Annotated in this window: 53 protein-coding genes, 1 tRNA gene, 3 rRNA genes and 2 pseudogenes (2 of these 59 running past the window's edge); 23 read left to right on the top strand and 36 right to left on the bottom strand. The window is 63.5% G+C overall.

Annotated features, from left to right (window positions below; all coding sequences use genetic code 11):
• Positions 1–114 carry the start of a DHH family phosphoesterase gene (locus J1N60_RS15545; protein WP_312908792.1) on the bottom strand. The gene continues 903 nt to the left of window position 1, outside the view, so the window shows 114 of its 1017 coding nt (coding positions 1–114); its start codon is at positions 112–114; its stop codon lies beyond the left edge, outside the window.
• A gap of 229 nt (positions 115–343) precedes the next feature.
• On the opposite strand from J1N60_RS15545, the gene J1N60_RS15540 reads away from it, so the two are divergent.
• Genes J1N60_RS15540 through J1N60_RS15530 form a run of 3 tightly spaced genes read left to right on the top strand, consistent with a single transcriptional unit; the run spans position 344 to position 2388 of the window.
• Positions 344–619: a hypothetical protein gene (locus J1N60_RS15540; RefSeq protein ID WP_312908791.1), complete on the top strand. Its 276-nt coding sequence runs from the start codon at positions 344–346 to the stop codon at positions 617–619.
• A gap of 50 nt (positions 620–669) precedes the next feature.
• Positions 670–1965: a histidinol dehydrogenase gene (hisD, locus tag J1N60_RS15535; protein WP_312908789.1), complete on the top strand. Its 1296-nt coding sequence runs from the start codon at positions 670–672 to the stop codon at positions 1963–1965.
• Positions 1966–2019: 54 nt separating this feature from the next.
• The gene (locus J1N60_RS15530; protein WP_312908788.1) at positions 2020–2388 is read left to right on the top strand and encodes a HesB/IscA family protein; all 369 of its coding nucleotides are present in this window, start codon (positions 2020–2022) and stop codon (positions 2386–2388) included.
• A 5-nt stretch (positions 2389–2393) separates the two neighbouring features.
• Here the strand turns inward: J1N60_RS15530 and J1N60_RS15525 are convergent, their stop codons facing one another.
• From J1N60_RS15525 to J1N60_RS15510, 4 genes are all read right to left on the bottom strand, one after another.
• Positions 2394–2594 carry a dodecin gene (locus J1N60_RS15525; protein WP_254157105.1) on the bottom strand — a complete coding sequence of 67 codons (201 nt, stop codon included), beginning with the start codon at positions 2592–2594 and terminating at the stop codon, positions 2394–2396.
• Between the two features lie 256 nt (positions 2595–2850).
• Positions 2851–2972: ribosomal RNA gene (rrf, locus tag J1N60_RS15520) — 5S ribosomal RNA — on the bottom strand.
• A gap of 69 nt (positions 2973–3041) precedes the next feature.
• Positions 3042–3163 (bottom strand): 5S ribosomal RNA (gene rrf / locus J1N60_RS15515).
• 137 nt (positions 3164–3300) lie between these two features.
• A 23S ribosomal RNA gene (locus tag J1N60_RS15510) occupies positions 3301–6219 on the bottom strand.
• 350 nt (positions 6220–6569) lie between these two features.
• On the opposite strand from J1N60_RS15510, the gene J1N60_RS15505 reads away from it, so the two are divergent.
• The gene (locus tag J1N60_RS15505; protein WP_312908786.1) at positions 6570–7772 is read left to right on the top strand and encodes a pyridoxal-phosphate-dependent aminotransferase family protein; all 1203 of its coding nucleotides are present in this window, start codon (positions 6570–6572) and stop codon (positions 7770–7772) included.
• 19 nt (positions 7773–7791) lie between these two features.
• Here J1N60_RS15505 and J1N60_RS15500 read toward each other — a convergent pair whose 3' ends face one another.
• From J1N60_RS15500 to J1N60_RS15490, 3 genes are all read right to left on the bottom strand, one after another.
• Positions 7792–8097, bottom strand: a complete 306-nt coding sequence (locus J1N60_RS15500; RefSeq protein ID WP_312912605.1) for a DUF7116 family protein — start codon at positions 8095–8097, stop codon at positions 7792–7794.
• Between the two features lie 112 nt (positions 8098–8209).
• Entirely contained in the window at positions 8210–8449 is a 240-nt protein-coding gene (locus tag J1N60_RS15495; protein ID WP_312908784.1) for a DUF5816 domain-containing protein, read from the bottom strand.
• A gap of 46 nt (positions 8450–8495) precedes the next feature.
• Positions 8496–8885, bottom strand: coding sequence for a ribbon-helix-helix domain-containing protein (locus J1N60_RS15490; RefSeq protein WP_312908783.1), 390 nt, complete (start codon positions 8883–8885; stop codon positions 8496–8498).
• Positions 8886–9077: 192 nt separating this feature from the next.
• Between J1N60_RS15490 and J1N60_RS15485 the strand changes: the two genes are divergently transcribed.
• The gene (locus J1N60_RS15485; RefSeq protein WP_312908782.1) at positions 9078–9695 is read left to right on the top strand and encodes a hypothetical protein; all 618 of its coding nucleotides are present in this window, start codon (positions 9078–9080) and stop codon (positions 9693–9695) included.
• Positions 9696–9861: 166 nt separating this feature from the next.
• Here J1N60_RS15485 and J1N60_RS15480 read toward each other — a convergent pair whose 3' ends face one another.
• Together J1N60_RS15480 and trmB are read right to left on the bottom strand one after the other, a co-directional pair.
• Positions 9862–10953, bottom strand: a complete 1092-nt coding sequence (locus J1N60_RS15480; protein WP_312908780.1) for an aminopeptidase — start codon at positions 10951–10953, stop codon at positions 9862–9864.
• Between the two features lie 211 nt (positions 10954–11164).
• The gene (gene trmB, locus J1N60_RS15475) at positions 11165–12223 is read right to left on the bottom strand and encodes an HTH-type sugar sensing transcriptional regulator TrmB (RefSeq protein WP_312908779.1); all 1059 of its coding nucleotides are present in this window, start codon (positions 12221–12223) and stop codon (positions 11165–11167) included.
• 126 nt (positions 12224–12349) lie between these two features.
• Here trmB and J1N60_RS15470 point away from each other — a divergent pair, with 126 nt between their 5' ends.
• Entirely contained in the window at positions 12350–13351 is a 1002-nt protein-coding gene (locus J1N60_RS15470) for a mechanosensitive ion channel family protein (RefSeq protein ID WP_312908777.1), read from the top strand.
• Between the two features lie 140 nt (positions 13352–13491).
• On the opposite strand, the gene J1N60_RS15465 is transcribed toward J1N60_RS15470, so the two are convergent.
• The 10 genes and pseudogenes from J1N60_RS15465 to J1N60_RS15405 all read right to left on the bottom strand — a co-directional run.
• Positions 13492–13902 carry a universal stress protein gene (locus J1N60_RS15465; protein WP_312908776.1) on the bottom strand — a complete coding sequence of 137 codons (411 nt, stop codon included), beginning with the start codon at positions 13900–13902 and terminating at the stop codon, positions 13492–13494.
• 35 nt (positions 13903–13937) lie between these two features.
• On the bottom strand, positions 13938–15332 hold the full coding sequence (locus J1N60_RS15460) for a bifunctional metallophosphatase/5'-nucleotidase (protein ID WP_312908775.1): 1395 nt from the start codon (positions 15330–15332) through the stop codon (positions 13938–13940).
• Between the two features lie 51 nt (positions 15333–15383).
• Positions 15384–16815, bottom strand: a pseudogene (locus tag J1N60_RS20690) (hypothetical protein).
• A gap of 102 nt (positions 16816–16917) precedes the next feature.
• Positions 16918–17682, bottom strand: a complete 765-nt coding sequence (locus tag J1N60_RS15435; RefSeq protein ID WP_312908768.1) for an ABC transporter ATP-binding protein — start codon at positions 17680–17682, stop codon at positions 16918–16920.
• A 105-nt stretch (positions 17683–17787) separates the two neighbouring features.
• Entirely contained in the window at positions 17788–18564 is a 777-nt protein-coding gene (locus J1N60_RS15430; protein WP_312908766.1) for a cob(I)yrinic acid a,c-diamide adenosyltransferase, read from the bottom strand.
• A 67-nt stretch (positions 18565–18631) separates the two neighbouring features.
• Complete coding sequence (locus tag J1N60_RS15425; RefSeq protein ID WP_312908764.1) at positions 18632–19384, bottom strand: helix-turn-helix transcriptional regulator; 753 nt, start codon at positions 19382–19384, stop codon at positions 18632–18634.
• 84 nt (positions 19385–19468) lie between these two features.
• On the bottom strand, positions 19469–20008 hold the full coding sequence (gene msrA, locus J1N60_RS15420; RefSeq protein ID WP_312908762.1) for a peptide-methionine (S)-S-oxide reductase MsrA: 540 nt from the start codon (positions 20006–20008) through the stop codon (positions 19469–19471).
• A 70-nt stretch (positions 20009–20078) separates the two neighbouring features.
• On the bottom strand, positions 20079–20474 hold the full coding sequence (locus J1N60_RS15415; RefSeq protein ID WP_312908760.1) for a hypothetical protein: 396 nt from the start codon (positions 20472–20474) through the stop codon (positions 20079–20081).
• Positions 20475–20582: 108 nt separating this feature from the next.
• On the bottom strand, positions 20583–21275 hold the full coding sequence (locus J1N60_RS15410) for a cyclase family protein (protein ID WP_312908758.1): 693 nt from the start codon (positions 21273–21275) through the stop codon (positions 20583–20585).
• 118 nt (positions 21276–21393) lie between these two features.
• A pseudogene (locus J1N60_RS15405) lies at positions 21394–22032 on the bottom strand (HD domain-containing protein); the annotation flags it as partial.
• 194 nt (positions 22033–22226) lie between these two features.
• On the opposite strand from J1N60_RS15405, the gene J1N60_RS15400 reads away from it, so the two are divergent.
• Entirely contained in the window at positions 22227–22520 is a 294-nt protein-coding gene (locus J1N60_RS15400) for a PRC-barrel domain-containing protein (protein ID WP_254157076.1), read from the top strand.
• A 75-nt stretch (positions 22521–22595) separates the two neighbouring features.
• On the opposite strand, the gene J1N60_RS15395 is transcribed toward J1N60_RS15400, so the two are convergent.
• Positions 22596–24038 carry a DHH family phosphoesterase gene (locus J1N60_RS15395; protein ID WP_312908756.1) on the bottom strand — a complete coding sequence of 481 codons (1443 nt, stop codon included), beginning with the start codon at positions 24036–24038 and terminating at the stop codon, positions 22596–22598.
• 148 nt (positions 24039–24186) lie between these two features.
• Between J1N60_RS15395 and J1N60_RS15390 the strand changes: the two genes are divergently transcribed.
• From J1N60_RS15390 to J1N60_RS15380, 3 genes are all read left to right on the top strand, one after another.
• Positions 24187–24260 (top strand) — tRNA-Lys (locus J1N60_RS15390).
• A 459-nt stretch (positions 24261–24719) separates the two neighbouring features.
• Positions 24720–25469: a peptidoglycan DD-metalloendopeptidase family protein gene (locus J1N60_RS15385; RefSeq protein WP_312908754.1), complete on the top strand. Its 750-nt coding sequence runs from the start codon at positions 24720–24722 to the stop codon at positions 25467–25469.
• 144 nt (positions 25470–25613) lie between these two features.
• Positions 25614–26042 carry a YccF domain-containing protein gene (locus J1N60_RS15380; RefSeq protein WP_312908752.1) on the top strand — a complete coding sequence of 143 codons (429 nt, stop codon included), beginning with the start codon at positions 25614–25616 and terminating at the stop codon, positions 26040–26042.
• A 293-nt stretch (positions 26043–26335) separates the two neighbouring features.
• On the opposite strand, the gene J1N60_RS15375 is transcribed toward J1N60_RS15380, so the two are convergent.
• A complete protein-coding gene (locus J1N60_RS15375) occupies positions 26336–28528 on the bottom strand; it encodes a right-handed parallel beta-helix repeat-containing protein (RefSeq protein ID WP_312908750.1) in 2193 nt (730 codons plus the stop codon).
• A gap of 458 nt (positions 28529–28986) precedes the next feature.
• Between J1N60_RS15375 and dnaK the strand changes: the two genes are divergently transcribed.
• The 3 genes from dnaK (at position 28987) to J1N60_RS15360 (ending at position 33298) form a co-directional block, all read left to right on the top strand.
• On the top strand, positions 28987–30927 hold the full coding sequence (gene dnaK / locus J1N60_RS15370) for a molecular chaperone DnaK (RefSeq protein ID WP_312908748.1): 1941 nt from the start codon (positions 28987–28989) through the stop codon (positions 30925–30927).
• Positions 30928–31259: 332 nt separating this feature from the next.
• The gene (dnaJ, locus tag J1N60_RS15365; RefSeq protein ID WP_312908746.1) at positions 31260–32420 is read left to right on the top strand and encodes a molecular chaperone DnaJ; all 1161 of its coding nucleotides are present in this window, start codon (positions 31260–31262) and stop codon (positions 32418–32420) included.
• A 92-nt stretch (positions 32421–32512) separates the two neighbouring features.
• Positions 32513–33298, top strand: coding sequence for a hypothetical protein (locus tag J1N60_RS15360; protein ID WP_312908744.1), 786 nt, complete (start codon positions 32513–32515; stop codon positions 33296–33298).
• A gap of 46 nt (positions 33299–33344) precedes the next feature.
• On the opposite strand, the gene J1N60_RS15355 is transcribed toward J1N60_RS15360, so the two are convergent.
• On the bottom strand, positions 33345–33746 hold the full coding sequence (locus J1N60_RS15355) for a hypothetical protein (protein WP_312908742.1): 402 nt from the start codon (positions 33744–33746) through the stop codon (positions 33345–33347).
• A gap of 319 nt (positions 33747–34065) precedes the next feature.
• Between J1N60_RS15355 and J1N60_RS15350 the strand changes: the two genes are divergently transcribed.
• Positions 34066–35595, top strand: coding sequence for a DUF7289 family protein (locus J1N60_RS15350; RefSeq protein WP_312908740.1), 1530 nt, complete (start codon positions 34066–34068; stop codon positions 35593–35595).
• Between the two features lie 43 nt (positions 35596–35638).
• Here the strand turns inward: J1N60_RS15350 and J1N60_RS15345 are convergent, their stop codons facing one another.
• The 3 genes from J1N60_RS15345 to J1N60_RS15335 all read right to left on the bottom strand — a co-directional run bounded on the left by J1N60_RS15345 (position 35639) and on the right by J1N60_RS15335 (position 37680).
• Complete coding sequence (locus J1N60_RS15345) at positions 35639–36643, bottom strand: ornithine cyclodeaminase family protein (RefSeq protein ID WP_312908738.1); 1005 nt, start codon at positions 36641–36643, stop codon at positions 35639–35641.
• 44 nt (positions 36644–36687) lie between these two features.
• Positions 36688–36903 carry a DUF8015 family protein gene (locus J1N60_RS15340; RefSeq protein WP_254157053.1) on the bottom strand — a complete coding sequence of 72 codons (216 nt, stop codon included), beginning with the start codon at positions 36901–36903 and terminating at the stop codon, positions 36688–36690.
• 339 nt (positions 36904–37242) lie between these two features.
• On the bottom strand, positions 37243–37680 hold the full coding sequence (locus J1N60_RS15335; RefSeq protein ID WP_312908737.1) for a DUF3054 domain-containing protein: 438 nt from the start codon (positions 37678–37680) through the stop codon (positions 37243–37245).
• Positions 37681–37839: 159 nt separating this feature from the next.
• Between J1N60_RS15335 and J1N60_RS15330 the strand changes: the two genes are divergently transcribed.
• The gene (locus J1N60_RS15330) at positions 37840–38529 is read left to right on the top strand and encodes a J domain-containing protein (RefSeq protein WP_312908735.1); all 690 of its coding nucleotides are present in this window, start codon (positions 37840–37842) and stop codon (positions 38527–38529) included.
• Positions 38530–38532: 3 nt separating this feature from the next.
• On the opposite strand, the gene J1N60_RS15325 is transcribed toward J1N60_RS15330, so the two are convergent.
• The 6 genes from J1N60_RS15325 to J1N60_RS15300 all read right to left on the bottom strand — a co-directional run bounded on the left by J1N60_RS15325 (position 38533) and on the right by J1N60_RS15300 (position 44001).
• A complete protein-coding gene (locus J1N60_RS15325) occupies positions 38533–39153 on the bottom strand; it encodes a toll/interleukin-1 receptor domain-containing protein (protein ID WP_312908733.1) in 621 nt (206 codons plus the stop codon).
• Between the two features lie 45 nt (positions 39154–39198).
• Complete coding sequence (locus J1N60_RS15320) at positions 39199–39597, bottom strand: DUF8159 domain-containing protein (RefSeq protein WP_312908732.1); 399 nt, start codon at positions 39595–39597, stop codon at positions 39199–39201.
• 108 nt (positions 39598–39705) lie between these two features.
• The gene (gene tpiA / locus J1N60_RS15315) at positions 39706–40350 is read right to left on the bottom strand and encodes a triose-phosphate isomerase (protein WP_312908730.1); all 645 of its coding nucleotides are present in this window, start codon (positions 40348–40350) and stop codon (positions 39706–39708) included.
• Positions 40351–40381: 31 nt separating this feature from the next.
• Complete coding sequence (locus J1N60_RS15310; protein ID WP_312908729.1) at positions 40382–41722, bottom strand: ABC transporter ATP-binding protein; 1341 nt, start codon at positions 41720–41722, stop codon at positions 40382–40384.
• Positions 41715–42770 (bottom strand): ABC transporter ATP-binding protein, encoded by a 1056-nt coding sequence (locus J1N60_RS15305; protein WP_312908728.1) that lies wholly within the window; start codon positions 42768–42770, stop codon positions 41715–41717. The genes J1N60_RS15310 and J1N60_RS15305 overlap by 8 nt, the downstream gene beginning before the upstream one ends.
• Positions 42763–44001: an ABC transporter permease gene (locus J1N60_RS15300; protein WP_312908727.1), complete on the bottom strand. Its 1239-nt coding sequence runs from the start codon at positions 43999–44001 to the stop codon at positions 42763–42765. Before J1N60_RS15300 ends, J1N60_RS15305 begins: the two co-directional genes overlap by 8 nt.
• 159 nt (positions 44002–44160) lie before the next feature.
• Here J1N60_RS15300 and J1N60_RS15295 point away from each other — a divergent pair, with 159 nt between their 5' ends.
• Entirely contained in the window at positions 44161–45135 is a 975-nt protein-coding gene (locus J1N60_RS15295; RefSeq protein WP_312908725.1) for an ABC transporter permease, read from the top strand.
• A gap of 42 nt (positions 45136–45177) precedes the next feature.
• On the opposite strand, the gene J1N60_RS15290 is transcribed toward J1N60_RS15295, so the two are convergent.
• From J1N60_RS15290 to hisC, 4 genes are all read right to left on the bottom strand, one after another.
• On the bottom strand, positions 45178–45717 hold the full coding sequence (locus J1N60_RS15290; protein WP_425499305.1) for a multiprotein bridging factor aMBF1: 540 nt from the start codon (positions 45715–45717) through the stop codon (positions 45178–45180).
• A 108-nt stretch (positions 45718–45825) separates the two neighbouring features.
• The gene (locus J1N60_RS15285; protein WP_312908724.1) at positions 45826–46440 is read right to left on the bottom strand and encodes a CDP-alcohol phosphatidyltransferase family protein; all 615 of its coding nucleotides are present in this window, start codon (positions 46438–46440) and stop codon (positions 45826–45828) included.
• The gene (locus tag J1N60_RS15280) at positions 46437–47015 is read right to left on the bottom strand and encodes an adenylate kinase family protein (RefSeq protein ID WP_312908723.1); all 579 of its coding nucleotides are present in this window, start codon (positions 47013–47015) and stop codon (positions 46437–46439) included. The genes J1N60_RS15285 and J1N60_RS15280 overlap by 4 nt, the downstream gene beginning before the upstream one ends.
• Complete coding sequence (gene hisC, locus J1N60_RS15275) at positions 47012–48163, bottom strand: histidinol-phosphate transaminase (RefSeq protein WP_312908721.1); 1152 nt, start codon at positions 48161–48163, stop codon at positions 47012–47014. The genes J1N60_RS15280 and hisC overlap by 4 nt, the downstream gene beginning before the upstream one ends.
• 367 nt (positions 48164–48530) lie before the next feature.
• Here hisC and J1N60_RS15270 point away from each other — a divergent pair, with 367 nt between their 5' ends.
• The 7 genes from J1N60_RS15270 to J1N60_RS15240 all read left to right on the top strand — a co-directional run.
• Positions 48531–50378 carry an ABC transporter substrate-binding protein gene (locus tag J1N60_RS15270; RefSeq protein WP_312908719.1) on the top strand — a complete coding sequence of 616 codons (1848 nt, stop codon included), beginning with the start codon at positions 48531–48533 and terminating at the stop codon, positions 50376–50378.
• A 156-nt stretch (positions 50379–50534) separates the two neighbouring features.
• Positions 50535–51590, top strand: coding sequence for an ABC transporter permease (locus J1N60_RS15265; RefSeq protein ID WP_312908717.1), 1056 nt, complete (start codon positions 50535–50537; stop codon positions 51588–51590).
• Complete coding sequence (locus tag J1N60_RS15260; protein WP_312908716.1) at positions 51587–53317, top strand: ABC transporter permease; 1731 nt, start codon at positions 51587–51589, stop codon at positions 53315–53317. The genes J1N60_RS15265 and J1N60_RS15260 overlap by 4 nt, the downstream gene beginning before the upstream one ends.
• A 5-nt stretch (positions 53318–53322) precedes the next feature.
• The gene (locus J1N60_RS15255; protein WP_312912603.1) at positions 53323–54699 is read left to right on the top strand and encodes an ABC transporter ATP-binding protein; all 1377 of its coding nucleotides are present in this window, start codon (positions 53323–53325) and stop codon (positions 54697–54699) included.
• On the top strand, positions 54696–56051 hold the full coding sequence (locus tag J1N60_RS15250) for an ABC transporter ATP-binding protein (protein ID WP_312908715.1): 1356 nt from the start codon (positions 54696–54698) through the stop codon (positions 56049–56051). The genes J1N60_RS15255 and J1N60_RS15250 overlap by 4 nt, the downstream gene beginning before the upstream one ends.
• Positions 56052–56061: 10 nt before the next feature.
• The gene (locus J1N60_RS15245) at positions 56062–56511 is read left to right on the top strand and encodes a DUF7555 family protein (RefSeq protein WP_312908714.1); all 450 of its coding nucleotides are present in this window, start codon (positions 56062–56064) and stop codon (positions 56509–56511) included.
• Between the two features lie 64 nt (positions 56512–56575).
• A protein-coding gene (locus J1N60_RS15240; protein WP_312908713.1) for a DUF7529 family protein crosses the window boundary here: on the top strand, positions 56576–56604 show its beginning. It continues 547 nt past the right edge of the window; the window shows 29 of its 576 coding nt (coding positions 1–29); its start codon is at positions 56576–56578; the stop codon falls past the right edge of the window.

The raw sequence follows: 56604 nt of genomic DNA, 5'->3' as shown, positions 1-56604 counted from the left end.
CGCCTCGAGTGCGAGCGCGCTCGCGAGCGTGTCCGGATCGGGATTGTCGTGACAGACGATCACGAGCGACGAACAGTTGGCGAGGACGTCCGCGAGATCCGCTGCACGAGTCATGCCCACTGTAGGAGAGGGAAACGCTTCAACGTCGCTCCTGAATTCGATGTGTCGTCATCGAAACAAATACTGTCGGTTGCCGATCGAGGTGTTTCCTCGGCGGCACGGTGTCACTCGTGGTTTCCGGCCGTCGTGGTTCGAGCGGACCAGGGTCGACGAATCGCCTCGCTCTGGAAGCCACACGCACACGTTCCGATACCACTTAGCGACGACGCCACGAACCTCGAGTATGGACCAGCACGACTTCGTTCGACTCTCGCTGCTCGCCTTCGGACTCGTCGTCCTGAGCTTCGTCGTGCTCGGATTCAGTCGGATCGTCCTCCCGTCGTTCCGAGCGGCTCAAACAGTCGCTGCCCCCATCGGTCTCGTCGGATTCGCGCTCGCCGTCTTCCTCTTTCTCCGGGCGACCGCCGCGGCGATCGGCCTCGCGCCGATCGAGGAAAGCGCAGACGGGGACGGGGGCGGGGGCGGGGACGGGAATGCAGGTGGGAACGAGAGCGCGTAACCCCGGCCGCGAACGCAACCGTTTTTCACCGGTCGCCCGAACCCGAGCGTATGAGCGCGTTCTCTGTCACCGAAATCGCCGACCTCGGCCTCGAGACCCGGGCGGCCCTGTTCCAGCGCGACGCCGGAATCGACGCCGCCCGGAACGACGCCCGCGAGATCGTCGAGCGCGTCCGCGAGGAAGGCGACGTCGCCGTCCGGGAGTACTGCCGCGAGTTCGACGGCGTCGACGTCGGCAACCTCGAGATCACCGACCAGTGCGAGCGTGCCGTCGAGGGCCTATCGAGCGACGTCCGCGACGCCATCGACACTGCCATCGAGAACGTCCGCGAGTTCCACGAGGCTCAGCTGCCGGAGGACTGGCGACGCGAGTTCGACGACGGTCGTGAACTCGGTCGACGATTCCGGCCGCTCGAGCGCGTCGGGGTCTACGTCCCCGGCGGCACAGCGGCGTACCCCTCGAGCGCGATCATGGGCGTCGTTCCCGCCGTCGTCGCGGGCGTCGAGCACGTCTCCGTGGTGACACCGCCAGCCGAGGAGATCAACCCGGTCACGCTCGCGGCGATCCACCTCGCCGGGGCCGACGCCGTCTACAGCGTCGGCGGCGCCCAGGCCGTCGCCGCCCTGGCCTACGGGACCGAGTCCGTCACCTCGGTCCAGAAGGTCGTCGGACCCGGCAACCGCTGGGTGACCGCCGCGAAAGCCGAGGTTCGCGACGAGGTAGAGATCGACTTCCTCGCGGGGCCGAGCGAGGTCGTCGTCGTCGCCGACGAGACTGCCGATCCCGACTACGTCGCCGCCGAACTCCTCGCCCAGGCCGAGCACGACCCGAACGCCTCCGTCGTCGCCGTCACGGACGACGAAGCGACTGCCGAGGCCGTGGTCGACGCGCTCGAGGAATCGCTCCCCGAACGGGAGCGCGAGGAGACGGTCCGGGAGGCGCTCGAGAACGACGCCAGCGCCGTGTTGCTCGCCCGTTCGATGAGCGAGGCGATCCTCTTCACCGAGGAGTACGCCCCCGAACACCTCGCGATCGTCGCTGACGACGACGAGTCCATCCTGGACCGCGTCGACAGCGCCGGGAGCGTCTTCCTCGGCCCGAACACCCCCGTCGCGGCGGGCGACTACGCCAGCGGCACCAACCACGTCCTTCCGACGAACGGCGGCGCGAAAGTCACGGGCGGCCTCTCAGTGGAGCACTTCCTCCGGGCCACGACGGTGCAACGGCTCTCCGGCGACGGGCTGGCGGAACTGGCTCCCGCCATCACCACCCTCGCCGACGCGGAGGGCCTCGAGGCCCACGCCGAGAGCGTTCGCGTCTGTCTCGACGACCGGGACGACGAGTGAATTCCTCCCTCGGCGAGCGTCACAGTTAACACCGAGGCAGCCGTTGAGTGCACTATGAGCACGGAGAGCGCAGACGGTGGATCCGCCAACCCACGAATCGAGGTGACCGAGACCGCCGCCGAGCGCGCCCTCGAGTTACTCGAGGCCGAAGACTACGATACGACGGAGGCCGGACTCCGACTGTTCGTCCAGCAAGGTGGCTGCGCCGGTCTCTCCTACGGGATGCGATTCGACGAAAAACCGGAGGGCGACGATGCGATCTACAACCACCACGACCTGCGGGTCTTCGTCGACCCCGCGAGCCTGAAGTACATCGAGGGCAGCGTCCTCGACTACGAGAGCGGCCTCCAGGCCGAGGGCTTCCACGTCGAGAACCCGAACGTCGTCAGCGAGTGTGGCTGCGGCGAGTCCTTCCGGACCTGACCGCGCTACTCCTGGAGTTCGAACGCGACCGTCACTTCCGCCTGGTACTGTCGCTCCTCTACGGACGCGATTTCGACGCCCAGTTCGTCGACTTCGACCCAGTAGACGTTGTTCAGCGTCGACTCCGCCCGGTCGATGGCGTCGTCCGCCGCAGCGTCGAAGCTCTCCGTACTCGTTCCGATCAGGGTGATCTTCTTGAAGACCATTGCACGGCCCCCTACATCGGTCGTTGCCTTAAACGTACGCTGAGCACTGTTCGAATACGACCACGAGCACGAACCCCGCCGCCGGGTCCCGCTTCTAGGCTCGAAATGAGCCCTCGAGGTCTGTATCCGGCGTCAGTGCTGTAGTCCTCGACGTCCTGGAGTGTCCGATCTGGTCGTCCAAGCGTCCGCTCGAGGGACGGGAGTTTGGCGGTGACCCGACGAGTGCCGCCGCTCTACGGTATGAAAACGATATGAGTGAAAGCGGCGAGTCGGTGTTCCCAGCGGATCTCTCACGCCAGTACTGGCCGAAACGCAGGCGGGCTTATCTGCCGTGTTCGGGATGGGTACGGGAGGTGCCCCGCCGCTCTGGCCGCTCTAATGCCGATCGGCGGAATCGAACCGCCGCAGGACGCCAGTATCGGTGGATGGTGTATGTTGTATGAGTGGTGTCGGCGGCGAGCCGGGGTTCCCAGCGGGTCTCCCACGCCAGTACTGGCCGAAACGCGGGCGGGCTTAACTGCCGTGTTCGGGATGGGTACGGGTGGTGCCCCGCCGCTCTGGCCGCCGTAACGCCGACTCGCGGAGTCGAACCGCGATACTGCCAGGGTCGGTGTACGGTGTCCGATGTCTTGGTCTCTGTGACCGTTATGTACGTGTAGTCCAATTAGCGCCTGGACCCGTTCTTACGGGTTGATCCATGCGAAATGAATGGTGGCTCGATCGGTTAGTGCTCGCGGGCTCAACACCTCGTTGCCTCGGTGCGTACACCCCGAGTCTATCGAACTCGTCTTCTACGAGTGATCTCGGTGGCATCTCTTTTTCGGGTGGGTTTCGAGCTTAGATGCGTTCAGCTCTTACCCCGTGGTGCGTCGCTGCCCGGCACGTGCCCTCTCGGACAGCCGGTACACGAGTGGCACCCATTCGGAGTTCCTCTCGTACTATACGAACGTTCCCGTCAGATACCGTTACACCCCCAATAGATAGCAGCCGACCTGTCTCACGACGGTCTAAACCCAGCTCACGACCTCCTTTAATAGGCGAACAACCTCACCCTTGCCTGCTTCTGCACAGGCAGGATGGAGGGAACCGACATCGAGGTAGCAAGCCACCCGGTCGATATGTGCTCTTGCGGGTGACGACTCTGTTATCCCTAAGGTAGCTTTTCTGTCAGCAATTGCCCGCATTGGGCGGGCTAATTGGTTCGCTAGACCACGCTTTCGCGTCAGCGTCCGTTGTTGTGCCGGACACTGTCAGGCTTCCGTATGCTCTTGCGCTCTTTCTCGGGTCTCCGACCCGAGTGAGGAAACCTTGGGGCGCGCTCGATATCTTTTCAAGCGCGTACCGCCCCAGTCAAACTGCCCGGCTACCAGTGTCCTCCGCCAGGAGTGAGAGTCGCAGTCACCATCGGGTAGTATTTCAGTGATGCCTCGGTGGCCCGCTGGCGCGGGTACCTGTGTAACGGCTCCTACCTATGCTGCACAATGGCGACCACGTCTCAGTGACAGCCTGCAGTAAAGCTCTATAGGGTCTTCGCTTCCCCTTGGGGGTCTCCAGACTCCGCACTGGAATGTACAGTTCACCGGGCCCAACGTTGGGACAGTGGCGCTCTCATTGATCCATTCATGCAAGCCGCTACTAAAGCGGCAAGGTACTACGCTACCTTAAGAGGGTCATAGTTACCCCCGCCGTTAACAGGTCCTTCGTCCCCTTGTACGGGGTGTTCAGATACCTGCACTGGGCAGGATTCAGTGACCGTACGAGTCCTTACGGATTTGCGGTCACCTATGTTGTTACTAGACAGTTGGAGCGCCCGAGTCACTGCGACCTGCCACTTTCCGTGGCAGGCATCCCTTATTGCGAACGTACGGGACTAACTTGCCGAATTCCCTAACGTCGGTTGCTCCCGACAGACCTTGGCTTTCGCCGCCACGAGTACCTGTGTCGGATCTCGGTACGGACAGTGTGCTTGCCTTTTCACGGGCTCTGGGTTGACCTCTCTTGCGTTATCCAGCCGTTCGACCGCTTCGTGCCATTACGGCTTCCACGGTCTTGGACTGTTCACCCGGGCGAAAGCCCGGGAGAGGCGACCCCAAAGCGTCGGCTTTGAGTGCACACTGGCATAGGAATATTAACCTATTTCCCTTTTGTCAGCTTCGACTTGCGGGCTGACTTAGGACCGGCTAACCCTCAGCTGATTAGCATTGCTGAGGAACCCTTACTCGTTCGGCCGTCGGGGTTCTCACCCGACTAACGCTGCTACTATGACCAGAATTTTCGTTACTGCACGGTCCACACGAAATCTCTTCCGTGCTTCCACCCGAACAGTACGCCAACCTACGGAATCGTGCGGTGACGCACGTCGCTAGGTCTCGGTGATGGACTTGAGCCCCGATCATTTTCGGCGCCGCAAACCTCGGCCGGTAAGCTGTTACGCTTTTCTTAGAGGGTAGCTGCTTCTAAGCTCACCTCCCGGCTGTCTAGGGCTTGCGACCACCTTCGATCGCACTTAGTCCATACTTGGGGACCTTAACCCAGCTCTGGGTTGTCTCCCTCACGGTACACAGGCTTACCCCGCGCACCGGACTCCTCACGTCGACGGCGTTCGTAAGTTCGGAGTTGGACAGGGGGGCGAACTCCTCTCGGAGTCCGGTCCCCCAATCCGTCGCTCTACCTCACGAACTACCTCGGTGAAGGTCATGCTTCGACATGTTTCGGTTGGAACCAGCTGTTTCCGGATTCGATGGGCCTTTCACCCCTAGACATAGGTCACGCGAGGGTATTGTAGGACACCAACGCTAGCGGGCCTCCACGTGGCTTTCGCCACGCTTCACCCTGCCCATGCCTAGATCATCCGGTTTCGGGTCGTGCCCGCCTGACTCCCCGCGCTTGAACACGGTGACCCTGGTCGTAAGACTGCGGTCATATCGGTTTCCCTCTGCCTTCCCCGATACTCGGGTTAGACTCGTCAGACAGGCACACTCTCTGGTTCGTTTTTCAAAACGCACGACGGAACACCGGCTTCCCTCTCGGCTTACTACAGGTTCGCACCTGGTTCATTCTGAGAGGGACCTTGTATGCCCCGTCGCTCTATCGCCAACTGAGTTCACGCCCTATTGCACCTCCCTTTTTGGGGTGCTTTTCAGCGTTCGCTCACGCTACTTGTTCGCTATCGGTCTCGAGGAGTGTTTAGTCTTCGCGGTCAATGCCCGCGGGATTCACGAGGGAATTCCAACCCCCGCTACTCTGGAGCTGACTCCCATCGTACTGATCGACGGTACGGGACTGTCACCCTGTTTCGTGCTCTATTCCAAGAGACTTCTCGTCGATGGTCGGATGTTGCAGGTCAGTCCGAACACCACATTGCCCGTGAGGGCTTCGGTTTGGACTGTGTCGGGTTCACTCGCCGTTACTAACGACATCGCGGTTTGCTTTCTTTTCCTGTCGATACTAAGATGTTTCAATTCTCGACGTTCCCCATTGCGCAAAGCAATTGCAAGAGGATTCCTATTCGGAGATCCCAAGTTCTTCCCCTCCGTGCGGGTCCCTTGGGCTTATCGCAGCTTGGCACGTCCGTCATCGGCTCTCGAGCCGAGCGATCCACCAGTTGGCACAGTAGCCACGTTCTTTCGGATCGGTTGCTACACGAAGTGTAGCGGTTGTGACCCGGGAACGGGTCCAGTGGACGCCTGGACTACACGTACACACGGTCTCATCTGCCACCAGTAGACGGCTGGCGACATCGACCCTTCCCTCCCTCGCTTGCGCCGGGAGGTGCATCGGTTTTGCTTACGGATTGTATTCTCTCTCGGTCACGTACTTAAGGGCACGGATTCGACATCGCCTGGTGACGCCCCCACATGATCATCACTGACACGGGTCTACTCGAGTCGAGACGTACCCGGGAGCGCTCGAGAGCCCAGCCACAGATTCGCCGGGGAGTGAACGCTTTTGGTCGTTCCCACACCACTCTCTGCCATGCCACCAGCTAGCGACGACTCGAGCGCACCGCAGGTCGGCGAACTGACGCCGCCGACGCGAACCCTGATGGGACCGGGGCCGAGCGACGTGCACCCGCGCGTGCTTCGGGCGATGAGTACGCCCCTGGTCGGGCACCTCGATCCCTCGTTCATCGAGATCATGAACGAGGTGCAGGAGTTACTCCGATACGCCTTCCGGACGGACAACCAGTGGACGATCCCCGTCTCGGGGACCGGCTCGGCCTCGATGGAGGCCGCGATCGGCAACGTCGTCGAACCGGAAGACACGATGCTCGTCCCGACCAACGGCTACTTCGGCGGCCGCATGGCGTCGATGGCTCGCCGGGCGGGTGGCGAGGTCGTCGAGGTCGACGCGCCGTGGGGCGAACCGCTCGATCCGGCGACGGTCTCGGACGCGCTCGCGGAACACGATCCCGACGTGTTCGGATTCGTCCACGCCGAGACGAGCACGGGCGTTCGCCAGCCGAACGTCCCCGAACTCACCGCCGCGGCCCACGACCACGACGCAATCGTGATCGCTGACACCGTCACCTCGTTGGGCGGCGTCGAGCTCCGCGTCGACGAGTGGGACATTGACGTGGCCTACTCCGGGCCGCAGAAGTGTCTCTCCTGCCCGCCGGGAGCGAGTCCGCTCACCCTCTCCGACGAGGCGATGGAGAAGGTGCTCTCGCGCGAGGAGCCGTCCCGGTCGTGGTACCTCGACCTCTCGCTGCTCGAGGGGTACTGGGGCGACGAGCGAGCGTACCATCACACGGCCCCAATCACGAACGTCTACTCGATCCGAGAGGCCCTCCGACTGGTCGCCGAAGAGGGCATCGAGAACCGCTGGGCGCGCCACCGCCGACTCGCGGGCGCGCTCAAGGCCGGCGCCGAGGGGATGGGCCTCGAGATGAACCCGGACGACGAGTACTGGCTCCCGAGTCTCAACGCCGTCCGCGTTCCGGACGGGATCGACGACGGCGAAGTCTGTGACGAACTCCTCGAGCGCTACGACCTCGAGATTGCGGGCGGCCTAGGCGACCTCGCCGGCGAAATCTTCCGTATCGGCTGTATGGGCTACTCCGCGCGTCCAGAGAACGTCACGCTCCTCGTCGCGGCGCTGGGCGACGTGCTCGACGATTTCGGTGCGGATGTCGATCCGGACGGCGGCGTCGCTGCGTGTCGTGAGGCCCTCCGATAAGTGGGTGCGGGGACTGTCGTTAGACAGTGACTGTCGGTCCTGGCGGTGCGCGTTCGACCTGATAATCCTCGCCGTCGGCGGCGATGATGGCCCACTCGTAGCCCGGATCCAGGCTCTCGAGTCGGACTTCGAGGTCGTCTACGTCACCGGGTTCGGTGACGAAACAGTGAAATTGACCCGAGCATCGGGGAAGCTGTTCGACGTCGGAGACGGCGTTGACGTGAACGACTTTCCACGCCCGTTCTGCCCGGAAATCCGGTCCGTTGCCCTCGACCGTGTAGCCGAGTTCAGCGAAGATCGACCTGGCCTGCTCGACGAGTCGCATGTTAACAGGACCCATTCGAATAGAACTACATCGGACACCATGATAAACGTTTGCACGGCGACAGGCAATGGACCTCTCGAAAGACGTCGCTACCTTCAACGACTTCTGGTAATTACTCGTGGGCGGCGTCCCACTCGGTCGGTTTCCGGAGGTTGCCACACTGGTTACACAGGATACGTCCCATCGGGTCCATCGCGTTGTCGATCGATTCGCAATTCGAACAGAACCAGCCGTAGCGACGCCCCCGCTCGCGGCTCTCGTAGGCGACCAGGAACGGCCCTTTGGATCCGCGGTCGCCGTCGGTCGTCGCGACGTAGACCGTGTCCCCATCGTCAGTAGCCACCGCTTGCATACCGCCCGCTACGGAATCGGCGGGTAAATGGCTGTCCTTCCGGGTCTTAGCCCGACCGTTCCCGGTAGGTGCCGAGTACCTCCTCGAGAACCAGACACTCCTGGTCGGTCGGTTCGTAGTGCATGTCGATGAAGTCCTCGGCGTCCTCGTAGTTCCCGCGAAGCCCGTACTTCCGGACGGTGATGAGCGCGTCGAGGAAGAACGTCCCGCCGTCTGCGCCCACCTCCTCGGTTCGAGCAGGTCGGTCGATATTCAACTCGCTCTTGATCTCGTCGAAGTTGAACGTCTCGACCTCGTGGTCCGGGTTGATCAGGGTCAGCACGTACTCCGCGGAGAACCGGTAGAACTCCGATTTGCTCTCGAACATACCGTCGTCGACGAGGTTGTCGATGGCTTCGACGACGTCGTCGGGATATCTGACGGTATCTTTTGCCATACCTTCCATCTCACTGCTACGACAGCATTATTGTTGCGGAAACGATATGATGTGTGACACTTCCATCTCGAACGGGAGAGCTGAGACTCGAGATTCAGGATTCGAGACTCGAGACTCGTATCGACGCTCGAAACGGCGCGAACGTTTTAGGGGCCTCCGTGGCTCTCTTCGGACGACGACAGGGAGACCCACGTGTATTCTGGACTCATCTTCGAATCGCTGCCGTGGTGGATCGCCGCGCCACTGTTACAGCTGGGTATCCTCGTCTTCGGGATGGCCCTCGACGAGACCTACGTCAACCGGGCGACGGTGCTGACGGGAGCGATCGCCCTCTACACCCACTCGGTCATCGCGGGCGGGGTCTGGATGCCGGTCGGTCTCTACCTCGACATCGGCGTCGTGATCGGCGCGTACGGCCTCTACGCCTACGTGGTCGACGCCTACGTCGCCAACTGGTTCCGGGTGGCCGCCTTCTTCGTCTACTCGCCGCTGTCGGTCTTCCTGGTCATCCTGCTCCCGGACGTCGTTTTTCCGTTGGCGCTCGTCATCGCCGGGTACGCCAATCTCCAGTTGATGGCGACCCTCGAGCCCACCGAACCGTACTACTTCGGGCCGGACTCGTCAGACGAGTTCGAGGAGGCCGTAGCCGCGACTGACGAAGGTAAGAAGGGTACAGAGGACGAAACAGCGACCGAACCAGACGTCTCGAGCGATGACTCGAGCAGTGGCCATCTGGGCGCCGAACCCGCGCCCACGGGCGGTGACTCCGAAGAGCGCGGGATCTTGCCCGAGTTCATGCGTCGGCTGTAGCCCGTGGCGGTTCGTTCGCAAAAATTGGACCAGAAATTGTTCGTTCAGCCCTCGAACTCGTCCTCGAACACGAACGTCCCGTCTCGCTGTACGACCTGCACCCACCTTTTGTCTCGCTCGCCGCTCCCGCGACTCGCTCGCAAAAGCTGGACCAAAAAGCGGCTGTTCAGCCCTCGAACTCGTCCTCGAACACGAACGTCCCGTCTCGCTGTACGACCTCGCCATCCACCTCGATGAACGACTCCTCGTTCATGTCGACGATCATGTCCATGTGGACGGAACTGTCGTTTCGCTCGTTGCCTTCACCGACCGTCTCCTCGTAGGCGCGACCGATCGCCATGTGGACCGTATCGCCCATCTTCTCGTCGAACAGCATGTTGTAGGTGAACTCGGTGATGTCACGGTTCATCCCGATGCCGAGTTCGCCGAGCCGACGGGCGCCGTCGTCGGTCTCGAGCACCGTCGAGAGCACCTCCTCGTTCTTCTCGGCCGCGTGGGAGACCACTTCGCCGTCCTCGAACTCGAGGTACACGTCCGTGATCTCTCGCCCTTGAGCCATCAGCGGCTTGTCGAAGAGGACCTCGCCCTCGACGCTGTCGGGGACGGGCGCGGTGAACACCTCGCCGCCGGGCAGGTTCTTCTCCGCGTAGTCGTTGAGCGTCGGGTTCCCGGCGACTGACATCGTCACGTCCGTCGTGTCGCCGCTCACGATGTGAACCTCGTCGGCGGGATCGAGGATCTCGACCAGCTGCTGCTGGAACTCCCGCTGGGCGTCCCAGTCTCTGGTGATCGCGCCCCAGACGAACTCCTCGTAGGCCTCGGTGCTCATCTCCGCGTCCTGGGCGTTCCCCGGCGCGGGGTACTGGGTGCCGACCCAGCGCTTTCCCATGACCTCGTCCTGGATTGGCTTGTAGGCCTGCCCGAACGCTGCGGTGACTTCGGGGTCGACGTCGCTCGTCTCGTAGGTGTTCTCCGAGGCCCGGATCGAGATGAAGACGTCCGTCTCCTCGGCGGCTGCGAGGACGTGGCTGGGACACTCGAGGTCCTCGGGATCGACGGCTCGCCGGTAGGCGCGGCTGGCGGCGCTGTTCGACGCGCTGAGCGACGGGTGGGCGCCGCGCTCGCCGAGCAGTTCGTGGATCGCCACGACGAGGTCCTGGGCGATCGGCGGTGCGCTGATTCTGACGTTGTCGCCTTTCTGTACGTCGACGGAGTGGTCGACGATGATTTCGGCGTGTTCGCGGACGCGTGGGTCCATATCCGCTAGTCGGTAATTCCATCAAGAACCTTTATCATTCGGTCGTCGAGGGCGGCGTTCGCGGTTCGGGTACCGACTCGCTCCTCGAGTGTCCCATCGTTCGCTGACTCGACGTTCGATTGGATACGCCCACCGCATTACATACCCACTGACGTACCCATCGACGCACCCACCACCTCACGTACCCATCGACGCACCCACCACGTCAGCACTATTCGAGCGTCGGCGGTTCCTGGCGGCCGATGTGAATCTCGTGCGCCTCGACGTCCTCGAGTGCGGCGACCCGGCCGCCGACACTCACGGAGCCGTCGTCGGTCTCGAGGGTCAGGCTGGCGACCTCCTCGCTCATCTCGAAGGAGACGTCGACGACCTGGCCGCGAACGACCCGCGAGCCTCCGCGCTCGACATCGCGCCCCTCGATAGTGGCGTAGAACTCGCCGCCGTCCTCGATGAGGTCCTTGACGCAGCGGCGGATGGAGGCGTACTTCCGAGGATAGGGACGACCTTTGCCGTTCTCGCCCAGGGTTTGCTCGGCGGTCGTCCAGAGCACGGTGCCGAAGAAGCCCGACACCAGGAAGCCGAGTGCGGAGCGGTTGAAGATAACGCCGTAGCGGTCCTGGTCGTCCCGGAGGGCGTCCTGGGTCGCGTACATCGAGTAGTTGCCGTCGGCGACGGCGATGACCGGGGTCGTGATCCCGCGTCGCGCACGCGCCGTCGTCGCCACAACCTCGTAGTCGAACTCCGCGGGGAGGGGCGCCTCCACGGCGGGCGTCACGATCAGATCGACGCTGACGTCGGCGCTCGTCGCCGCCCGGAGCTGGTCCTCGAAGCGGATTAGCAGGTCGGGCGTCAGCGACAGCGCCAGTTCGTACTCGGCCTGCTCGATGATCTCCTCGAGGTAACGCAGGATCGTCGACCGCGACTTCACGAGGGAGACGGCCTCGGTCTCCCGTGCCGGAGCGGTGTACCGGGCCTCGAGTTCGTCGACCATCTCCTCGAGGGCGTCCTGGACGTCGTCGAACGCGTCGCCGGGGTCGATTGCGACGATCTTCATCGGGCGGGATTCGCGGAGTTCGACCAGGCCGCGGTCGCTCAGGCTGCGTACCGTATCGTAGACGCGCGGCTGAGGGATGTCGGTTCGATCGGCGATCTCGCTCGCCGTGAGCTGTCCGTGTGCGAGGACGGTCAGGTAGGCGTCGATCTCGTACTCGCCGAGATTGAATCGATCGCCCACGCGTTCGACCGTCGAACGCAGTTCGTCTGTGGCCATACGCGTTCATCGAACGCGGCCGCTAAAACATTTCTTATGTTTCGAGTAGCACCTGATTCCAGAACGGAGTACTCCGGCGTCGAACCCTTCAGAACGCTTAACCACCACGCCCCTGACAGTGAGGGTATGCTGCAGAACGCCACGGGTGGCAACGAGACGGCCCTCGAGGAGGGATTGCGGTCACTCGCTCCCGACTGGGTTCCGCCCGGAGTCGTCGACGTGGCGTTCGCCGCGTTCGTGCTGATCGTCGGCTGGTACCTCTCGAAGGTCGTCGTTCGCCTCACCGGCCGAACGATCGCCCAGAAGATCGAACGGCCGTCGGTGACACGGACGGTCCTGCGGGCCGTTCGAATCACGGTCATCGCGTTCACGGTCCTGATCGCGGCCAACATCCTCGGGCTGACCGGCGTCGAAATCCTGCTTCCGGTGACGGTCATCTCGGCCATGGTGGGTATCGTGCTCGCGCCGCTGGTCGGCAGCCTGATCAACGGCCTGTTCGTCCTCTCGGACCAACCCTACGAAATCGGCGACATGATCGAGGTCACCGACAGCGGCCATCGAGGGTTCGTCGAGGACATCACGATCCGTTATACGAAAATATTCACGCTCGAGAATACGTTCATCGTCATCCCAAACTCCGAGATCAACGCCCGGGACGTCGTCAACTTCTCGGCCGAAGACGAACGGACGCGGCTGTCCGTCTCGTTCGAAATTACCTACGAGAGCGACCTCGAGACGGCTATACGTGTCTCCGAGCGAGCGACACGAGGCGTCGACAACGTGATCGCCGGCGGCCCGGATATTCGCATCGGGAGCGCCCGGTACGCCGCCTCGCCGACGTGTGACGTCCTCGAGTACGGCGACAGCGGCGTCACCCTGCAGGTCCGGTACTGGGTGAATCACCCGTACAAGATTACGGTCGTCCGCTCGGCAGTCCATCGGGCGATCCGCGACCGGTTCAGCGAAGAGGGTGTCGAGTTCGCCTACCCACACACCCATCACGTCTTCGACGAGACCAGCGGTACCGCCCGGGTCGCACAGGTCGACCGCGAGCTCGAGCCACGGCCGACGAGCCGAAAACACGAACAGGTCGCCGACGGGGATGGGGACGGAAGCGGGAACGAATAGCTCTCGAGCGGCCCCTGGAGTCCGTACTACGGTCCCGACCGGTAGCCGTCCAGAGCCGGGTTACAGAAGTGATGCCGAGCGGCGACAGTCTGGCCGTGAACGTACTGACACTCTCGCCGTAAAAGCGTCCCCGAATCCGCCTACGCGACTGCCTGCCCGACTGTAATCACTTCGCACTCGAGGTGGTTCTTGAGGTAGCGTTCGATGTTGGGGTTGTCCATCACCCGTCCGAGGATGCGTCGCCAGCGGCTCACCTGCTTGCTGCCCACGACGACGACGTCCGCCTCTTCGCCGGCGACTTCGTCGAGAATCGTCTCTTCGACGAGAAATCCCGATCGGACGACGTATCGAGTGTTCTCTAGACGGCCGAACTGGCGCTCGACAGCCGATTTCAGATCCGTCCGCGTCACCGTCTTTCCGTTCTGATAGAGATTGACGTGCAGCACCGAGAGAGCCGCGTTCCGCTCCCTGGCGACCTCGATGGCCTCCTCGAGCGTGCGGCGAGAATTGTTCGTTAATGGGTACCGAACGGGGACCACGACCAGTGTCATCAGGAGAGGAAACGCGGTCCGTAGTGGTAAACGTTTCACTCGGTGCGTTCGCTCGACTCGAGTCGTGATTCGAGTCGACGCACGCGCCCCTCGATAGCGGGGTCGATGCCGTGCCGTCTGGCGTATTCGACCAGCACGTCGTACTGGCAAACCTCGGTTCGTTCGACGCGGTCCGCCGGGTCGAGCGCGGGAAACTCGTCGTCGGTGTGAAAGAGGTAATCGGAGGTTGCCACGCGGTAACGCTGGTCAGGGTCGAGGGGATCCCCGCCGACGCTGTCGACCGTAACGGAGTGATCCGTCGGATCCCACTCGAGGACGGCGCCACTCACCTGGGCGTGCCACCAGTCCGGTTCGGCGAAGCCCAGGTCGAGTCCGGCACTCCCCTCGAAGATGGCCTCGAGGGTCGAGCCGCTGACTTCGGCGACGGCGACGGGTTCCTCGAACGGGACGAGGCTGATCACGTCGGCAACCGTGACGTCACCCGAGAGCGTCGTCCCGGTCCTGAGCCCACCGCTGTTCTGGATGGCGACGTCGGCCCCGGTCTTCCAGCGGTAGGCGTCGGTGACGAAGTTGCCGAGCTTGGCCTCGCCGCCAAAGAGCGTCGTCTCGGACCGGTCGAGCGGCTCGTCGACGCGGGCGATCACGTCGTCGAGACCCGTCTCGGCCTGGAGGGCTTCGAACGACCGGACCACGTCCACGTGCGGCTCGAGTCCGGTCGTCCGCCGAATCGTCGCGGTCGGACCGTCGCGTTCGAACGAGAGGTCTACGATCGCCGTCCCGCCGTCGCCGGGTCGCGTGAGGAGCGTCCCTTCGACGACCTCGTTCCGGGCGCTCGGGACGTGCCCGCCGAGGACGACGTCGGCATCGACCTGCCGAGCGAGGGCGTCGTCGCCCCGCCCGAGGTGCGAACAGACAACGACGTAGTCGACCCCCTCGTCGCGGAGGGAATCGATCGCCGCCCGCGCCGTCTCGACGGGGTCGTGAACGTCGATGTCCGTCGCCACCGGGTTCAGCGACACCGTCCGCGGCGTCGTCACTCCCGTGAAGCCGATCCGCGTCTCGTTTCGCTCGAGGACGGTCCACGGCCGGACGCCCACGTCCGACCCGAACGGCCCACCGTTGCGCTGCACGTTCGCGCTCAGCCAGGCCTGGGGGGAGCGTCGAACGACCTCGCGGGTCGCGTCGACGCCGAAATCGAAGTCGTGGTTGCCGAAGGTCTCGAGATCGGGGTCGACGGCGTCGTAAAATTCCAGGGCCTGTCTTCCCTCCATCACGAGCGGCAACACGCCGGGTGCCGTGTTGTCGCCGGTCCCGACGACTATCGTGTCCGCGTCCCGGTACTGGTGGAGGGCGGTCGCGAGCCGACCGATCCGTGCGGGCTCGTCGCAGGCGTTTTCGACGTCGGAGTACTGGAGGACGCGAGCGGGCATTCGCCGATCCTTTCGATTCGATGGTCTTTGCTCCGTCGGTTTGGGTCATCGTCACCCGCGGCGATACCGTCGCGTCCACCGCGGCTCCGAACGGATGGCGAGCCGCCACCCGAGAACCCCGGCGATACAGCCGATCACGGTCAGTGCGGCCGCGACGGCGGTGGTCAGTGGCGCGGCGACGAACCCGATCACGAGCGTCGGCACCAGCGCCACGGCGACACCGAGGGTGAACGCGCCGAACCGGACCGCGTCGAAGAGGAACTCGTTCGGGGTCGAAGCCGGCGACGAAGACGGTCAAGCCGTAGTAGTACAGCGCGAGGCCGACGAGGAGTACGAACCCGACGACGGCATCGAGAAGCGGCGGTCGCGCCCAGGCGAGCGCGACGAGGTAGGCGAGCGTCATCGTCGGGAGGCCGACGAGGTAGAAGGCGACTCGCTTCGCCCGAAAGACTGCCGCGACCGAGACAGGGTAGGCCGCGTAGGACTCGACTGCGTCGAACTGGGTCAGCCAGTTGTAGGTCGTGAAGGCCGACAGGCCGAGCACGCTCCCGAAGAACGGGCCGAGCGCGGGTTCGATCCCGACGCCGTCTCGAACGACCCCGACGAGCACGACGACGAGGCCAAGGAGGATTCCCACCGACACGAGCGGCTTCCAGACGCCGCCGCTCGAGCGCGCCAGGTCGAGCAGCGTCTTCGCGACGAGGGGGTCGCTTCCGGGCAGGGACTCGAGCGGACGAAAGCGCTGGCGGTGCGTCCGCATCGGGCGCGCGTACGCGGGGTCGTAGACTCGCACGGAGAGTGCGGCGGTCACGACGAGCACGGCGACGAGGGAGACAGTTAGCCAGAGCGGCACCCCGGTCAGGACGAGGTCGGTCACGGAGACGGACGGGCGTGGGCGGCCCGCGACCAACCACGCGCCGCCGACTGCGAGGGCGCCGAGCAGTCCGCCCCGGGTCGAGAGTCCTCGGGTTCGAAGGGCGATGAGGGTGCCCGTCGCCGTCATTCCGGCAGCGAAGAGGAACCACAGCGAGAGCCAGAGCCCGATGACGCCCCAGGGCGTCGAGACCGAGAGCCCCTCGAGCGGGACGACCACCAGCGAGAGCGGCAGAATCATCGTCACCCCGTAGAAGAGGGCGTCCTTCAGCAGGAAGTGTGCGAGCAACCGTCGCCGGGATAGCGGCAGGGTGTCCGCGCTCGAGAGGAGCAAGGAGAGGTCGCCGATGACGTTCTCGAGCATGTCCGAGCCGGCGAAGGCGGCGGTGCCGCTGTAGAGGCCGAAGGCGAGGGCCGCGACGTGGACGCCGGCCAGGATCGAGTCGGTCGCGTAGCCCGTCTCGCGCAGGGCGACCCCGCCGGCGACGACGAGGGCGGCGACGACGAGTGGAAAGGCGTAGAACCGTCGGCCGCCGAACAGACGGGCGTGGAGTCGCCACTCCTCGAGGGCGAGCGCGCGGAAGACGAGCCAGTCGTGGGACGCGGTCATTGGTTCAGTAGTGCGTGAGTGTAGTTGAGTGTGAGTGCGTGAGTGTGGTCGGGTGTGGGTGTGAGTACGGTAGTGCGTGAGCGCGTGAGTGCGTGGGCAGGGCTACTGGCGCGCCACCGGACTCGAGCCCTCGTCCTCGAGCGTCGGCACGTCCTCCGAGTCGGTCGTCTCGACGTACGCGAGGAACTGCTCGCGAAGTCCACCACCGTCGGGGGTCGTCTCGACGATCCGGCAGGTCCCGTCGGCAACGAACCCGACACGAGTGCAGATGGCTTCCGCGACGTCGACGTTGTGCGTCGACACGAAGATCGTGTGTCCGCGGTCGACGTACTCGAGCAGGAACGCCTTCACCCGTTCCTGGACGAGCGGGTCGAGGTTGACGAGCGGTTCGTCGATGAAGACGAGGTCGGGTCCGTGGAGGAACGCCTGCGTGATCATGACCTTTTGCTGTTGGCCTCGCGAGAGATCGGTATGCAGCGTCTCGAGTTTGCTCGCGAAGCCGAGGCGGTCGGCCCAGGTGTCGACGCGGGCGGAAACGGTTTCGGGCTCGAGCCCGCGAATCGAGCCCACAAACTCGAAGTACTCGCGCGGCGTCAGGAAGCTCGGCGGCGACTGTTGCTCGGGGAGGATTCCGACCCGCCGGCGCGTCTCGACCGGCTCGGTCGTGGGATCGGTCCCCAGCACGGACACTTCGCCCGCGTCGGGCGCGAGTCGGCCCGTGAGGATGCCGATCGTCGTCGTCTTGCCGGCGCCGTTAGGGCCGAGAAAGCCGAAGAGTTCGCCCGACTCGACGGCGAAATCCATCCCCGAAAGTGCGGTCACCGAGCCGAACGACTTCTCGAGCCCGGCGACGCGGAGCGCGACCATTGCTGTGGACGATTCGTCGGGCGTTCCCCATAACTGTACTGTCCGTTTTGTCGAGGAGTGACAGCACGGCGGGTCGGTTTCGGATAGTCAGTACTCCGTCCCGCGTCAGTACTCCGTCCCGCGCCGTGCTCGCTGGCCGTCGTCGAAGGGGTGACGACGCTTGGCGACCTCCGTCACGAGGTCGGCGTGCTCGAGGAGGTATACCGGTTCGGCGTGACCGCCCGTGAGTACGACCTCGAGCGAGTCGGGCTTGTCGTCGAGAAGTTCGATCACGGACTCGGGCTCGATGAGGTCGCTTTCGACGGCGTAGAGGATCTCGTCGAGAACGAGCATGTGGACGCCCTCGTCGGGATCGGAATCGAGCGGAAACGGCGTCGTCAGGTCAGCTTCGTTCGCCGCCGACACCAGGTCGCGAGCGCGCTCGAGTCCGGATCGGGCCTCGCGCTCGTGGTCGACGTCGTCGCTCCCGTCGGCCATCCCGTGCCAGCCGTAGTGGCCGAGGTTCTCGTAGCTGAACCCGGGGAGCGCCTCGATGGCGTTGTACTCGCCGCGGACGGCCTCGACGCTCGAGGCGCCGCCTTTCATGAACTGGAGCATGTGGACCCGAAAGCCGTTTCCCGCAGCCCGTAGTCCCATCCCCATCGCAGCCGTGGTCTTTCCCTTGCCGTCGCCCCACCACACCTGCACCAGGCCGAACGCCGTGGGGGCGTCTGGCGTGATCGGTCGAGCGGCGGGCGTGGTTCCGCCGCCAGGAGTGTTCTCGAAGACGTCGGACTCGTTGTCGACGTCGACCTCTGTCTCCGGCCCGCCGTCAATATCACCCTCCTTCTCGCCGTCGCTGTCGGCCTCACGTTCGCCGCCGTTCGCCGCTGGTTCGTCCATGAGTCAACTCGGACCGTCACGACCTAACCGTTTGTGCTCCCAACCGCCTCCCCCGCCTCGACCGGCCTCAGTCGGGGTCCCAGACGAGTTCGGACTCGGCTCGGCGTTCGCGGTACCGTGCGCGAACCCAGTCGACCCTCTCGGGGTCGTCGGTTCGGAGGACGCCCGCGAGCCCGTTCTCGGAGTACACCGTTAGTCCGGCGACGACGGTCTCACCTTCGGCGATCCAGACGGCGTACGGTGCCTCGAGCGGGGTCGTGTACAGCCGGCCGCAGTCCGCTTCGATGATCTCGCGAAGTCGGTCGTGCTGCTCGTCGTCGAGGGAGGAAAACAGGTTCCGGTCGAGGATCAGTTCCGCGCGTAACCCGCCGTTCTCGATCGACTCCAGGAACTCGTCGAAGTAGAGGTCGAAGACCACTGGGGCCGTGCCGTACACCGCCGACGCTTCGCGGATGTACCGCATGCTCGTCTCGAGGGCCGTCCACGGCGCCTGCGGACTCGGCACGTCGATCGATGCCTCGCGAATGAACGACAGGTCGATCGATTCGAGAGGGAGTTCCGCCAGGATGGGCTCGGCCCGTTCGATCTGCTCCAGGTCGGCGAGGTAGTCCTGTCGAGCGCGACAGGCGAGTCGGCCAGTCTCGGTCGCGAGGTACGCCGAGTCGCGTCGTTCGATACACCCGGTCTCGAGCAACGACGCGATTCCGCGGTCGACCGTCGACCGGGACGTGGACAGCTGCTCGACGAGTTGGGGTTTGGTCCGTGGCGTCTCGAGGAGGGCTTCGAGGAGGGCGTTTCGCGCCGCGAGTAATTCGTCCATGCATCAGTTCGTCTCGTGGTTCGTGGCGAGGGAGTAATAACTCTCGGGCGTTGCCAGGTTCGAAACAGTTCCGTCTGCCACTCGTTACTGCGTCGATTCGGCTACGCGCTCGGTGAACCGCTCGCGAACCTTGTCGATCTTGGGTGCGGCGTGCATCCGACAGTAGGCGTCCGTAGGGTTCTTCTCGAAGTAATCCTGGTGATACGCCTCGGCCTCGTAGAACGCCTCGAGCGACTCGACCTCGGTCGCAATTTCGTCGTCGTAGACGCCCTCAGCCTCGAGTTCCTCGATAAACGCTGTCGCGAGTTCGCGTTGCTCGTCGTCGTGCGTGAAGATGGCCGACCGGTACTGGGTGCCGACGTCCGGTCCCTGTCGGTTCACCTGCGTCGGATCGTGGACGGTGAAGAAGACCTCGAGAATCTCGTCGTACCCGATCACGTCGGGGTCGTACTCGAGCTGGACGACCTCCGCGTGGCCGGTCTCGCCCCTGCAGACGGCCTCGTAGCTCGGATCCTCGACGTGGCCCCCCGCGTAGCCCGACGTGACCGACTCGATTCCCTCGAGTTCTTTGTACGCCGCCTCGACACACCAGAAACAGCCGCCGCCGACGGTCGCTCGTTCCATGGGCGTCGTACGTGCTGGCTGGCAAAAGGTGTGACGGGCCAGTTTCGTGTCTCGGGCGTTCAGGCTCCGGTCACCGATCTTCGTCTCCGACATCCTCGCCTTCGGCCCCGTCTTCGTCACCCTCCGGCCCGGATTCGCTGGCTGGAGCCCCCTCACCTGCGCCCGGTCCACCGGGGAGGACGTGTGGGTCGGCGGTCTCGTCGCCGTGGACCGCATCATCGCGTTCGAACGCGTAGAAGGCGAGCCCCGAGACCACGAGCACGAGCAGGCCCGGGATCGGGACGGTTCCGATCACGATGTGGAGCGACAGCGCGAGGAGCATCGGAGCGGCGACGACGGCGGCCCACAGCCACGGGCGCTCGAACCCGAGGCGGTCGGCGTCCCGGTAGACGACGATGGTGGCGACGGCGACGAGCACGGCGCCGACGAGGGCGACCACGAGCTGGGCGGGAAGTGCCATGACCATCACCTCGAGCAAGGACCGATCGGGGCAAAAGCGTTCTGAGACGACGGCTCACTCTCGGTCGTCTCGCTCTCAATTATCTCACCCTCACCAATCTCGCTTTCTCCCGTTTCACTCGAGCACGGCGACCGCCCGTACCGGGGCGCCGTCGGCGTTCGCGACCGCGAGTGGATACGCGTGGACGGTGAACACTTCGCCGACGGGGAGCGCCTCGACTCCCCGGAGGTTCTCGAGGAGGATCCGGTCGTCGGCGAACATCGTCCGGTGGAAGGGGTAGCCGTCCGGTTCGTCCGGGGCGGGGTCGCTCCCGGGCGTCGGATCGACGTTCATCGCGTCGATGCCGAGGTCGAGTTCGCGCTCGACTAGCCAGTCGGCGGCCGACGCGGTCAGGTAGGGGTGGTCGAACGCTCGGTCGGTTCCCCAGTGGGTTTCCCAGCCGGTTCGGCAGACGAGGAGGTCGACATCTTCGTCTTCGTTGCCGGTCGTGTCTGCGTCCGCATCAGCGGCTACCGCTCGCTCGAGGTCGTCCGCCCCGACAGGTTCTCGAGGCTCGAGCGGACGGCAATCCGCGAGAATGGCCCGAAATCGGAACCGTTCCACGTCGAAGTCGTCGAGCGTCGGACCATCCGATCGCATGTGCGCGGGTGCGTCGACGTGCGTTCCCGTGTGGGAATCGAACGACAGGTTCGTGGTTGCGTAGCCATCGTCCTCGACGGTCGTTGCGGGTTCGACCGCGACCGGCGGCGAGCCGGGATAGACGGGCATACCGGTCTCGAGCGGGTACGAGAGGTCGTGGACGGGCATCGGCTCACGCCCCGTCTCTTTGCTCCTCGCTCGAGCCTTGCGCTAGTGGCTCGCTGCTCGAGTCGTGATCGATCGGCTCGCCGCTCGCATCGTGGTCGCTCGACCCACTGCCCTCCTCGCGCTCACCGCTCACCTCGCGTTCGAGCGTCTCGAGGAACGATTCGACGACCTGGGCGCGCTCCTCGGCGACTGCCCGCCCCTCTGGCGTGTACATTCGTTCGGGCAGTCGGAGCAGCTTCTTGTGAACGTGATTGATACTGGTCGCGCCGGCGCGCGTGTCGTCCTCGGCCGGCGGGAGGGCGGGATCGTAAATCGTCGTTCCGAGTTCGCCTCCGTACGAAAACGTGCGCGCGAGGCCGATGGCTCCGAGCGCGTCCAGGTTGTCGGCGTCCGAGAGGAGTCGCGCCTCGGTCGTTCGCGGGTCGACGTCGTTCGAGAAGCGATGCGCGCGGATGCAGTGGGCGACGGCGTCGACCGACTCTGGAGGATGGTCGACCGACTCGAGGATCGTCCGGGCCTCGCGGGCGCCCCACTCGGCGTGGTCGTCGATGGCGCCCGCATCTTCCTTCAGTCGGCCGATGTCGTGGAGGACCGCAGCCAGCAGCAGTACGTCCTGGTCGACGTCTGTTCGCTCGGCGGCGAGGCGGCGCGCGTTCGTCTCGACGCGCCTGACGTGGTGCCAGTCGTGGGCCGGCGTCACCGCCTCGTCGAAGTAGGACCTGGCGACGGGACGAACCCGCTCGAGAACGTCGTTCATGGACACTCGTTCGTGGCCGTCGACAAAATTGTTCGGGAACGGCCGACGGGCCGATCCTCGATCGGCCGCGCGAACTCGAGTGAACGAGAGTTCGAGTAATCGAGTAACCGAGCAATCGAGTGAACGACGAACACCCACTCGAGCGCCGGACTGTCTGACTAAGAATTAAGAGTCCACCGTGCATGGGTGGGTACATGGACGACACTCCACAGGAGATTACCTCGCTCGTCGGACGCGAGGTCTACTCGAACAACGGCGTCTTCGTCGGCGAAGTCGAGGACCTGCGACTGAACGTCGGCGGCGAAGCCGTCACCGGACTGGCACTGGGGGGACTCAACTACGAACTCTTCGGCGACGAGGTCACCACCGCACGCGGCGTCATCCTGCCGTACCGGTGGGTACGATCCGTCGGCGACATCATTCTCGTGACCGACGTCGTCGAACGCGTCAAGGAACCGGACGAGGAAGAAGACGAACTGGTCGCGTAGGCTGGCGGTACGCCGACGCGGAAACGGACGCGGTTCACGAACTCGATTCTATTCTCCCGACGAGAGCGAGCCGTCCTAGCTCCCGTTTCCTTCGCCCTCGACGCCCATCGCGTCGAACAGCGTTCGCTTCACGGCCTCCTCGGTCAGCGTCAACAGTGTCTCTCGCGTGTCGTCGGAGATTTCGATCCCCGTGAAGATCCCGAGGGGAATCTCCGCGCTGGCCTGCGTCGAGTGGCCCGCCGTCTCGCCAATCTCACCGTAGGCGTCGGCCAGTACGCTCCCGATGTTCATGCGGATGTCCTTCGACCGAGCGGCGAGGAAGATCGTCTCCTCCGCCACCCCGAAGACGGCCGTCGTCGTCACGCCCTCCAGGTTCAGGAGGTGGCTCGCGGCCTGCATCAGCGCCTCTCGGTCGCGGACGAAGCCCGCGTTCGAGACGAGGTGGCTCCCCTGGACGTCCCGGTTCGCGATGGCCTCGGCCAGCACGTCGAGCGTCTCGGGCGACATCGAGGGTGACTCGACTTGCTCGAGCGTGTCGTGGTTCGCGAAGGGATAGAGGTAGGCGGCGGCAGTGAGGTCCGCGGGCGTCGTGTCGCGCTTGAAGTCGAGGGTTTCGGCGCGGATGCCGTAGAGCAGCGCCGTCGCCACTTCCTCGGAGACGTTCATGTCGAACTCCTGGATGTACTTCGTCATGATCGTCGAGGTCGAGGACATGTTGGGTCGAATGTCGGTAAAGAAGGGCTCGATTCCCTCTTCGGGCTCGGCGTGGTCGATCAGCACGTCGACCTCGAGCGTGAGGTCCTCGGTGCTCGTGTGGTCGACGAGCGCGACGGTGTCGTAGACCGACTGGTCCTCGACGTCGTCCCATTGCAGGAGGTCGATGCCGAGTAAGTTGACGAACGCCCGGTTCTCCTGGTGGCCGATGTCACCGAGGTAGATGATGTCGGATTCGATGCCGAGGTGGGCCGCGATCGCCTGCAACGCCGCCCCGCTGGCGATCGAATCGGGGTCGGGGCTCGGCTGGGTGAGGATCGCCAGCCGGCCCGTCGTCTCCTCGAGCAGGCCCGCGAGGGTCGCGGCGTTGTGCTCGAGTTCGCCGGACTCGAGGGCTCGAAGTGCGGAGTCGGCGATGACGGTCGAGGGATTGATGACGATGTCGGCTCCCAGCTCGGCGAGTTCGTCGCCGGAGACGGGATCGCTCGCGCGCGCGACGATAAACTGGTCGCCGTTGGTGTCGCGGATGCGCTCGACGGCCTGTTTGTTGGCCTCGACGTCGGAGGCGAGGATGAGGACGACCGAACGGTCGGCGACGAGTTCGGCGGCCTCGACCTCGCGGATGTCGGCGGTTCTGGCGTCGAGGTCCTGGTCGCGGAGGGACTCGACGCGGTTTTCGTCGCGGTCGATGATCAGGACGTCTTTTCCCTGCTCGGCGAGTTCCTCGGCGACGGCGTAGCCGACGCTCCCGCACCCGAGGATCGCATAGTCCGAGATCGACGAAATTGTAACCCCCGTACTCATGTGACAGTCCGGTTGAACCGACTGTACTTAACGTTCCCGAAGGCGGTTACGGTTGTCGTTGCACTGTCCGGTCGGGGCGTGTCCGTGCGTGCCACATTGGGTCCTAAAGGAAACCTATTTGGGCGGCGGGCAAAAACTCGAGTGTACAGGGCCGGTAGCTCAGTTAGGCAGAGCGTCTGACTCTTAATCAGACGGTCGCGTGTTCAAATCGCGCCCGGCCCGCTATCCTGTCGCGAACAAACCCGTGAGCGACAGGTACTGGATCCGGCGCGATTTGAACGCAGGGAGAAGCGAAGCGGAACGACCGTGTGTTCAAATCGCGCCCGTTCCACCTTTGCCGCGAGCAGATTCGCGAGCGACAATACGGCCCTACGATTTGCGGTAGACCAGAAGAGTACAGCGAAGCGAGCATTTCTGGGCGTCGTTCACGATCGGCCCGGCCGACTTCTACGCTACGTATCGGAGTCCGAATCAAACGCTACCCTGCGTGAGCGAGCCGTTCTAAGCTTCAGAAGATATTGGTATTTGATGAAATCTCGAGCAGTGATGGGTTTTCATAGTGTCGTTGAATAAACAGTACGAATTATCACTAGTTGAAAAGATATTGATGAGAAATTTATATAATAAGGGCATCAATAACAGTAACTATTAAACATGCACGACTGTATTTTGTGTTTGGATATGACGCGAAAATTCAGCAGGCGTTCAGTCGTCAAATCGATCGGAATTACCGCTACCGGAATTACCGGAACTGCGGCCCTGAGCGGTTCGGCGAGTGCGTTTAGCGACGGCGAGCGCGTCGAAGTTACTGCGAGCGCACTGAACACGCGGGAACAACCTGGTACCGACTCGCCCATCGTCGCCACACTGAACAACGGCGAGGTCGGCGAGATCATGAACGGACCGACCGACAAGGACGGCTACCGGTGGTGGGGCGTCCACTGGCTCGATCGGAACGTGTGGGGCTGGTCGGTCGAACGGTACCTCCAGTCCACCTCCGGCGGTGGTTCGGAATCGGACTTCGACTGGCCGATTACCGGATACATTACGTCTCCGTACGGCGCTCGTCCTGGTCACTACGCGGTGGATTTCGGCGCTAACGGCAACATCGGCGAACCAATTTACGCGGCCCATAGCGGTGTCGTGGACATCCGAAGTTACCAGGCGGATGGCTGTGGCTACTACCTCAAGCTAGGGCACGGAAATGGCTACCAGACGATGTACTGCCACCTGAACAGTTTCGACGTGGTGCAAGGAGAGAGCGTCGCACGTGGCCAGAAGATCGGTGGCATGGGCGACACCGGCAATTCGACCGGTCCTCACTTACACTTCACTATCGAACGGAACGGCAACCACCTCTCGATTCCGGGCTACGATGGCGAAACCGTCACGGCGGGCACCAGGATTCCGAAAGACTATCCCGACATCTGAACTCGCGGCCTGTCTCAGTAGTCGGCGCTATTTGATCGTTGGGCGTATCGCTTTTTTCCTCGTTCACCACTCGATGAACAGGTAGCCTTCGGTTTCGACATTCGGCCAGAGTATATTTATTATCCTGTTGATATAGTCAGTACGATGGCAACACAGACGCAGTCATCAGGTGTATCGACAGAGAACCGATCCGTTGCCGTACGTGCGGTCTGGTTCGTATTCGTCGGCTGGTGGGCTACTGGGCTCTGGCTCACGGTAGCCTGGGTGTTGAACCTCTCTATTATCGGCCTCCCGGTCGGCATCAAGATGATCAACGTCGTTCCAAAGGTTCTCACGCTGAAAGACCCCGAAGACGACATAGTGGTCGATGCCGATGGAAACGTCGTTGGATCGGCGAAAAAAGACCAGCACAGCCTCGTCGTCCGCGGCGTCTGGTTCGTGTTCGTCGGCTGGTGGGCGAGCGGTATCTGGATGGGGATTGCCTACCTGCTGTCGCTGACGATTCTCGGCCTCCCGGTGGCAATCATCATGTACAACAAGCTTCCGTTCGTTGTCTCGTTGTACAAGTATTGAGACTGACCGCCGATTGTTCGGGCGAAAGCAGCTGTGAAAACCAACGGCGTGGCGACTCGCACCGAATACGGTCAGTTACGTTCGTAAAGTACCACCCTCGGTCAGGAGATCGTGTGAGTGATAGTCTAAGGAGTTGGCGATGAATCGACAAGTGTATCGTTCGAAGGAATCGCTGACGTGGTTACGAGTGCTAAAAACCCGAGTGGGCGTCTCTTCAATTACGTACCGATTGAGTTCAGAGGATTCTACAGATATCCGACGAATAGAAAGAACGTACGGATACGTTGCAGCGGCTACAATGAGCTCGTGTTCACTTCGATTCCGTCGACGAAAATCCGAAGGTCGTCGGTGGAACTCACTTCGAACGTTTCGATGTCACCGGTAAAGTACCACTGGGTCCAGGATTCGGTGAGATACCAGTCGACTTGCCCGTCGCCGTACTGCTCGCCCTCGGTCACCCACTGGGAGATCTCCTCGTCCGGGCGGATGTTGCCGCTCACTTCGACGAAGTAGTCCGTGGTTCCCTCGAGTCGCAATACGGACTCCACGTCCGCCCGACTCGACGCAGCCAGGCTGTTGGGATCGACCGCCTCGCCGTCGACGAAGACCCGAAGGTCGTCGGTCGAGTCAACCTCGAACGTCTCGATCTCGCCCGTGTAGTGCCACTCGGTCCAGGAGCCGGTGAGGTACCAGTCGACCTGCCCGTCGCCGTACTGCTCGCCCTCGGTCACCCACTGGGCGATCTCCTCGTCCGGGCGGATATTGCCACTGACCTCGATCAGGTAGTCGCACTCGCCCTCGAGTCGGAGCGTCTTCTCCGTTGATTCGGCGTCGTCGGACGCCCCGAGCGCGTCCGGGTCCACCTCCTCTCCGTCGAGGTAGACGGTGATCTCCTCGACGTTCTCGAGCTCGAACGATTCGATCTCGCCGGTGAAGTACCACTCCGTCCAGGAACCGGTGAGGTACCAGTCGACCTGCCCATCGCCGTACTGCTCGCCTTCGGTCACCCACTGGGCGATCTCGGGTGCCGGTTGAATGTCGCCGCTAACGGCGATCCGGTACTCGGCTTCGCCTTCGAGACGGATCGGCGTTCCGTCGGGTTCGGTTGCCTCTTCCCGTTCGTCGTCGTTCCCGTTATCTTCGTCGTTCGTCTCCTCCGGTGCCCAGTCGCCATCCGGGACCGGACACGTCCCGCTGTTCGAGATGCCGTTCGTTGCCGGGCTTCCACTGACAGGGGTTCCGGTGACATTGATCGTCGAGTTCTCGATCCGAACGTCACTCGAGTTCCGAACGCGAACCCCGTCTCCGGCTTTCTGGAGACAGAGATTGCGCAGTCGAGCGCCGTTCCGCCCGCTGAGGTATATGCCCGCCTTCGAGGAGTCACCGGTGATCGAGACGTTCTCGATAATCGTCTGTCCCGAACCGCCCTCGGCGAGCTGAACGGCGTAAAAGTTGCTATCCTGGCGGATCACGCAATCACGGATCTCGATTCCCTCGTGGGAATTCGACGTATAAATTGCGTGGGCACCACTCGGATCGCTCATTACGAACTCACAGCCTTCGATGGTGATGTCGCCCGAAGTCGAGCTATTCGAGTTGATCCAGAGACCGCGCGCCGCGCTCGCACCAGACCATCGCGCCGGTGGGGCTTGCGACTGGTTGAACACGGTGTTTCGAACCGTCGTGTTCCCACCGATTCTGATACCCGTGTTCGTGTCCTCGAGGTAGCAGTTGTCGATCAGCAGGTGACCGGGCATGTTGTGGAAGTACATCGAGTTGTTCGCGAAGCCCGAAACCGCCACGTTTCGTAGCGTCAGCTCACCCTCGGAGCCGACGATTTGTAGTCCGCCGCGATTCGACGATTCGTCGACGGCCGCAGATCCGTCCATCGCACGGACATTTTCGACGAGCCCCTGGGTGCCGTGGTCGGCGTCCATGTAGAGGAGTTCGGAGTTAGCGCGACTCGACGGATCGCTCATCCGCCCGATGAACTCGACGTTCCTGAACGTCCAGTCGCCGCCGTGAAGGAAGTTGACTGGGGCCGCGCCATCAGCGGACAAGTCGATGTCGATGCCGTCGATCGTCCAGCCGTTGCCCGTCAGGTGGAGGTACCCCTCGGTGACGTGGGATGGAACGACGAACGTCGCGTCCTCGCCGACCCACGTCCAGTCGTCCGCCCCGTTCCGGAAGGAATCGAGGCGATACTCTCCCGGTGGGAAGTAAATCGTCGTACCATACCCGTGAACGGACTCGAGAACGTCGTTGATCGATGTGTTCCCGGAGTTATCCGCACCGGCGTCTACGATGTTGACGTCGGCGTCGACGCCAGTGGTGGCCGCCGCCGTTCCCGTCCCGGCGACGAGACCGGCGGCTGTGCCGGCGAGTTTGAGATACGAACGCCGATGGAGGATTCCATCGTCCGTTTGGCTCTGATTACGTTCGGGTAGCTGATCGCTACTCGAGTCGACCGGAGTGTCGCGTGCCATACAATCAGGGAGTTTTACCAATGATACATAAACTTTCTCGTCCAAAAATCGAGCATTTGTTGTGATATTCACCGATACGTGAAGGAAAGGGTATTAATTAAGCCAGAATTACAAAATTTCTTAAACTAGTGTTATCCACCTCTTCGGCCGATTAGCACCGAAATACTCGGCCTCTCTAAGTGTAATTCCACGAAGATCGGATTGTTCGCGTCGTTGTTCTCTCGTGGCGAACAAACCTGTTTAATCCGCATTACAGACCTCGTTGACAGTCGTTCGATGAGTATCATCTCTTTGGCAGGAAAGCCGTCTTCTCGAGAACGACTTGACGTTTTCTCACTGACCGTCTATTACTCGTGGGCCCCTATTAGCCGGCGAGTACGCCGGTGAACGTGGATTATATTCGCCACCTCGAGTCGTGTAGTAACCTTTAAACCAAAGTGCGCACAAGTGGGGACCAGATGGCGAGTAACAAGATTCTCGGAATCGACCTCGGAACGACGAACAGCGCCTTCGCGGTGATGGAAGGCGGTGACCCGGAGATTATCGTCAACGCTGAGGGCGACCGAACGACGCCCTCCGTCGTTGCGTTCACCGACGACGACGAGCGCCTCGTCGGCAAACCGGCGAAGAACCAGGCGATCCAGAACCCGGAGAAGACCATCGCGTCGATCAAGCGCCACATGGGCGAAGAGGACTACACCGTCGAGATTGAGGGCGAGGAGTACACGCCCCAGCAGATCTCGGCGATGATCCTCCAGAAGATCAAGCGCGACGCCGAGGAGTACCTCGGTGACGACGTCGAGAAGGCCGTCATCACGGTTCCGGCGTACTTCTCCGACACCCAGCGCCAGGCGACCAAAGACGCCGGCGAGATCGCCGGCTTCGACGTCGAGCGCATTATCAACGAGCCGACGGCCGCGTCGATGGCCTACGGCCTCGACGACGACTCCGACCAGACGGTGCTCGTCTACGACCTCGGTGGCGGCACCTTCGACGTCTCTATCCTCGACCTGGGTGGGGGCGTCTACGAGGTTGTCGCGACCAACGGGGACAACGACCTCGGGGGCGACGACTGGGACCACGCGATCATCGACTGGCTGGCCGAGGAGTTCGAGGACGAACACGGCATGGATCTCCGCGAGGACCGACAGGCCCTCCAGCGGCTCAAGGACGCGGCCGAGGAGGCCAAGATCGAACTCTCCTCGCGCAAGGAGACCGAGATCAACCTCCCGTTCATCACGGCCACCGACGACGGACCCATCCACCTCGAGAAGTCCCTCACGCGGGCGAAGTTCGAATCGCTCACCTCGGACCTGATCGGGCGCACGGTCGAACCGACCGAGCAGGCGCTCGAGGACGCGGGCTACGAGAAAGAGGACATCGACGAGGTCATCCTCGTCGGCGGGTCGACCCGGATGCCTCAGGTCAGCGAGCAGGTCGAGGAACTGATCGGCGAGGCCCCCCAGAAGAACGTCAACCCCGACGAGGCCGTCGCGCTGGGCGCGGCGATCCAGGGCGGCGTGCTGGGCGGCGAGGTCGACGACATCGTCTTGCTCGACGTCACCCCCCTGAGCCTGGGTATCGAGGTCAAGGGCGGCCTCTTCGAGCGCCTCATCGAGAAGAACACGACGATTCCGACCGAGGAGTCGAAGATCTTCACGACCGCGGCGGACAACCAGACGTCCGTCCAGGTCAGAGTGTTCCAGGGTGAGCGCGAACTCGCGAACAAGAACGAGATGCTCGGCGAGTTCCACCTGACTGGCATTCCGCCCGCACCCGCGGGAACGCCCCAGATCGAGGTCACGTTCTCCATCGACGAGAACGGCATCGTCAACGTGAGCGCGGAGGACAAGGGAACCGGCACCAGCGAGGAGATCACCATCGAGGGCGGTGCCGGACTGTCGGACGCGGAGATCGAGCGCATGCAGCGCGAGGCCGAGGAACACGCCGAGGAGGACAAGCAGCGTCGCGACCGCATCGAGGCCCGGAACACGGCCGAGGCGACGATCCAGCGCGCCGAAACGCTCCTCGAGGAGAACGACGACGTCGACGACGACCTCCGCGAGAGCATCGAGGCCGCGGTCGACGACCTCGAGGAGACGATCGACGATTCGGACGCCGACGCCGAGGCGATCGAGTCGGCGACCGATGACCTGAGCACGGAGCTTCAGGAGATCGGCAAGCAGATCTATCAGGAGGCGGCTGCGGCGGGTGCCGGTGGTGCTGGCGGTGCCGGCGGAGCTGGTGGCGCAGGCGGTGCGGGCGCCGCAGGAGCCGGCGCAGGCATGGGCGGCGGCCCGAACCCCGGCCCCGGCGGTGCGGCTGACGACGACGAGGGCGAGGAGTTTGTCGACGCCGACTTCGAAGACGTCGACGAAGACGCCGAAGAAGACGAGTAACGGAGAACAACGCTGAATCGGCCGTCGGCAACGCGTTACTTTTCTCTGTCGAGGACGAAACGAGTCGGTAATCGTGAGCTCCGCTCGCGACCGTTACGTGCCTAATTACGAGCCGGGTCGAAAACGGCGCGTGGTCGATGGCCCGCGGGCTGTGAAGCTCAATCTGAGAGAGGAGGCTCGATTAGAGGACTGGAAGAGTGGAAGACTCGACCCAAAGACTGGGAAACTCGAGTTCGGCCCTCGCCGTTTCGCTCTCACGTTCTGCCCTCACTCGAGCAGTGAACGCAGAACGGTCGTTTCAAGTGTCTCAACGGTATACCAGTGGATAACGAATGAGCGAGGACTTCTACGACGTGCTCGGCGTGAGCCAGGATGCCTCAGCCGAGGAGATCAAAAAGGCGTACCGGAAGAAGGCCACGGAGTACCATCCGGACGTCAGCGACGATCCGGACGCCGAAGAGAAGTTCAAGAAGATCCAGAAGGCGAAGAAGGTGCTCACCGACGAGGAGAAGCGCCAGGCCTACGACCGGATGGGCCACGACCGATTCGAACAGGCCGAGAAACACGGGTTCGACGCGGGCGGTGGCGGTCCAGGTGGCATGGGCGGCGATCCGTTCGGCGGTATGGGCGGTATGGGTGGCATGGGCGGCGGCCTCGGCGACATCTTCGAGCAGGTCTTCGGCGGCGGTGCTGGCCGCGGTCGCAACCGGCCTCGAAAGGGACGAGACCTCCGGACGGGGCTCGAGATCGGTCTCGAGGAGGCGTTCGAGGGCGTCCAAAAGCAATTCACGGTCGAGCGCCCGGAGGCGTGTGAGACCTGCGACGGCGAGGGCCATCCGCCCGAGGCCGACGCTTCGACCTGCCCGGAGTGTCAGGGTCGCGGGCAGGTAACCCAGGTCCAGCAGACGCCGCTCGGCCGGGTCCAGCAGACGACGACCTGTCCCCGGTGTGAGGGCAAGGGGACGCTGTACTCCGAGACCTGCGACGACTGTCGCGGCGAGGGGTACGTTCGCAACGAGGCCTCGCTGTCCGTCGAGATTCCGGCTGGCATCGACGACGGCCAGACCCTCCGGATGGAGGGCGAGGGGGCCCCGAGTCCGAACGGTGGTCCTCACGGTGACCTGCTGATCGACATCTCGATCGCCGACCACCCCGAGTTCGAACGCGAGGGCGACGACCTCCACTACCAGCTACCGATCTCGTTCCCGCAGGCCACCTTCGGCGACAGCGTACAGGTCCCGACGCTCGAGAGCTCGGTCGAATTCGAGATCCCGAAGGGCACCCAGAGCGGGGAGACGTTCCGTCTCGAGGGCAAGGGGATGCCACGCCTGCGGCGGTACGGCCAGGGGGACCTCTACGTACGCGTACAGGTCGTCACGCCGGAGTCGCTCAACGACGAACAGCGGGAGGCGCTCGAGGCGTTCGCCGAGGCTGGTGGCGAGGAAATCGAGGTCAGCGAGGGGTTCTTCGAGAAGATCAAGCGGAGTTTCTAGTTTCATGTACTTGACTTCTAGTCTCTGCTTCCTGCACCTCGAGCCAGCCCGGAAGTGACGGCGCTTTTGTAATCGCGGTGAGTAGGACGAGTATGGAGACGCTGGCTGCGTGTTTCGAACGCGAGCGGCGGAGCGAGCGGCCGGCGCTCGAGGACGCAACCGGCCGAACGTACGACGCCCACTGGCTTCGCACCTCGGCCTGGAAGGCCGGGAACTTTCTGCGCCACACGGGCGTTCGCCGGGGCGTCACCGTCGGCGTCGTCGGATCGGGCCCGCTTGCGCTGCTCTCGTTTTTCGGAACGGCGCTGCTCGAGTCCCGGACCAGGTTCGATCCGCCCCGCGACCTGCGAGGGAGCGAGGATCTGCGAACACTCGTCGCGCCGGTTGACGACCTCGGAGGGTACACGCTCCCCGAAGGTGCTCAGCGAGTCGGTTACGGCGAGCGCCCCGACGATCCAGGAGTCCGTCACCTCGAGAGTGGTCTCTGGAGCGAGAACCCGTCGTTTCCACCGCTCGAGGTCGATCCCGAGACGCCGTTGCTCGTCGACGACCGACGCGAGTACAGTCACCGGTCGGTGCTCGAGGCGGCCCGCGACGTCGTCGACGAGTGGGGGCTCGAGACTGGCGATCGGGTGGCGTTGCGGGCGCCCCTTTCGGATCCGCGAGCGGTCGTCGGGGGTATCGTCGCGCCGTTGCTCGTGGATGCGGTCACTGTGCTTTCCGATTCGGTTTCGGTTTCGGTTTCGGATCCGGGTTCGCGTTCGAAGCCCCCGACCGACGACGTTGACGCCGACGTCGACGTCGTCGTTACGATCGAAGGCCAACATTCTCACACAGCGGTCCCCGTTCTGCCGCTGTCTGCGATCCAACTCGAGTAGCCGTCGTTCGTTTTCTCGGTCGTATCCTCCTGTTCGACGTCAGCCGTCAACCGTCGGTCGGTGGAACGTACCGCTCGGCCGGCGTTCGTTCGCGACTGAACGCGGTCGACGCGAACACGATCGCCAGCACGCTACACGAGCCACCGAGAACACCCACGACTAACGCGAAGGTCCCCGACGCGATCAGCGCCAGGACGAGCAACATTGGGGCGAGCGTCCCGGAAGCCAGCCCCAGAACGAGTCGAAACGCGTTGCGCATCCCGAGGTTCCCCCGGAGGAACGCGAAGAGGCCGCCGTAAATCGACACCGGTCCGGCCAGCAGGACGAGCCCGGCCAGCAGGAGACGGACGGCCGGAACGAACATGGCGAGTCCGCTGGCGACGACGAGCACCATCGCTCCCGCCAGTCGACGTGAACGGTCGCCGCTTCCCGTCTCGCCTCGAGCCACGTCCTGTCGGTCGTCGAAAGCGTTCCTAATCGTTTCGATTCGTGGCCCGCCCAACTCTGGTCGGGAACCGACACCGAAACGCCAGACGATCCGATGGTGAAAATTACGCTTCCTGGAGCGATAGACTATTTTCGAGAGGGGCGACAACATTCGTGTTCAGGAACTGGAACGTATGGGAAACGTCATTACCAGTGACGGTCATGAATGCGTGTATGACGCAATTGCTCCATCAGCTCCGGGGGGAGGGAGGGAGCACACCGAACGATCGGTGGGGACGACGAAACCGCAATCGACGTAGCGTTTTCTCGCGAGGCGCGCGATGATCGACCGCGCCGACCGGGGGCTGACACCGGTGCTCGCGCTGACGATTATCATCGGCATGGTCGCCGTCGCCAGCATCGGCATCGTCCTCGTGGGAACCGGGGCCCTCACGACGTCGTCGGACCAGCTCGAGGACGAGCGCGTCGAACAGTCGTTCGTCACCCTCGGCTCGGAACTGAACACGGTCGCCGCCTCGAGCGACGACACGCAGTCGGTCGCGCTCGGCCTGACAGACGCCAACGGCCAGGTTTCTCTCGTGGACTCGGGCCACATTACGGTGAGCGCGTCCGGACTCGAGGATCCTATTATCGACGAACCGACGCGAGCGATCGAGTACCGCGACGGCGAGACGGTCGTCGCCTACGAGGGTGGTGCCGTCTTCCGCGGTACGGGCTCCGAGGCGAGAGTCGTCTCCGCACCGCAGGTCGAGTACCGGCAGGATGCGCTCCGGCTCCCGATTACGCGACTCGAGGGCGTCGAGTCGGTGTCGAACGACCGGGTTCGCCTCTCGAAAGTGCGGAGCGACCGGCCGACCCGCGATATTCCGAGCGTCGCGGGCCAGTTCGTCACGATCACGATCGAGAGCCCGTACTACGCCGGCTGGGCGGCCCACTACGAGCGACAGGTCGGCGAGCAGTACGTGACGGTCGATCACGCGAACCAGACCGTCGCCGTTCTCCTCGGACAGCCCAATCCCGATGGATCGTACGACGGAGCGGTCACCGCCGTCGGGGACGTCGTTGGTAGCGGAAGTTCCTCGGTGATCGGTCCGATTTCGGCGACCGGAAACGTCAGCGTCGACTGCGACGTGCCGGACGACTGTACGGGCGGCGAAGCAGTCGACCTGCGGCCGCTCGACGACGACATCGCGTACCTGTTCGAGACGTCGGCCGGCGACGCTCAGTCGATCGACGGATCGACGCTCGAGAACGGGACCTACTACGCGGACGAGTTGCTCCTCGAGAAGGGAGACGACCTCGAGATCGATCTAAGCGAAGGGGACGTGACGGTGCTCGTCGACGGGAACATCGGACTGGACAACGCGAAGATCGAGGTCGTCAACGGCGAAGGAACGGATCACGCCGCGAGGGTCTATACGACCGGTGACGTCGCGATCAGTAACGGGAACGGCGGCGTCACCGTCGAATCCGACGACCCCCAGCGCTTCCAGCTCTACGGAACCTCGGAGATGAAATTCGCGATCGGACAGGGGACGTTCACGGGAACCATCTACGCACCACGGGACGAACCGGCGGGCGGAACGAACGAACTCGCCGACACCCACCTGAAAAGTTCGGACTGCTCGCCCGACGCCGACTGGGCAGACATCTGCATCGGCACCGGTAACGTCGACTTCACGGGATCGATCGTCTCGGGGCCCATGTCGATCGGCCAGAAAGCGAAGTTAACGTACGATCCGTCCCTCTCGAGCGTCGAACCGACGATCGCGATCCCGCCTGAGCACTTGCCGCCGAAACTGGATCACCTGACCGTCGTCGTCCACGAGGTCGCCGTCGAGAGCGAGTAACGAGTGACCGGTCGTTCGCTCGCCCGCTATTTCTCCGTCCGTTTCAAGGAAGACGCCCCGACAGTGCCTCGCTTGCAGGCGCGAACGAAATGGTCGAGCCGAGTTCCTCTTCTACTGCCCGTTCGTACAGCATCGCCGCGGCCGCGACGGTTTCGATCCCGGTCCCGCCGCTGTCGAACACCGTGATCTCGTCGTCGCTCGTTCGGCCGTCCGCCTCGCCAGTCACGACCTCGCCCAGTTCGGCGTGAACGTGATTTTCATCTATCGCGCCTGCCTCGAGCGCCGCGAGGAACGACCCCGCGTCGTAGGTCGCCCGGTCCCGGAGGTCGGGAACGTACGTGGCCCGTTCGATCGTCTCCACGTCGAGTTCGCGCTTCTTCGGGTGGTACTGGCCCATCGCGGTGACGTGGGTTCCGGGCTCGAGCAGCGAGCCGTCGAAGACCGGGTCGCTCGCCGTCGTCGCCGTGATCACGACGTCGGCACCCTCGACGGCGGCGGCGCTCGAGTCGACGGCCGTGACGCTCGCAGCGAGCAAATCGTCGAACTCGGCGGCGAACGCCTCGCGGTTCGATTCGGTCGGCGAGAAGACGCGAACCGTCTCGAAATCACGGATGGTGGCCGTCGCGTGGAGCTGTCCGCGTGCCTGTGGGCCGGTGCCGATCACGGCGAGCGTGGTGGCGTCCTGGCGAGCGAGTTCGTCGACGGCGACCGCTCCGGCAGCACCGGTCTTGAACGGGTTCATGTGGGCACCGTCGAGCAGGGCGATCGGTTCGCCGCTGTCGGCGTCGAACAGCGGCGTGACGAACCAGGCGTCGCCCGAGCCGAATCCGGCGCTGTACATGTAGCCCCCCATCGCACCGGTTTCCGGGAGTACGGCGGAGTAGGTCGTCAGGAGCCCACCTGGGTCGGCGTGAAAGAGTTTGGTTCTGGGTTCGGCGGGCGCGCCGGCGCCGCGCTGGCGGTAGCCGTCGCGAACGGCATCAACGTAGTCTGCGGGCGAGGCGAGGCCTGCCGTCTCTTCGCTGGTGAGAAACAGGACGTCGGTCATACTCCCACGAGGAGACCGAGAGATAAAAACCGCGTGGCTGGAGGTTACTCGGAGTTGACCCTGGGGCGCGTGGCTGGGGCGTCCTCGACGGAATCGACGGGACCGTTGACGAACATCGCGTGACCGATGACGCCGATTGCGACGGTGGCGCTAATCGGGACTGCAGCCGTCAACGAGACGCCGACGACGGTCAGGGCAGCGGTGATACCGAGCAGTGCGACCGGGATAAGTCCGAGAACAATGTCATAATAGCCAGCCATAATCTATTACATTCTATGAGGAATAGGCATATAAGCGTTTCCCATAATTAGCCGATATTGGATTTGTCCCTGATTCAGATAGAGGGGAGATTATCCTCGTAACTTATCGAGTGGTTCAAGTCGGCGAAAGCAGCCGGGTTCGAAACCTCCTCTCAAAATCGATATTATCGAATTCGGCGCACACTCGGGCCGTGAACGACGGATCTCGAATCGCCGGCCGCTTCGACGACTGATTCGGGCCGGGTCGTCCCGCACTCGAGACGTGGGTACCTGACGTGATACCACCGGGCGTAACTCTCTGACCGGAGAGTACTCGAGGTATGGACAGCGGACCAAAGACTACTCGAGCCTGCCCGCATTACGGAGCCCCACCGAGAGCCCAATGCGCCAGCTTCCGAGCACGAGCAGCCCAATGGCGGTGATGACGACGTTGAACGCCCACAGCGAGTTGCCGTCGAAGAGCGGCGACGAGCGCAAGATGAGGCCGACGTTCGCCGCGCCGAGCCAGGCGACGGTCGTGACGACGGCGGCGGTCCTCGTCGACGTGATCGCCCGTCGAGCGAACGCGCCGGCGAGGAGGGCGACGACCGTCCAGCCGACGAGAAACGGCAGGGCGGTCTCGAGGGCGGCTCCCGGCTCGCTCGCGATCGGCAGGCCGTGCTGGCGTCGGCCGATCATCATGATCGCCGTGATGAGGGCGAGGTCGACCGTCCCGACAAGCGCGATGGCTCGCTGTCCAGGACGATCGGTATCGAATACGGTAGGTAACGCTCCCATACCCATCGGTCGGGACGGAGCCCGTATTGGTGTCACGGTTTCTGGTTCTAGCATCGGTATCGCCGGGTTCACTCGAAGTCGCCCGTCGCTCTCGAATCGTCCGCTGTGAATTTCAGAGATGACTACAATAATATAGTTCGAATACAAACGATGTGATAGATGGCCGTGGTCGACCAACGCCGTGAGCGGTGTGACGGGTGCGGACGGGTCGTCGCGCTCGAGGACCTTACTACCGTGACGATGCCGGACGGAGAACGGCTGGCGTGCTGCCCGACGTGTGCGCCCCACGCCCGCGAGGCCGCCCGCAAACTCGAGTCGATCGACCGGCCGCGCGGGACGTGCGATGGCTGCCACTCGAGCGTTCCGCGAAACGACCTCGAGGACGCCGTGTTGCCCGATGGAGCGGTGATAACGTGTTGTCCCGACTGCCTCGAGGAGGTTCCCGGCCATGGGGATGCGGGAACGTCGGCATCGGATGAGTTAGACGACGGTACCGGAGCGTCCGTCGACGAAACGCCGGAAACGACCGAGCTCGCGACCTGTCGAACGCTCTGTAGCCAGTGTCACGAGTACGTCGACGAAGAGCTCTATCACGTGACGACGATCGACGGCCGAACCGAGGAGCTGTGTCCGGACTGCAAGGCGCTGGCCGAGGAGAAAGGCGTCGTCAGCAGCGTCGAGATGCGCGAGTCGGAAGCACGGGAGATCCTCCGCGTCGACGACGACGTGACGAACCAGGAGCTTCGCGAGGCCTTCCTGACTCAGATCAAACACGCCCACCCCGATAAGAAGAGCGGCAGCGAGTCGGCGTTCAAACTCGTCAAAGAGGCTTACGACCGGCTGAAGTGACCGTCACGCTGTGCGTTCGAGGCCGTCCATACGCCTGACGAACCCGATCGTCGCCGGATCGAAGGCGTAGGCGGCGTCGCAGACCTCGCAGGTGGCCTCGAGAAACTGGCCGTGTTCCGAGAGTTTCCAGAGTTTCGTCTGTCCCTGCGTGATGTCCAGCGTCACGGGGTGGCCGCAGTCCGGAACCGTACACGGGAATCGGACGTACCAGTTGGGGACTGACAGTGCTCCGAGCGGGGAGAGTTCGCTCCGAAGTCGACAGAGCAGGTTGAAGATCGTGAACGAGAGGTTCTCCCGATCGATGGCGACCCCTTCGATATCGGCGATGAACCCGCCGCGGAACGTCTCGTCGTCGTATAGCGGAAGAACCGGAATGCCCTTCGCGAGCGCGTACCCGACCTCCTGGTTCACCCAGGGGCTGGTCGCCGAGGCCTCGGTGAGTACGGCAACGACGACGTCGCTGTTGGCGAGTCGACCCTCGAGTCGCTTGCGCGTTCGACCGGATTCGATCTCCTCGAGGGCGATGTGGACGCCGAACGGGAAGTTCTTGACCGTCGAGAACAGCTCCTGCACGAGGTCGAGGTCGACTGGTGCGTGGGAGACGAACACCTGTTCTCCGGTCATCAGTAGCTCTACGGAACCGAAGACAGCAATCCGTAATGAATGTAACTACTTTGTATCCTCTTCGTGCGTAATAGTATCGAGAACGAAGTCCGAAAATTCGAGTTCGGAGAGTTCGTCACCCAGCTGATCGAACCACTCGTGCTCGACCCGCCACGTTCCGCGCCGGTCCCCCTCGGTGGACCGAGAGATTGCTTCGAGCGTTCCCGGCTCCCACTCACGTTCCTCCGCGACGGACAAGACGATTCGCACGACGGTGCTGACCTCGTGGGAAGTCACGCCCGGTACGTCATGCACCATCTCGTACTCGAGTCGCGTTCGGTCGTCGGTTCGCTCGAGCGACGTGACGTAGACGCCCTGGCTCATCAGGCGGTTCTCTAAGGTGACCTCGAGTGGGTGTGAAGTCGACGTGTCGTCGGCGCTCGGGCGGGGCTCGTCGTCGCTCATCGGTACTGATTCGAGTTCGCTGGCGACGGACAAAAAGCGTCCGGCTCACCGGCCTGCTCTCGCGTCATCCTCGTCTCCGTCCCCGTGCCGTCTATGGTCCAATCTCACTCACAGCGGCTCGACCAGATCCGCGAGCGCCGCCGCGGGATCGTCGGCCTTGGCGACGCCGCTGGCGAGCAGGACGCCACTCGAGCCGAGGTCGCTGGCGGCGACGACGTCCTCGCCGGTGCTAATTCCCGCGCCACAGAGCACGGTAACGTCCTCGTCGACCCGGGCGGCAGCGTTGACGGCGTCCTCCACGACGTCCGGATCGGCCTGGCTGACGGGCGTCCCGGTGCCGATCAGTTCCGGCGGTTCGACGGCGACGGCGTCGGGGCCGAGCGCCGCGGCCGCCCCGATCTGGGCCGGGTTGTTCGCACAGACGACGGTCTCGAGACCCGCACGTTCGGCCGCCCGGATCGCGCCGTCGACGTCGGCGAGTTTCAGGCGGCGCTCGGAGTGGTTGATCAACGTGCCCGTCGCGCCCGCGTCCGCGACTACCTCCGCGAGCGTGTGCCCGGTGTTGCTCCCGTAGTCGATGGGATCGACGTGCTGGGCCCAGGTCTCGACCCCAGTCTCGGCGACTCGCTTGAGGTGGGTCGCCTGCGGAGCGACGGCGATGCGGGCGTCGGTCGTCTCGTCGACGTCGCGGGCGGCTTCGGCGACGTCGACAGGATCACACGGGTACGTCTTGAGGTTGATCAGAACGAACATGCTCGAGAGGAGTCCCTCGCGACCGAAATAGTTACCGAGTGTCCGACGTCTCGAGGCCCGTCTCGGGCTCGCCGGGTACCGAGGGATCGTACCGGTGGCAGGCGACCGGTCGCCCGTCCGCACGGGTCTCGAGCGTCGGCGACTCGCGTTCACAGACGGTCTCGGTGGGCGCCGCGAGGTGGGCTCGAGCCGATTCGAGGTCGCCGTCGTCGATGGATTCGACGGCCGCGGTGAGCGCCGCCTCGAGATCCGGATCTGCGAGTTTAGCGGGCAGATCGAACGTCGATCGAACGGCGTCGTCGGTAGCGGGGATGGACTCGGTAGCCGCGTGGTCGGTGCCGTCTGGCCGGCGTCCGGCGCTGGCGACGGCAGCACGCACGTCGTCCGCGGTCGTCCACTCGTTCTCGAGGCGGAATCGGAACTGTACGAGCCCCCGCCACTGGTCGCGAGGGATGGTCGCGTCGGCAGGCGGGATGATCGCCGGACACCGGGGGTGGAATCGGCACCCGGACGGCGGGTCGGACGCGTCGGGGAGGTCGTCGGTCAGGGGCTCGACGCCAGCGCGTGGCGCGTTCGGATCGAGGCTGGGAATCGACGACACGAGCAATTGCGTGTACGGGTGGCGAGGCTCGTCGAAGACGTCGTCGACCGCCCCGGACTCGACGATTTCGCCGAGGTACATCACCGCCGTGCGGTCGCAGAACCGACGCACGAGTTCGACGTCGTGACTAATGAAGACGATCGCGACGTCGAACTCCCGCTGGAGACGCCCCAGCAGCTCGAGGACGTCAGCCTTGGTTCGACCGTCGAGCGCGCTCACCGGTTCGTCGGCGACGATCAGGTCCGGGTTCAACACCAGCGCGCGGGCGATAGCGATGCGCTGTTTCTCCCCGCCGGAGAACTCGTGTGGGTACTGGTCTGCCGCCACGGCGGAGAGTCCGACGCGCTCGAGGGTGTCCTTGACGACGTGTCGACGCCGCTGGGAGCCGTGCAAGCCGTGGATGCGGAGGGGCTCTTCGACGGACTCGCCGACCGTTCGACGGGGGTTGAGCGCCGAGTCCGGATCCTGGAGCACGAGTTGTGCGCGCCGGCGAAAGCGACGCAGCTCGTCGTCGTCGTACGCGCGGACGTCGTCGCCGTCGAACCGGACCTCGCCGCCGGTCGGCTCCTCGAGGCGGAGTACCGACAGCGCGGTCGTGGATTTCCCGCAGCCGGATTCGCCGACGAGCCCGAACGCCTCGCCGGGGTGAACGTCGAAGCTCACGCCGTCGACGGCCCAAACGGTCCCAACCTCGCGCCGAAGGAGCCCTTCGGTGATCGGGTAGTGCTTCTCGAGGTTCCTGACCGAAAGCAGCGGATCGGCCTCAGTCATCCTCGGTCACCCCCTCCCCGCTAGCGCCGAGGTCGGGAGCAGTGTCGAGGACCGTTCTCGAATCCTTTCGGTCGCCGTGGTAGATGCACGCCGCACGGTGGTCTTCGACGCCGGCGACCGGTTCGAACGGCGGTTCGTCGGCGCGACACGCCTCGACGGCGTGTGGGCACTCTCGACGGAAGCGACACCCTTCCCGCGGGATCGGCTCGTTGCGTCCGACGGTTTCGGTGCGGCCGACCGAGCCGTCCGTCCCACCCTGCCCCACGAAACTCCGGAACAGCGACTGCGTGTAGGGATGGCCCGGTCGCTCGAGGACGGCCTCGACGGGGCCGCGCTCGACGACGTTCCCGGCGTACATGACGACGACGCGGTCGGCCAGCGAGGCTACGACCCTGAGGTCGTGGGTAACGAGCAGCAACGTCAGCGCTCGCTCTCGCCGGAGGTCGTCGATCAGGTCGATGATTCGGGACTGAATCGTGACGTCCAGTGCGGACGTCGGCTCGTCGGCGATGAGCAGGTCGGGCTCGGCGGCCAGGGCGATGGCGATCAGGACGCGCTGGCGCATGCCGTCGGAGAACTCGTGGGGATACGCGTCGAGTCGCTCCGCCGGTCGAGAGAGGCCGACGGTCTGCAGCAGATCGATCGCTCGCTCTCGAGCGGCCTCGTCGCTAACGTCCCGGTGGAACGTGACCGCCTCGACGAGCTGATCGCCGACGGTGTACACCGGATCCAGCGCGTTCTGGGCGTTCTGAAAGAGGTAGGCGATCCGGTTGCCGCGGATCGATCGAAGCCGGCTCTCGCTGGCCGAGAGCAACTCCTCGCCCTCGAACGTCACCGAGCCGGAGACGTCGACCTGCGAACTCGAGATCAGGCCGGTGATCGAATCACACGTCAGCGTCTTCCCGCTCCCGCTCTCGCCGACGAGACAGACGGTTTCGCCGGGCTGGACGTCGAAGCTCACGCCGTCGACGGCCCGGACGGTGCCATCGGCAGTCGCGATGTGAGCGTGCACGTCGTCGACGGAGAGCAGTGGGTCCACGTCAGTCATGGGTCCCCCGTGGATCGAGCGCGTCTCGCAGTCCGTCGCCGGCCACCTTGAACGACGCGACGGTCAGTCCCAGAGCGATGGCGGGAAGCGTCGAGACCCACCACGCGTCGAGGGGGGCCGCTCTGAACAGCCCCTCGCCCATCGTCATACCCCACGACTGGAACGTGGCGTGGAATCCGAGGAACGCGAGCGCGGCCTCGGTCAGGACGAGCACGGCCATCAGGTGAAACGCCGCCGGGATTACGCTGTTGGTGACGTTCGGCAGGACGTGTCTGCGCAGGACGTACGGTCTCGAGGCCCCGAGCACCCGTGCGGCGAGAACGTACCCTTCCTCCCGTCGTTGCAGCGTCTCGCTTCGGACGATTCGGCCGATTCCGCCCCACGAAAGTAGGCCGAACGCGGCGAGGAGGACGAAAAATGAGTCCCCGATGAACAGGTACGCGATCATGTAGATGACGATCGCCGGGATGCTGAGCTGGACGTCGACGTAGCTCATCAGGAGGTCGTCGACACGGCCCCCGTAGTACCCCGCGACGAGACCGACGATCGTCGCGAGCGGAACGATGATGCCGACTGTGACGAACACGGCGTAGGCCACGGGTCGAGCGCCGACCACGAGGAGGTCGACCATCTCGTAGCCCCAGCGATCGGTTCCGAACACGTACTCCCAGCTCCCGTGACACTGCTGTTCGTATATCGTGTCCCCGGTAACCGTGCCCACGCAGTCTTTTCCCGTTTCCAGGTAGGAACCGCTGAAGCCGACCGGCGGCTGGAGTTTGTCGGTTCCGGCCGTCCCCGAGTATAACGTCAGCCGGGGCTGAAACCCAGTTATCATCGAGTAGAGCGCGGTGAGAGTAACGGCGCCGAGGACCACGAGACTGACGACGGTTGCCCACCGTCGCCGAAGCCGAGCGAGGAGTCGTCGGCCGCGGGACGGATCGAGGACCATCGGAACGGCGCCGTAGGCGACGACCACGGCCAGGGCGAGCAGCAGCAGCCAATCTTCGGGGCCGACGTACCACCGAGAGACGAGATAGATGCTGTCCTTCCATCGGTAGTAGAGGTACGCCAACCCGACGGTAAGGACGCCGATCACGAGTGCGATTCGTTCGGGCGAAAGCCGACGCGACGACGAGTCGACCCGATCCCAGTCGATTTGCTCGAGCGCCGCGACGTCTGTCCGCCCCGGTGGCTCGTCTCTGGAGGGTTCGTTCGATCCCGATTCCGTCATTGCGAGTCGTGCGGGAACCTGTCGCCTCTGTGAATAAGTGTTTCTGTTCCATCACGACCGCAACACTCATAGTTCCCTGGCTGGCACGTGTGCAGTACTCGTGATTTGCGACCCCGTCGTCACGTTTGCGTCGCTCGCAGGTGACTGCCAGTGAGAGTGGTGCGAATTCTGGCTCGGCGTCTCGCACTGGGGGCGATCGCCGCCTGGGCCGTGCTCACGGTGATGTTCGCACTGTTCGCCGCGACCGAAGACTGGGTGCTCGATAGGCGGCTCGCACTCGCAGCCTACGGCGGTGCCGACCCCGACGAACTCGAGTCTATTCGCCAGTCGTACCTCGCCGACCGAGGGCTCGATCGACCGATCATCGAGCAGTACGTCGACTGGATGGGAAACATGATCACGCTGGAGTGGGGAAACTCCTTCCAGAGCGGCGAGGCCGTGTTTCCGCTCGTCCGCGAGGCCACCCTCGAGACAGCGCTGTACGTCGTCCCGGCGATCGTGGTGGCGACGACGCTCGGTCTGGTCGTCGGCGCCTATGCCGCCATGAACGTGGGCTCGATTCGCGGCAACGGAGCCACGGGGATGGTGTACCTGCTGTTTGCGATCCCGAACTTCTGGGCCGGCTTCCTGATCCTGAGCGCGTCCGCGACTGCCGCTGCCGCCTTCAGGTGGGGCAGCGAGTTCAACTACATCACGGTGACCGAGTTGCCGTTTCTCTACGGACGCGTCCTCCCGGTCGTCCTGGTGACGACGACCCTGCTCGCTGCTATCGTCAGCTACGCTCGAGCGTACGCTCGCCAGTACTACACCGCGGACCTCACCAAACTCGTTCGCGCGAAAGGGGGTGGACGGGTCGACGTCGCCAGACACGTGTTGCGAAACGCGGCGATCCCGTTGCTCTCGCTCGTGTTCGCGGAGACGCTAGCGTTGCTCGCGATTTCGGTGATCGTCATCGAAGCGGTCTTCGGCATCGGCGGAATCGGTTCGCTCTTCTACAACGCCGTCTGGACGCGCGACCTTCCCGTCGTGATGGGCGTAACGGTCGTCGTCGTCGCCTTCGGCGTCGTCGGCAACGTCGTCCAGGATCTGGCGTACTCGCTCCTCGATCCTCGAGTGGACACCGGATCGCGGTGAGGACAGCACCGGCGATCGGGAAAAACGCTGGTCGCCGCTCGATCAATCCTTTCGCTTGACGACGTCGCCGAGCGTGTAACTCCCGCTCGAGGAGCCACCCTCCCAGTCGCTGTCCTCGCTCGATCCGGATCCGCCGGTGAGGCTGATCTCCAGGAATCGCTCGAGTTTGCTCTGGACCCGGTCGCTGGGCAGGGTATCCCCGCGCTCGAGTTTGCGGATCAGACTCGCCTTCTCGTTGAGTTCGTTCGCGAGGTCGGACTGGCTGAGGTCCTTCTTCTCTCTCGCCCGACGAATGCGGTCGTCGTAGTCGGTGACGATCTCGTCCATCTCGTCGAACATGTCGCGGCGACGCGAGCCACCGGACCCCGAGGAGCGACCCCCGCTCGAGGACGTGTTGCTGGATCCCGACCCGGACCCCGATCCAGAGCCCGTCGAGTACTTCGTCGACGTGCTCGAGGATGAGGCGGTCTTCACCTCGGTACCGAAGTCGGTACAGTTCGAACACACGTCCAGCTTCGCGCCTTCGACTTTGATGGTCTTCGGGGACGACGTCTCGGCGCCACACATCTCGCACTGAACCATGGTCGGGTCTAACGCACCACGCGTGATAAAGGGTACGGCGCCAGCGATCCGGGCGGGTCGTGTCGAACTCGAACCTGCCCCGGACGAGGGCCCGGACCAAGTCAGACGCTACTCGAGCGCGCTCCAGGAGTAGAAGAACCGCTGGAGAGCCGTCACGTGTCCGACGACGGCGAGGAAGACGAGCAACCAGCCGACGAGCGAGAGGCCACCGGCGTCAAACGACTCGAGCGGATACGCGAGAAAGCCGACGATTCCGATGATCGCCAGTCGATCCGCGCGGCCGACGAGCCCACCGTAGACCCGGTCGAGACCCACCGCCTGGGCCTGGGTGCCGAGGTAGGAGGTCATAACGACGCCCGTAACCGCCAGGAAGCCGAGCCAGTAGTCGCCGACGCCGGCGGCGAGCCCGCCGATGATCACGATGTCGGCGTACCGATCCAGGACGTGATCGAGCAGGTCCCCCGCGGGGGAGGAGACGCCCTGTGCTCGAGCGAGCGCGCCGTCGATGATGTCGAACCAGCCGTTCAGGAAGACGAGGGCCGCGCCGACGGCGTACCAGACGGGGTGAGCGACCCCACCGAGGTAGAACGCGAGACCCGCAGCGATCGCCACGAATCCGGCGATCACGCTCACGCCGTCGGGGGACATCCCGACTCGATCGAACCCACGCACGAACGGATCCAGGAACCTCGAGACGTACGGACGAAGCTGATCGAGCGTCATGCCAGGTACCCCACGAAGTCGACCTCGCCGGCACTCGGCGCTCGTGTGCCGTGAACGACGGCCTCGAGTTCGTCGGCCACCGCGGCGGGCTCGCGGTCCGTGGTGTCGATTTCGTACACGGACTCGAGGCCGTGGCGGTCGACGGCCTCCGAGAGGATGACGTCGAGCGCCTCGCTCTCCGCGTTCTCGCGAGCTTTGTCCGTGCGTTCTCCGCGTTCGCGCAGTCGTTTTTCGAGTACCTCGGGAGCACACCGCAAGACGGCGACCCGATCGGCCGACAGGTGGTGAGCGAGGTGCGACTCGATCAGGACGTCGTCTCGCTCCGCGAGTCGTTCCTCGAGGGCCTCGAGGTCGGCGACCTTGCTGTCGCGCTCTTCGTCGACGGCCGTGTACAGCCCCTCGCGGTCGAGCAGGTCGTTGAGGTGGATCACGTCGTAGTCCTCGAGCTGTTTCTCGGGCCGGTCCTCGTGGCGGTCCTCGAGTCGGGGCCCGCGATGATCACCGATCCTTTCCTCGAGGATCGTCGTCGCCGTCGTCTTCCCCGTTCCCGGGGTGCCGGTAACCGCGACTCTCACGCGCCGTTCACCTCGGTTGGGGTTTCGCCGTCAGCGCCGAGTTCGCGCTGGTGCCCTCGGTCCTCGAGCACCTCGTTGAGCGTCTCGACGGCCCGTTCGGTTTCGGACGGCGTACCGCAGGTGATGCGAACGCACCCCGGCAACCCGAAACTCGTACAGTCGCGGACGATAACGCCCCGTTCTTGCATCGCCTCGGCGACAGGGGTCGCCTCCCCGACGTCGACGAGGACGAAATTCCCGTCGCTCGGCCAGACGTGGGCATCGATTTCCTCGCGCATGGTCGCTCGAGCCTCGACGACGGTCGCGACGGTTCGCTCGACGTGTTCGTCGTCCTCGATGGCGGCCAGGCCGGCCCGGCAGGCGAGTTCGCTCGCGGCGAACGGGGTGTTGACGCGGGCGTAGGCGTCGGCCCACGCGTGCGGAACGAGTGCGTATCCGAGTCGCAGGCCCGCCAGACCGTACGCCTTCGAGAACGTCCGGAGGACGGCGACGTCGTCGCGGGCGTCGAACCCGTCGCGACCCGCGATCAGGGCGACGGCGCTGTCGACGTCGGCGAACTCGCCGTAGGCCTCGTCCACGACGACGAGCGTCTCCTCGTCCGTTCGATCGGCGATTGCCGCGACGTCCTCCAGGTCGATCGTCGATCCCGAGGGGTTGTGCGGGCTGGTGAGGTAGACGATCCGTTCGCCCTCGTAGGCCTCGAGGATCGTCTCGGCGTCCTGGGTGAAGTCGTTATCGCGCGCGAGCGCGTACTCGGTAACGTCGCCGTGGTGGAATCGGGCGCTCATGCCGTAGTAGGCGAACCCCGGCGCGGGGACGAGCACGTCGTCGCCCGGTTCGAGGGTCGCCCTCGAGAGGTAGTCGATGGCGCCGTCGCCGCCGTTTGCGAGCCAGACCTGTTCGTCCGCGATGGACCAGCGGTCGGCGATCGCAGCGGTGAGATCGGCGTGAGCCGCCTTCGGATAGGAACTCACGCTTCCAGCAGCGTCCTCGATGGCGTCGACGGCCGCAGGCGAGGGGCCGAGTGCGTTCTCGTTGGAAGCGAGTTTGACGAACGTCGAGGGGTCGCGCCCGAGTTCGCGGGCAACCTCCTCGATGCCTCGACCCGCCTGATAGGCGACGTGGTCGGACAGATCGCGCGGATGCATACGTGAAACCTTTTCCTCGCGACGCTTAAGCGTGCTTACCTGTGACGAGCGTCGAGGAGCGTTGCCCATCCGACGGCCATCTGGTACTACGGTCGAAAGCGACGGAGAGCGATGATTGGCTCGACCGAATCGTGAACCGATTCACGCAATCATTTATCATCATTTTTCGGGCGCGCGAAGGAGTGGCTGGAATGCAAATATCTGGCAGATAATGGGCTTCTCAATCCTATATTGCCTATGTCTGTTCATAGTATGTTCGTATTGGATACTTCCGTTCATGTAAACTCGCGTGCTATTATATGCCAGTGTGCGTATCAGTCGCTCCCAAAGGCAAAACTTATACGACTCGAGAGAATTTTGCCAGTCGATGCCCAACGACAACGGTGTATCCCGACGATCATTCCTGAAGGCCACGAGCGCCGGTGCAGCCACCGCGGCGGTGGCCGGGTGCTTTGGCGGCGACGAAGGAAATGGTGATGGGAACGGCGACGGTAACGGCAACGAATCTGGCAACGGAAACGGCAACGGCGACGGGGACCTGTCCAACGTCGAGAAGGCCCAGCAGGCCTGGGAACGTGCCCAGGACAACCCTGCGCCGGAGGACGAGGAGACCCGGATGGAAGCGTACCTCGAGATGGAGGAGGCCGTTCGCGATGACATGGTCCTGCTGCCGCTGTACCACGGCCTGACGGAGCGGATGTGGTACGACCACGTCGATGTCGAACCCACGGGCTCGCTCGGCGGCCACCGACAGCAGCACAACGAGACCAGTACCGAAGACGGTGAGTTGAACCTGATCAACTCGACGGTTACGTCGCTGGACCCCATTCAGTCGACCGACACCGCCTCCGCGGTCATCATCAACCAGGTGTACGAGAACCTCGTGCACTACCCCAACGGCGTGCCGGAAGTCGAGAACCAGCTCGCCGAGGAGGTCAACGTCTCCGACGACCTGCTGACGTACACGTTCACCATCAAGGAGGCGCAGTACCACGACGGCAGCGAGCTGACCGCCAGCGACTTCGTGTACGCCTGGCGTCGTCTCGCGGAGTCCGCCGCCAGCGAGCGCGCGAACTTCCTGCTGGAACCCGGCTTCCTTGCCGTCGAACACGAGACGGAGGGCGAAGGCGAGGACGCCACGACCGTCCCGGACTCCCTCGGCGTCGAGGCCGTGGACGACCGTACGCTCGAGGTGACGCTCACGGAACCACAGCCGTCCGCACTCGACATCCTCACCTACGACTCGTTCGCGGCGATGCCCGAGGGACTCGTCGGCGACATCGAGGGCTACGACGGCCAGTACACCCAGGAGGAGATCTCCCAGGAAGTGATGGTCGGCTGCGGCCCCTTCCAGTTCGAAACGTGGGAGCCCGGAACGGAACAGATCCTCACGGCATTCGGCGACTACCACGACGGCGCGCCGAACCTCGACCGCATCCACTGGCAGGTCATCGAGGACGACGAGACCATCTGGACGTACGTCAACGAAGGAAACGCCGACATCTTCGGCATTCCAACGGCGTACTACGACCAGGAGAACATCGACGCCGAGGAGGACGACATGGGTCGCGACGTCGGGACCTACGGTCCCCTCGAAGACGGCGAAACCGTCGTCAACTACCTCGGCGTGAGCGAGATGTCGACGTTCTACTTCGCGTTCAACGCCGCCAAGGTGCCGAAGCCGGTCCGGCAGGCGATGGCGTACGTCACCGACCACGAAGAACTCATCAACCAGGTCTTCGAAGGACGCGGAGTCGAAGCGTTCAGCTTCACGCCGCCGGGAATCTTCCCGGGTGGAAACGAGGCCTACCAGACCTTCGTCGACGAGTGGCAGTACTCGCCAAACGATACCGACCGTGAGTCCGCACAGCAGGTTCTCGAAGAGGGCGGCCACACGGCAGACGATCCGTTCGCGCTGACGCTGACGACCTACGAGAGCGAGACGTTCTCGGAAGCCGCAGGAATCACTCGAGACAAGGTTTCGGACCTGGGAATCGAGTTGGATACCGAGGAGGCAGAGTTCTCCACGCTGATCAGCCGCGGTCAGGACGGCGACCTCGAAATGTACTCGCTCGGCTGGATCTGGAGCTACCCCTCGGTCGCCTACGGCCTGTTCGGCTTCGAACCGGCCAACACCAACACCGATCTGATCTCCCAGGGAGAAGCGGACGGCTACTACCTCAACTGGGAAGCCGAACTCGAAAACGAAGAATAACACGAAAAGCGACCACCGTCGGCGGATCGGACCCGCCGGTGAAATTATCCGTCCTCGGAGCCGCTTCCGAGGAAATCATGATACCTATTACCCTCGAATGCATACCGATCCAATAGTGCGAAATATGGTAAACGTCTGGGACACGTGTGATGCGCCATGAGTCGCTGGCGATACTTTTTCCAGCGGGTCTTGCTCTCAATTCCGGTCCTCTTCCTCGTGATGACAATGCTGTTCGTCATCCTCAGAATGGGACCGCTCGACCCGGTCGCAGCGATGCTCGGGCCAGAGGCGAGCGGCGCAGCAGCAGCACAGATTCGCGAAAACATGGGCTTGAACGAGCCGCTGTGGCAACAGTACATCGACTTTATGGTCGGGTTGATCACCTTCGACCTCGGCCAATCGTGGGTCATCCAGCGGGGTCGATCCGTAACGTCGATGATCAGGATCTACGCGCCACGAACGATCTGGCTCGGATTCTGGGCGATCCTGCTCCCGCTGTTCATCGGCATCCCGCTCGGGTTCTACGCCGGGCTCAACTCGAACAGCTGGGGCGACTACATCGCCTCATTTTCGGGAATCGTCTGGCTGGCGATGCCGAACTTCTGGCTCGCAATCATGTTCCTCGCCGTTCTGCGTCGAACGCAGGGTGGGGGGTTCCTCGGGTTCGACTGGTACACTCTCGGTCCCGATATCAGGAGCATCATCGGCACGCCACCGCTCGACTTCATCGGCTTCGAACAGTTGCTCCCGGTCCCGAGCGGGTTCTTCTTCGACGGGGGGACGCTCGCCGTTGCAATCAAAGTAATCCTTCCGGCGGCGCTCGTCCTCGGCTCGGCGTCGATGGCCACCGAACTCCGAATTGGACGAACGGCAATGCTCGAGACGATCAACTCAAACTACGTCGAGACGGCGAAGGCGAAGGGACTCTCGAACCGGGTCATCATCTGGAAGCACGTCTTCCGGAACGCGTTGATTCCGCTAGTGCCGATCATTACTAACGAAGCGTTCTTGCTTCTGGGCGGGTCGGTCATCGTCGAGGTCCTCTTCGGTATCAACGGACTCGGTCGGCTGTACTTCATCTCGCTGACGCAGGGTGACTTGCCGCTCGCAGGAGCACTGGTGTACATATTCACCATCATAACGATTAGTATGAATATCATACAGGACCTCCTGTACACGATTCTAGATCCGCGTGTGGGGTACGATCAATGAGTTCCGAGCTAGACGAGGGGACGACACTTCGTGAACGAATCGCCGCAAACCCGCGTCCGGCCGCGATCTGGGCCGCCGGAATAGCAATTTTGATCCTGCTCGAGTTGGGTCGCGTCGGAGCGGGCGTCGTAAAAATGGGTGGCGCAATCCGCGTCGCTCTGGCCGGATTCGCCGCGATTCCCGGCTGGGTCTACGGAAACGTACACGGCTCGGCCGGACTGATCGCCGCCGAGATTTCGTTCGCAGTCACCGCGGTGCTCATCCTGTCGGTCGTCACGTTGATTCTCAGAGCGACGGTCGTCACCGGCTCACTCGCCGATCGATTCGGAATTCACCACGATCGGTTCGAAAGCACTTACGTGACCGAAGAACGGCTCGAGCGAATTATCTTGCTCGCCGTTTTAACAGCGGTAACGTTCCTCGTGACCATGACGCCAGCCGAGATCGCCGTCGACCTCGTCGTCGGTGCACTAACGGCGTTCTTCGAGTGGATCGCGTCGCTGTGGTCGATTACGAGCCCGGAAACGATTCCGAACCAAGGCTACCGAACGCCCGGTGGCGGCTGGGAAGGAACCTTCCTGGGGCTGTCTCCGGCATGGGCCTGGGCGATTCGGGTCGTCCTCGTCTACGTGTACGCCTTCACAGCGCTCGTGTGGCTCTGGAAGGGGTATACGATCTTCCGGGAACACTATCGGGAGGCCGACTGGACGCCCCGAGACGATTCAGTCAACCGGTTCCGGGACCACTACTGGGGGATCTTTGGACTCCTCGTTGTCTTCATGTTCGTGGTAATGGCGTTGTGGGCACCGGCGCTCGGTCCGGTCGGTCCGCAAGAGAACATATACAGTCCGTACGGCCACGAGTTCCAGTACCTGGACCAGGAGACCGGTGAACTCGAAACGGTCAACCACGGGACGGCAAACCTCGATGCCCGGTCTCAGGGGTCCGATCCTGTTGGTCCGCTGAGTTACGATAACTACGATCGGTGGGCACCGTTCGGGACGACCAGTGACGGGAAGGATCTGTTCACGTACCTCGTCTTCGGGGCCCGGACATCGCTCGTTATCGGTATCGTCTCGATCGGACTGGCGACGCTCATCGCGCTGGGATTGTCCCTCCTCACCGCCTACTACAAGGGACTGGTCGACCTCGCGACTGTGATCGTCAGCGATACGCTCATCGCCGTTCCGGTGTTCCTGATGGTCCTGTTACTCTCGGTCGTGTTCCAGCAGGGGAATCACCCGATTGCCGATTATTACAACGGCGGGTTACTCCTGGCGCTCATCTTCGCTGGCCTGTATTGGCCAGGATTATGGCGTTCGATACGCGGCCCCTCGCTCCAGGTTGCCGAACAGGAGTGGGTCGACGCCGCGAAGAGCTACGGGCAAACGCCGATGATGACGATGAGAAAACACATGGCGCCCTACATCTTCAGCTACATCATGATCTACGCATCGTTGCTGTTGGGCGGCGTTATCATCGTCACCGCCGCTCTCTCGTTCCTCGGTCTGGGTATCAACCCACCGACGCCCGAATGGGGTCGAATCATCGCCGACGGTCGCTCGTACGTCTCGACCGAGTCCTGGCACATCGCGACGATTCCGGGCATCCTGATCGTCCTCGTCGTCACCGGTTTCAACGCCCTCGGTGACGGAATCCGAGACGCGATGGATCCAGAGAGCGAAGCCGGCGAAGGTGACGTGGCGACGACCGGAGGTGGTGCGTGATGTCCATGAACACAGAGACGCAAACGACGCAGACGAAAACAGGCCAGTCTGAGACGATCCTCTCGGTTCGAAACCTCCAGACCGCGTTCTTCACCGACAAGGAGGTGATTCGGGCTGTAGACGGGATCTCCTACGACATCGAAAGCGGTGAAACGGTCGGCATCGTCGGTGAAAGCGGATCCGGAAAGAGTGTCACCGCACGCTCGATCATGGGGCTCGTCGATAGTCCCGGCCGCATCCTGCCCGGCAGCAGCATTCGCTTCCACCACCTCGAGACCGTCCGGGAGTTCGCCCGGCGGTTCTCGGGGAACACAGTCGACGTGAACGCGCTCGAGCAAGCCCACGACCCGGCGGAGCAGTTCGACCGGCCCGAAGTCGACATGACGCCCGCGGCGTTCGGCTACGAATCGCCCGAGGAGGCTTCGATCGTCGACTTTCTCGGCTCCGGCTACGGCGAATCGCTCGGCCTCGTCGACGCCGGCGATTTCGTCTTCGTGACCGAAGGGTCGCCCGACGACCCCTCGAGCATCGAGTCCGGATTCGTGGAGATCACTCGTCTCGAGGGGAAGGCCCAGCGCGCCATGCGCGGCAACAAGATTGCAATGGTCTTCCAGGATCCGCTGACGAGTCTCAACCCCGTGTACACCGTCGGCAACCAGATCAAGGAAGCGCTCAGACTCCACCAGGGAATGACCGGCGGAGAGGCGACCAACGAGGCCGTCGAGTTACTCGAGGCCGTCGGGATTCCGGACGCCCGACGACGCGTCAGAGAGTATCCACACCAGTTCTCCGGCGGTATGCGACAGCGAGCCGTCATCGCAATGGCGCTCGCCTGCGAACCGGAGGTACTAATCTGTGACGAGCCGACGACGGCGCTAGACGTGACGATTCAGGCACAGATTCTCGAACTGCTCGAGGACTTGCAGGAAGAACGCGACCTGGCGATCATGTTCATCACCCACGACATGGGCGTCATCGCCGACGTCTCCGATCGGGTAAACGTCATGTACGCGGGCGAAATCGTCGAGACGGCGGACGTCGAGACGCTGTTCGCTTCACCGAAACACCCCTACACGCAGGGGCTACTCCAATCGATCCCCGGCAGACAGACCGGAGATCGGCTCCAGACTATCGAGGGGAACGTACCGACGCCGAACGAGCCGGCGACGTACTGTCGATTCGCGCCGCGCTGTCCGGAGGCGTTCGACGCCTGTAACGAGATCCATCCCGTCTCGATTCCGGTCCGAGAAGGAGCCGACGACCACACGGCGGCCTGTCTCCTCTATCCCGAGGGGAAGTCCGAAATCGAACGGATCGATCACCACACAGACCAGGCGGCACAGTCGCCGTCGACTGAAGGAGGTGCAAACGAAGATCAATGAGCCAGGAATCGCTACGAACAGATACCGACGAGGCTATGCGCGCCGACGAGGACGTCATGGTCGAGGTATCGAATCTACGGACGTACTACGACGAAGGGGGCCTACTGGGTGGAAACCCGGTCAAAGCGGTCGACGGGGTCTCCTTCGAAATCAAACGCGGCGAAACGCTCGGGCTCGTCGGGGAATCCGGCTGTGGAAAAACGACCCTCGGACGAACGCTCGTCCAGCTCGAACAGGCGACGGACGGGGCGATCCGCTTCGACGGGACCGACATCACGGAACTCAGCGGTCCGGAGCTCAAGGCCTGGCGTCGAGACGCCCAGATCGTCTTCCAGGATCCCGACTCGAGCCTGAACGATCGGATGACCGTCGGCGAAATCGTTCGCGAACCGCTCGACGTTCACGACTGGAAGACACCCGACGAACGCCGACAGCACGTTCGCGAACTCCTCGAGAAGGTGGGACTCCAGCGCGAACACTACTACCGCTATCCCCACCAGTTCTCCGGCGGCCAGCGCCAGCGGATCGGTATCGCCCGAACACTGACGCTCGAACCGGAGTTTATCGTCCTTGACGAACCGGTGAGTGCCCTGGACGTCTCCGTGCAGGCCGAAGTTATCAACCTCCTCGAGGACTTACAGGACGAGTTCGGGCTTACCTACCTGTTCATCGCCCACGACCTCTCGGTCGTCAGACACATCTGTGACCGGGTAGCGGTCATGTACCTCGGGAATATCATGGAGATTGGACCGACCGAGGAACTGTTCACCGATCCGTCGAACCCGTACACGCACGCGCTGCTCTCGGCGATTCCGGAACCGGATCCAACCTCGGAGAAACACCGAATCACGCTACAGGGAACGCCACCAAACCCCCGATTCCCTCCCGAGGGGTGTCCGTTCAGCACGCGGTGTCCGGCGCGGATCCGGCCAGAAGAGTACAAACATCTGTCGCACGAACTCTGGATGCGGCTGGATACCCTTCAGGAAATCCTTCGAGAACGTGAACGGGCCGAACGGTCGGTTTCGGAGCGAGTCAAGGAATTACTCGGAAGGGAGACTCGATTTGGGACGATCGACGAGATTTACGACGAACTCTTCAGCGACGTTTCGGTTCCCGAGGAGGTACAGTCGGTCCTCGACGAAATCGCCGAACACGTCCGGCGAAACGACGAGGCTACTGCACTCGAGGTGCTGGCTGCAGACTTCGAAAGCGTCTGCGGAAGCGAACACCCCGAGTACTACCCCGTGGGCGAGAGCAATCGGGTTAGTCTCTGTCATCGCCACGACGACGCCTACCGAGACCCCGAGCCAGTTCTCGAGGAACGGCACGGTTACGTCCCGAACGAGTAGGGCACGTGTAATGGCCCGGCTCGAATCTGTGCAGTGGCGCCTGCTTGCCCTCGTCTGTGCGGATGCGTTATCGTACGTGTTCGCCGTCGTCGTCGTGGCGACGATCACCGCAGTCCCAATCAGTCTCGCTGTCGGTGGCGGGTTCGGCGGGGCCAAGGTCGTTCTGTTTTTCGCCGGGTTCCTGTTGCTCGCGTACGCGACCGTTCGCCTCTGGCCGAGCTCGCCCGAGGAGGTGTCCGGTCGATCGACGGACGCGGCGGATGCAATCGGGCTGTCGGCATCACCGACAGGCTCGAACGAAACCCGCTTCCAGCGATTCGCTCGAGCGCTTCCGCCCGCCCGCTGGGTCGAATCGCCGCCGCCGGATCGAGAACTCTCGTCTGCGGGAAAGCTCTTCTGGAGCAGCCTGGGTGTCCTGCTGATCTCGTATCTGATGGAGACGATGTTCGGCGTCGTCTAGGTCGTTTCGCCTGGAAAGCAGTTGACTCGAAACCATTAACCGAGTCCCGATTCTGTGTCCCCATATGCCAAAACCGGATGACGATTCAGTCGG

Source organism: Natronosalvus caseinilyticus, assembly GCF_017357105.1.
GTDB classification, from domain to species: Archaea; Halobacteriota; Halobacteria; order Halobacteriales; family Natrialbaceae; genus Natronosalvus; species Natronosalvus caseinilyticus.
Note: the sequence above shows the minus strand (reverse complement) of the source record. Positions and strands in the feature narration are given on the sequence as shown.

Bases quoted from the DNA above. Each gene is read 5' to 3' on its own strand.
- J1N60_RS15540 (WP_312908791.1), top strand. From the start codon at position 344: ATGGACCAGCACGACTTCGTTCGACTCTCGCTGCTCGCCTTCGGACTC.
- hisD (WP_312908789.1), top strand. From the start codon at position 670: ATGAGCGCGTTCTCTGTCACCGAAATCGCCGACCTCGGCCTCGAGACC.
- J1N60_RS15530 (WP_312908788.1), top strand. From the start codon at position 2,020: ATGAGCACGGAGAGCGCAGACGGTGGATCCGCCAACCCACGAATCGAG.
- J1N60_RS15525 (WP_254157105.1), bottom strand. From the start codon at position 2,594: ATGGTCTTCAAGAAGATCACCCTGATCGGAACGAGTACGGAGAGCTTC.
- J1N60_RS15505 (WP_312908786.1), top strand. From the start codon at position 6,570: ATGCCACCAGCTAGCGACGACTCGAGCGCACCGCAGGTCGGCGAACTG.
- J1N60_RS15500 (WP_312912605.1), bottom strand. From the start codon at position 8,097: ATGCGACTCGTCGAGCAGGCCAGGTCGATCTTCGCTGAACTCGGCTAC.
- J1N60_RS15495 (WP_312908784.1), bottom strand. From the start codon at position 8,449: ATGCAAGCGGTGGCTACTGACGATGGGGACACGGTCTACGTCGCGACG.
- J1N60_RS15490 (WP_312908783.1), bottom strand. From the start codon at position 8,885: ATGGCAAAAGATACCGTCAGATATCCCGACGACGTCGTCGAAGCCATC.
- J1N60_RS15480 (WP_312908780.1), bottom strand. From the start codon at position 10,953: ATGGACCCACGCGTCCGCGAACACGCCGAAATCATCGTCGACCACTCC.
- trmB (WP_312908779.1), bottom strand. From the start codon at position 12,223: ATGGCCACAGACGAACTGCGTTCGACGGTCGAACGCGTGGGCGATCGA.
- J1N60_RS15470 (WP_312908777.1), top strand. From the start codon at position 12,350: ATGCTGCAGAACGCCACGGGTGGCAACGAGACGGCCCTCGAGGAGGGA.
- J1N60_RS15465 (WP_312908776.1), bottom strand. From the start codon at position 13,902: ATGACACTGGTCGTGGTCCCCGTTCGGTACCCATTAACGAACAATTCT.
- J1N60_RS15460 (WP_312908775.1), bottom strand. From the start codon at position 15,332: ATGCCCGCTCGCGTCCTCCAGTACTCCGACGTCGAAAACGCCTGCGAC.
- J1N60_RS15435 (WP_312908768.1), bottom strand. From the start codon at position 17,682: ATGGTCGCGCTCCGCGTCGCCGGGCTCGAGAAGTCGTTCGGCTCGGTG.
- J1N60_RS15430 (WP_312908766.1), bottom strand. From the start codon at position 18,564: ATGGACGAACCAGCGGCGAACGGCGGCGAACGTGAGGCCGACAGCGAC.
- J1N60_RS15425 (WP_312908764.1), bottom strand. From the start codon at position 19,384: ATGGACGAATTACTCGCGGCGCGAAACGCCCTCCTCGAAGCCCTCCTC.
- msrA (WP_312908762.1), bottom strand. From the start codon at position 20,008: ATGGAACGAGCGACCGTCGGCGGCGGCTGTTTCTGGTGTGTCGAGGCG.
- J1N60_RS15415 (WP_312908760.1), bottom strand. From the start codon at position 20,474: ATGGTCATGGCACTTCCCGCCCAGCTCGTGGTCGCCCTCGTCGGCGCC.
- J1N60_RS15410 (WP_312908758.1), bottom strand. From the start codon at position 21,275: ATGCCCGTCCACGACCTCTCGTACCCGCTCGAGACCGGTATGCCCGTC.
- J1N60_RS15400 (WP_254157076.1), top strand. From the start codon at position 22,227: ATGGACGACACTCCACAGGAGATTACCTCGCTCGTCGGACGCGAGGTC.
- J1N60_RS15395 (WP_312908756.1), bottom strand. From the start codon at position 24,038: ATGAGTACGGGGGTTACAATTTCGTCGATCTCGGACTATGCGATCCTC.
- J1N60_RS15385 (WP_312908754.1), top strand. From the start codon at position 24,720: ATGACGCGAAAATTCAGCAGGCGTTCAGTCGTCAAATCGATCGGAATT.
- J1N60_RS15380 (WP_312908752.1), top strand. From the start codon at position 25,614: ATGGCAACACAGACGCAGTCATCAGGTGTATCGACAGAGAACCGATCC.
- J1N60_RS15375 (WP_312908750.1), bottom strand. From the start codon at position 28,528: ATGGCACGCGACACTCCGGTCGACTCGAGTAGCGATCAGCTACCCGAA.
- dnaK (WP_312908748.1), top strand. From the start codon at position 28,987: ATGGCGAGTAACAAGATTCTCGGAATCGACCTCGGAACGACGAACAGC.
- dnaJ (WP_312908746.1), top strand. From the start codon at position 31,260: ATGAGCGAGGACTTCTACGACGTGCTCGGCGTGAGCCAGGATGCCTCA.
- J1N60_RS15360 (WP_312908744.1), top strand. From the start codon at position 32,513: ATGGAGACGCTGGCTGCGTGTTTCGAACGCGAGCGGCGGAGCGAGCGG.
- J1N60_RS15350 (WP_312908740.1), top strand. From the start codon at position 34,066: ATGATCGACCGCGCCGACCGGGGGCTGACACCGGTGCTCGCGCTGACG.
- J1N60_RS15345 (WP_312908738.1), bottom strand. From the start codon at position 36,643: ATGACCGACGTCCTGTTTCTCACCAGCGAAGAGACGGCAGGCCTCGCC.
- J1N60_RS15340 (WP_254157053.1), bottom strand. From the start codon at position 36,903: ATGGCTGGCTATTATGACATTGTTCTCGGACTTATCCCGGTCGCACTG.
- J1N60_RS15335 (WP_312908737.1), bottom strand. From the start codon at position 37,680: ATGGGAGCGTTACCTACCGTATTCGATACCGATCGTCCTGGACAGCGA.
- J1N60_RS15330 (WP_312908735.1), top strand. From the start codon at position 37,840: ATGGCCGTGGTCGACCAACGCCGTGAGCGGTGTGACGGGTGCGGACGG.
- J1N60_RS15325 (WP_312908733.1), bottom strand. From the start codon at position 39,153: ATGACCGGAGAACAGGTGTTCGTCTCCCACGCACCAGTCGACCTCGAC.
- J1N60_RS15320 (WP_312908732.1), bottom strand. From the start codon at position 39,597: ATGAGCGACGACGAGCCCCGCCCGAGCGCCGACGACACGTCGACTTCA.
- tpiA (WP_312908730.1), bottom strand. From the start codon at position 40,350: ATGTTCGTTCTGATCAACCTCAAGACGTACCCGTGTGATCCTGTCGAC.
- J1N60_RS15310 (WP_312908729.1), bottom strand. From the start codon at position 41,722: ATGACTGAGGCCGATCCGCTGCTTTCGGTCAGGAACCTCGAGAAGCAC.
- J1N60_RS15305 (WP_312908728.1), bottom strand. From the start codon at position 42,770: ATGACTGACGTGGACCCACTGCTCTCCGTCGACGACGTGCACGCTCAC.
- J1N60_RS15300 (WP_312908727.1), bottom strand. From the start codon at position 44,001: ATGACGGAATCGGGATCGAACGAACCCTCCAGAGACGAGCCACCGGGG.
- J1N60_RS15290 (WP_425499305.1), bottom strand. From the start codon at position 45,717: ATGGTTCAGTGCGAGATGTGTGGCGCCGAGACGTCGTCCCCGAAGACC.
- J1N60_RS15285 (WP_312908724.1), bottom strand. From the start codon at position 46,440: ATGACGCTCGATCAGCTTCGTCCGTACGTCTCGAGGTTCCTGGATCCG.
- hisC (WP_312908721.1), bottom strand. From the start codon at position 48,163: ATGCATCCGCGCGATCTGTCCGACCACGTCGCCTATCAGGCGGGTCGA.
- J1N60_RS15270 (WP_312908719.1), top strand. From the start codon at position 48,531: ATGCCCAACGACAACGGTGTATCCCGACGATCATTCCTGAAGGCCACG.
- J1N60_RS15265 (WP_312908717.1), top strand. From the start codon at position 50,535: ATGAGTCGCTGGCGATACTTTTTCCAGCGGGTCTTGCTCTCAATTCCG.
- J1N60_RS15260 (WP_312908716.1), top strand. From the start codon at position 51,587: ATGAGTTCCGAGCTAGACGAGGGGACGACACTTCGTGAACGAATCGCC.
- J1N60_RS15255 (WP_312912603.1), top strand. From the start codon at position 53,323: ATGAACACAGAGACGCAAACGACGCAGACGAAAACAGGCCAGTCTGAG.
- J1N60_RS15250 (WP_312908715.1), top strand. From the start codon at position 54,696: ATGAGCCAGGAATCGCTACGAACAGATACCGACGAGGCTATGCGCGCC.
- J1N60_RS15245 (WP_312908714.1), top strand. From the start codon at position 56,062: ATGGCCCGGCTCGAATCTGTGCAGTGGCGCCTGCTTGCCCTCGTCTGT.